A 44934-nucleotide genomic window follows, 5' to 3' on the forward strand; every position below is an offset into this window, starting at 1 on the left:
CGGGCCGGCCACGGCAGGTCGCCCTACGGAACGCGGCGGTCGGGCGACCGGGGCTACGCGGATGTCCCGCCCGACTCGGGGGTAAAAGGGCGTCGCGGTGGCGCGGGCGTGCTCAGACCGACGAGGACGAGGACTCGGTCGGTGTGGACGCGGCCCGCGCCGGCGCCGACTCCGATGGTGAGGGAGCGGAGTCGGTGGTCGCGGCGGCCAGGGGCAGGTCGGCGGAATCGGCGGTCGTGTCCGGCGGTGGCGTGGCCGCGGACGCATCGGGCGCGGCGGCCGTGGACACCGTCGGCGTGGGCGAGGTGGGCGCCGGCGCCGCCTCCGCCGCGGGCGGATCCGCGTCCGGCGTCGCGGCCGCGGGCAGCACGGACCAGCCCAGGCACACCACCGCGAAGAACAGGTAGCCCAGCGCCACCTGCGGCGCGGCCGCCCAGTCGACCTCGGCGGCATGGATGAGACCGATCCAGCTCAGCCCCGCGCCGACGGCCGCGGCCAACGCCGCCGCCCGGAATCGCTTGTCCAGGATGAAGGTCACGATGGTGCCCAGCACCAGTCCGGCCAGCACCGCGCCCGCGCCGAGGGTCTTCAGCCCGTCGTAGACCACGCCCGCCTGCCCGAGCGCCGCGGAACCCACCGTGCTCGCCGAGGTGCCCGCCGCGGCGAGCGCGTTGTCTATCTGTCCCACACCCCATTCGGCGAGATTGGGCAGCAGCGCCGCCACCACCGCCACCGCGTGCAGCCGCGGCACCGCCTGGAACGCCTGCGCGCCGATCAGCAATCCGATGTAGAGCAGGATCGGGACGATCGCCGGAATCGGCAGCAGGGTCGCCAGGAGTCCGAAAAGGCCCAGCAGGCACATCAATCCGATGATGCCGCCGCTGGCCAGGGAGTAGCCGGTGCGCCCGCCCGCGTCCTTCCAGCCGGGGTGACCGATGTACACCGCCGGCGGGAACGGCGAGCCGAAGCCGGAGCCGATTATCGCGCCGAAGCCGTCGGCCAGCAGCACGCTGCGCAGGTTGTAGTTGTCCCCGGCCGCGGCCGCGCTCTCCACGTTGCTCATGGCCTCGGTGAAGTTGTAGACGCCCAGCGGAATCGCGGTGGCCAGCAGCGGCGCCAGGTTTCCGAGTCCGTCCGCGAGCAGATCCAGGCGCAGGTCGGGCATTCCCAGCGCGATGTCCCGGGCCGCCTGGGCGACATCGGGCGCGGACATGTACCCGCCGATCCAGCCGATGGCGGTACCGACCAGCAGCGCGACGAGGCCGATCGGGATGTTGCCCGGCAGTTTGGCATCGGTGAAGAAGCCGATCAGGATGATGGCCAGCACCGGCAGCCCGATCCACGCCGCCTCCCACATCTGGGCGGCGGGGCGCATGGCGATGAAGGTGATGGAGATGCCCGCCAGGGTGCCGAGCATGGCCGCGCGCGGGGTGATCTTGCGGATGAAGGGCCCGACGAAGGCCCCGATCATGACGATGACGCCGATCATGAACGCCCAGGCCAGGCCCGCCGACCAGGCCTGTAGCGGATCACCGGTCTTCAGGAAGATCGGCAGCATGACCACGAAGACCACGATGAACATGTGCGGGACGCTGGGACCGTAGGGGAGCGCGGTCACCGTGTCCCGGTTCTCCCGCCGGGCGAGGCGGCGGGCCAGCACCATGTAGTAGAGGTTCCCCAGCACCAGCGCCACACCCAGGGCGGGCAGGACCGTGCCGAGCACATCGCCGCTCGGGATCTTCACCACCGCGATGGACAGCGTGGTCAGGGTGAGGACGTTGACGAGGATGTTGAAGGAGAGACCGAAGAACGCGTTGGTGTCGCCGCGGGTCCACCACGGCAGCGACAGCGTTGCGGTGGAACCGGTTTCGTCGGGGGTTCGGGTATCGGCGGACATGGTGTTTCCTGTTCACTGAGCCTGGTCGAGCGGTACTACGGGGCGACGGCGGAGGGACTCGCCGCGGGTGCGGTCCTCGCGAGCGCGTCGATGACGGCCGCGGAATCGGCGACCCAGCCGAAGATCCCGCCCTGGGCGGCGATCATCTCCAGCCCGGCGCGCTGGAATTCCGGGAAATACGAACCGACGCAATCGGAGACGACCAGGCATTCGAAGCCGCGGTCGTTGGCCTCGCGCACCGTGGTGTGCACGCACACCTCGGTGGTCACGCCGGTGACCAGCAGCGAGTCGATCGAGCGCGCGGCGAGCACCGCCGAGAGTTCCGTGGCGTAGAACGCGCCCTTGCCGGGCTTGTCGATCACCACTTCCCCCGGGGCGGGGGCGAGTTCGTCGATGATGTCGTGGCCGTACTCGCCGCGCACCAGCAACCGACCGAACCGGCCGGGATCGCCGATGCGCTGGGTCGGGTTGCCGCGCAGCAGTTTCGAGGGCGGGCAATCCGAGAGATCGGGCAGATGGCCCTCGCGCGTGTGGATCACCGGGATGTCGGCCGCGCGGGCCGCGGCGATGAGTCGCGCCAGCGGGTCGATCACCGTCCGCAGCAATTCGACGTCGTTGCCCAGGCTCGCGCCGAATCCGCCCGGCAGCAGGAAGTCTCGCTGCATGTCGATGACGAGCAGCGCGGTGGCGGCCGGGGTGAATTCGAAGGGCGCCGGCTGGGCCGGAATGTACTGAACCGCTGTCATCGTCGTTCTCTCTGTGCGAGCCGGAAATCCGCGTGCCCGGGAATGGGGCGCGGCTCGTCGAGGATGCGGGCGGCGGCCGCGAGCACGGTGTCGTCGGCCAGGGCGGGGCCGAAGATCATGACCGAGAGCGGCCTGCCGTCCGCGGTGCTGCCGACCGGGACCGCGATGGCGGTGAGGTCCAACAGGTTTCCGAAGTGGGTGTAGTGCCCGAGCACGGTGTTCGTGGCGATCGGATCGGCCTCGACCTGGGCGACGGTGAAGGTGGTGCCGATGGTCGGCACCATGACCACGTCGATGTCGGTCCAGACCCGGGCCACGACCGCCTTCAGCTCCTGCAGTCGCTGCTGTGCCCGGAAGACGTCGACCGCGTCGAAACGCCGTGCGCCGGTGAAGATCTCGCGCACCACCGGCAGGATGGATTCGGGTTTGCGGGTCAGGAAGTCGTCGAACTCCACCAGGCGCTCGGCCACCCACGGCCCCTCGTACAGCAGCGCGCCGGCATCCAGGAACGGGATCAGGGTGGTTGGCGCGCAATCGAATCCGAGCCGGGCGAGGCGATCGCGCATGCCCAGGTGCGCGGCCCGGAACACCTCGTCGCCGAAGAACTCCAGCTCCGACGGGGCGGGCAGCCCGACGCGCAGCCGATCCCCGGTGAAGCGCGGACCGCGGGCCCGGCTCCAGGGATCGGCGGGGTCCGGGTCCGCCATCACCGCGAAGACGCGGTCCAGATCCTCGACGTTCGAGGCCATCAATGTCATGCAGTCCAGGGATTTACAGGCCGGGACCAGGCCGACGGTGCTGATCAGACCCCGCGACGGCTTCCAGCCCACGATGCCGTTGAGCGCGGCCGGAACCCGGCCCGAACCCGCGGTGTCGGTGGCCACGCAGAACGGCACCTGCCCCAGCGCCACCGCCCGCGCGGAGCCCGAACTCGAACCGCCCGAGATGAGGTCGCCGCCGAACACGCTGCGCGGCACGGGGTACGGGGTGCGGGTGCCGTTCAGACCGGTCGCGAACTGGTCCAGGTTGGTCTTGCCGACGTACAGCGCGCCCGCGTCGAGCAGGCGCTGCACCGCGGGCGCGGTCTCGGTGGCCACGTAGGCGTAGTCGGGGCAGGCCAGCGTGGTCGGCCTGCCCGCGACGTCGATGCTGTCCTTCACCCCGAAGGGCACCCCGTACAGCGGCAGCGTGCGGGCGCCGGGCCTGCGCTCGATCTCGGCGGCGGCCGCGAGCAGGCGATCACGGGGCTCGGGGGTGATCCAGGTGCCGTCCTGACCGCGCGCCCCGATCGCGTCCGCCACGCGCGCGGCGGTGGTGGTGGGAGAGCCGCTACCGCTCTCGTGCGACGCCAGAATCTCCGCGACGGTGGGGCCCGGGTTCAACATCCGTCGATTGTGGGCACCGTGTATGAAGCTGAGATTCTCCCGATGTATCGGCTGGGTAAGCGGAAAATCGGGTTACCCGAGCGGATTTCGCCGCGTGCTCAGAGCCAGCCCGAGTCGGTGGCCAGGCGGACCGCGTCCACCCGGTTGCGGGCCTGGAGTTTGGTGACCGTCGTGGCGAGGTAGTTGCGGACGGTGCCGTAGGACAGGTGCAGGCGCGCGGCGATGTCGCGGGGGTCCGCGCCCTCGGCGAAACAGCGCAGCACTTCGACTTCTCGATCGGTGAGCGGATTGGCGGGCATGCGCAGTGCCGAACAGGCCAGCTCCGCGTCCAGCACCCGGCCGCCGGCCGCGACGGTGCGGACCGCGCGCACCAGTTCGTGCCGGGGGCTGTCCTTGAGCAGGAACCCGCCCGCGCCGATATCCATGGCGCGCTTGAGATGTGCGGGATTGGCCAGCGCGGTCAGGATCAGCACCCGGCATCCCGGATGGCGCTCGCGCAATTCCGCGGCGGCGGTGAGACCGTCGACGCCGGGCAGATCGATATCCACGATCGCCACGTCGGCCCGCTCGGCGATCGCCGTGCGCACGATGGCCGTTCCGCTGTCCAGGGCGGCGACGATCTCGATATCGTCCTCCAGTTCCAGGGCGGCCACGAGTGTTTCGCGCAGCAGGCGCATGTCCTCGGCGACCAGCACCCGGATCGTTCTTCGCTCGTCACCGTGGTTCACCTCTGCGACAACCCCGATTGCCCCCGACACCTTCCCCGGGTTGCAATCAATGACGTGCCGCCGCTCCAGAAATCGATCGGATACCTCTTCCTGATCCTGTTCACCCTGTCCTTCGCCGTGGGCGGGGCCGACGCACTGGCGCTGGGCGGCTGCGCGTTCCAGGCCGGCCTGCTGGTGCTGGCGGTGCGGCGCGCCGCGACCCGGCAGTGGGTGCTGCTCGCGCAGATCACCCTGACCTACCTGCCGATTCCGCTGGTCGGGGGATCGGCGTCCTACCAGGGCAGTCTGCTGGCGGTGACGGTGCTGTGGTGCGTGCCGACCCGGTGGCGCTGGGTGTTGTTCGTCCTGATCGTCGCGGGGGCGGGATTCGCGCGCGAGAGCTGGCGCGGGGATTCGCACGCCTTCGTCTACGGCGTGCTCACCACGGGCGCCATCGCGATCGTCATGTACAGCCTGCTGCGCCTGCCCGCGCTCGTGGACCGGCTCACCGCGACCCGGGCCGAACTGGCGCGGGTGACCCTCGCGCGGGAGCGGCTGGAGGTGGCCGGGCGGCTGCGCGCGGCGCTGGGCGGACGGCTGACCGCCGTCATGACGCTGCTGAACGAGGCCGGGCGCGAGCTGGATTCGGAGCCGGGCCGGGCGCGGGCGGCAGTTCTCGAGGCGGCGCGCGCCACGCGCGCGATGACCGAGACCGTGCGCGCGACGGCGGCGCTGCACCGCGATGTCACGGTGCTGCCGCGCGATCACGAGCCGGTCGCCCGGTTGCTGCCCCGGCTGACGCTGCTCACCCTCGCGGTCAGTCTCGCGTCGTGGACGGTGAATCAGGTGCTGGAGAGCGGGCAGCATCGGGCGTTCATCGCGATCGGTGGCGCCGTCATGTCGACGCTGGTGCTGGCCCAGCTGTATTGGCCGCGCCGGGCCGCGCCGTTGCTGGCGGTGCAGGCGGCGATCACGCTGCTTCCGCTGCCGTGGCTGGGCGGTTCCTGGTGCGTGTGGCTGATTCTGCTCGCGGCCTCCGTGCTGCTGTCCCGGCGCGGGCCGTGGGCGTGGGCGGCGGTGGCGGGATTGTTCGCGCTGCGCGCGGCCTACACCGAACCGGCCGAGCGGCTGGGGATGCGGGCGGGGTGGGTCATCCTCGCCATGGAGGCCACGCTGGTGCTGGTCGGGTTGGCGCGGTTCTGGCGGCTGTCCACCGACATCGACCGCTCGCGCGCCGAGCTGGTGCGAATCACCCTGCAGGTGGAGCGATTACGGGTGGCGCGCGACATCCACGACCTGCTCGGGCTGACGCTGTCGGTGCTGGCGCTCAAGAGCGATCTGATCGCCGAGTTGATCACGCGGGATCCGCGGCGGGCGGCGGCCGAGATCGAGGAGGCGCTGCGGATCGCCGCGGAGGCGCGCGGTGAGGCCCGCCGGATGGCGGACTCCCGGCGCGCACTGGGGCAGGAATTGCGTTCCGCGGCACTGGCGGTCGGCGTGGACGGGGCGCGGGTGCGGCTGGAGCAGGACGAGGCGCTGCCCGAGTCAGCGGGCGCGGTGCTCGCGCCGGTGGTGCGGGAGGCGGTCACCAATATCCTGCGGCACAGCGCGGCTGCCCGGGTCCGGATCGAGTGCCGGGTGCGCGGGGACCGGCTGGTGCTGACCGTGTGCAACGACGGCGTCGGCACGGGTGGCGTCGGTGTGGGACAGGGCCTGCGGAACATGCGGGCCCGGGTGACCGAGGCGGGCGGGGAGTTCACCACGGCCGTCGTGGCGGGCGAATTCCGGCTCACCGCGGCTGTTCCGGTGCCCGGATATGCAGATTGCACGGTGCCGGCCGTGCGATCGCATACCGGACAGGTGCGCGCGGCACTACCCGCCGCGTCCGCGCCGGAACAGGATTGAGCTGTCAAATAGGTTGCGGGAGAAGGAATCTCCCGGAACATCGTGCGCACAGCGAGGAATCTTCATGCCCGTCATCAGAATTCACCACTACCGCGTCGAGGACGATCGGCTCGACGCCCTGATCGCGCAGCGCGCGACCCTCATCAACGGCATCCGCATGAACAACCCGGGCCTGACCGAAACCCGCCTGACCCGGCTGGAGGACGGCAGCTACTCCGACACCTGGCGCTGGGACTCGGCGGAGCAGATGCTCGCGGCGATCGGTGCGTCCCAGGGCTTTCCGCTGGTCGACGCGACGATGGCGCTGACCGTCGACGCCGTCGTCGAGACCGGCGAGATCGTCGACGAGCGCTAGGAGAGATGAGCATGAGCACCGAGCAGCTGTCCCGCCCCGCCGGGCCCTCCCCCGAATCCCGTACCGGCCTGCTGAATTCGTGGGCGGGCAGCACCACCCCCGAACGCCTGCGCTTCGCCGCCTTCGTGGCCACGACCGGCGTGGTCCTGACCGAGTCCGTGGTCGGCGCGTACTGGGACCTGGCCCGCGTCCCCTACGTCCAGGACACGTTCGCCGAGATCCAGTACCCCCTGTACTTCGCCACGATCCTCGGCGCGGCCAAGGTCCTGGCGGTAGGCGCGGTGGTGGTCCCCGGCTTCCCCCGCCTGAAGGAATGGGCCTACGCGGGCCTGGTCTTCGTCTACGCCGGCGCCTCCGCCTCCCACATAGCGGTCTCCGACCCGCCCGCCCGCTGGATCAGCCCCCTGGTGTTCACGGCCCTGACCCTGGTCTCCTGGTCCCTCCGCGCCCCCGCCCAACGCGATCCGAAACCCCTCCCACAGGCCCTGCGCCGCCTGCTCCGCCGCGCCTGAGCCGCTCGGGCGAGCGCGCACCCGGGGCTGCGCTCTCCCGGGTGCGCGTGCGAGATCGACCCGGCCTCGGCCGGCAGTTGTGCCGAGAAACAGGTCAACGGGCTGCTCGGGTGTGAGCGCTCATCCGAGACTCGATCGCGCGGATGCGCTTTCGTGTCAGCGGATGGGTCGAGAGCGGCGCGCTGAGCAGTGCGGAAATCGGATGCCGGCCGGCGCGGACCGCCACGCCGAAGCAAGCATCGCGGCCGTGCTCCCGGAGTAATTCCGCCAGCCCGTCGCCGAAGCCGAGATCGACCGCGACGCGGTCGGCCATCCGTTCGTCCCACCGAAAGGCCGCGAGTGTGGCAAGGAGTTGCATGAACAGCAGCACGGCCGCGACGAAGGCATGGAAGGGGCCCAGCAGTAGTACCAGCACCCAGGCTGCCGTGCCGAAATACACCACGGTGGCGGCCCAAAGGAGCAGCAATCGCAGCAACCCGCCCTGCCGTGCGAACTCGGCCGGAGTTCGCGCGATGCCGAATGCCAGCCGGGGGACCACATACAAGGGAAGCGCGTACCACCCGGCCACGGCCCATGAGCCGGCGCGGCGCGAACTGAGCAGGTGGCCGAGCTCGTGCGCGAGCAACCCTTGCAGCTGAGGTTCTCGCAGCTGTCGCACGGCTTCGCTGCTCACCTGGACGACCCATCGCCCCCGGGCGTAACCATGCACCACCGTGGATTCGTCCATCACCAGCACGTAATCGGGCTCGACAACGCCCGCGGCCTCGGCGACATCGAGCCACGCCGGGACGAGCCGGTAGCCCTGCTCGTAAGTCCAGTCGCGGGCGCCCGAAGCGGGCCGCACCCCTTCGGCCATCAGGGCCAGGATCAGCACCGGAAGCCCGAGAAGCGCCCACAGTGACAGGAATACGATCGTTCCCCCGTCGCCGAGCACCCCGCCCACCCGAGCAACGATCATGCCCCCCAACACGATCGAAGGCATAGAGACCGCGAACATGACGATCGAGGACCCCCCGCTGCCGCCACCGCAGCCGCCGTCGATAACGCTCCCGCTCCTGATCTGATGCTATTCGCAGCAATGGAACCCCCGCACTTTCCGGACCGCTCGAGCCTGGCGGCGCGGCGACGACCGCAGCATGCCGCCCGCGGGCGCGAAGCCGCCGCGGCCGTTGATCGAGCCGCAGGCCCCTGTCACAAAGCCCGTCATCGGTTCAGTGTGGTCGGCGCGACTTGTCCGAACCTTGGGAAGCGCTTATGAATTCGAGTCCGCAGCGCTCGCCGGCCTGAAACTGCGGTGCCGCAAGCGATCCGGTGGCGATGCCGCAGGCTGTCCAGGGTCCCGAAACGAAGAAAACCGGTGTGAGATCACGTGATCTCACACCGGTTTCCCGTTGTGCCGGAACTTACTTCAGCTTGTCCGAGCCCAGCCCGAGGATCCGGCGAGCCACGATCAGCTGCTGGATCTGCTGGGTGCCTTCGAAGATGTCGAGGATCTTCGAGTCGCGGCCCCACTTCTCCAGGAGGGTGCGCTGGGAGTAGCCGGTCACGCCGGCCAGCTCCACGGCCTTCAGGGTCACGTCGGTGCCCATCCGGCCGGCCTTGGCCTTGGACATCGACGCCTCGAGGGAGTTCGGCTTCTTGTTGTCGGCCATCCACGCGGCGCGCAGGGACAGCAGGTACGCCGCCTCCCAGTCCGCCTCCATGCGCAGGAACTCCGCGGCGGCGGCGTGCTGGTTGTTGGCGGGCTTGTCGTAGGAGATCTCCACGCCCGCGTCCTCGAGCACCGTGCGGAGCTCTTCGAGCGCGGCGCGGCCGACGCCGACGGCCATGGCGGCAACGAGGGGACGGGTGTTGTCGAACGTCTGCATGACGCCCGCGAAACCCTTCTCCACGTTGACTTCCGGGCTGCCCAGGATGTTGTCCGCGGGGATGCGGCAATCCTCGAAGCGGATCTCGGCGGTGTCCGAGGCCTTGATGCCCAGCTTGTGCTCGAGGCGAGACACGGTCAGGCCCTTGGCATCACGCGGCACCACGAAGGACTTGATGGCCGCGCGACCCGCGGACTTGTCCACCGACGCCCACACCACGATGTGGGTGGCGCGCGAACCGGCGGTCACGAAGATCTTGGTGCCGTTGAGCACCCACTCGTCACCGTCGAGAACAGCGGTCGCGGTGACAGCGGCCGAGTCCGAACCGAAGGACGGCTCGGTGATCGCCATGGCGGCCCACACCTTGCCGAAACGCTTCAGCTGCTCATCGGTGGACACCGCGGCGATGGCGGCGTTGCCCAGGCCCTGGTAGGGGATGGACAGCATCAGGCCCGCGTCGCCCCAGCAGGTCTCGAGGGCGTTCAGCAGCGCGGACATGTTGCCGCCGTTGCTGTTTCCGAGCAGCTCGGTGGCGTGCTCGTCCTTCTCGTCGGCCTTACGGCCGCCGGTGGCGCCCGAGACGTCCTGCTCGCCCGAGGCGGACAGGCCCTCGATCATGGCGGCCATGGTGTCGAGCTCGACCGGGTACTCGTGCTCGGCCAGGTCGTACTTGCGGGACACCGGGCGGAAGATCTCCGCGGCGACCTGGTGGGCCTGGTTGGCACTGGCCCGGAGCTTCTTGGGGAGTTCGAGATTGATCATGAGTTTGTCTCTCCGTTGAGAAGTCGGGTCAGAGAAGGACTACGCCCTCGGCAACGCCGATGGCACGAAGATCGCGGTACCAGCGCTCCACCGGGTGCTCCTTGGTGAAGCCGTGCCCGCCGAGCAGCTGCACGCCGTCCAGGCCGATCTGCATGCCCTTGTCGGTGGCCAGCTTCTTGGCCAGCGCCGCCTCGCGGGCGAACGACAGGCCCTGCTCCGCGCGTGACGCACCCCGCAGGGTCACGAGACGGAGTCCGTCGAGCTCGATGGCCATGTTGGCGACCATGAAGGCCACCGCCTGACGGTGCGCGATCGGCTCGCCGAACGCCTCCCGCTCCTTCACGTACGGAATCACGTAGTCCAGCACGGCCTGACCGGTGCCGACCGCCAGCGACGACCAGCCCAGGCGGGCCAGGCGCACGGCATCGGCGTAATCCTCGGTGCGCTGGGCGGTCTCGGCCTCGCCCAGGATGGCGTTGGCCGGCACGGCGACGTTGTTCAGCAGCAGCCGGCCCAGGCCCGCGGCGCGCAGACCCATGCTGGGATCGGCCTCCACGACCACACCCTCGGTGTCCGACTCCACGATGAAGAACGCCGGGCGCCCGTCGAGCTCGGCGGCCACGATGAACAGTTCGGCGTCACCGGCGGCCGGAACCAGGCTCTTCACGCCGTTGAGGCGGAAACCGCTGGGCGAGCGGGTGGCCTTGGTGCGCAGCGCGAACGGGTCGAACAGCGCGTGCGGCTCGGAGATGACGACCGAGGCCTGCGGCACGCTCTCCCCGGCGAACGCGCCGAGGTAGGTCTTCTGCTGCGCGTCGGTGCCCCACTGGGACAGCGCGACGGCCACGCCGGAAGGAGCGAGCAGCGGCAGCGCCAGACCCATGTCGCCGTGCGCGAGCGCCTCGGCCACAAGGGAATTGGTGACCGCGCCACGCTCGGAGGCGGCGCCCTCGAGCTCCTCGGGCACGTTGATCAGCGTGATGCCCAGCTCCGAAGCGCGCTCCAGCAGATCGCGGGGCGCCTTGGCGGCATTGTCGGCGTCGTACGCGGCCGGGCGCAGGATCTCCTCGGCGAACTCGCGCACCGTCTCGACGATCATCTGCTGCTCGTCGGTCGGGGTGAGGTCGAAGTAGTCCTTCTTCTTGGACTCGTTGGCGGGCAGCCGCTTGGGCGCGCCGCCGCCGGCGACCTTCTCGAAGACGCGGGTCGCGGCGCCGAGGCTGCGGAAGCCGGTCTTGGTGCCCTCGTACGTCAGCCGCTCGATGGGCTTGCGCAGGTTGTACTTCTCCGCCAGTTCGGACCCGGTAATGGTCGTCATGACACGCATGGCCGCGCCCATCCAGTCGCGCTTGACCGGGTTCAGGCCGACGGCGGAAGTATCAGGACGTCGCGTCTTTGCGGTGTCTCGAGTGCTCATAATCACCAGTTTTCTTGAGTGTGGAGGGTGATCCTGCCCAGCAATCTTACTCCAGAGTAAGACTATCTTACTCCAGAGTAAGAACAACCGTCGAGGGTTGTCGAATCGGCAGGTCGACGCGGTGCGTTCCGGGCCGTCGTCCGGGGGTTCCGGCGGCGCAGCCCCACGGATTGGGGTCTAGTGAAACAAACCTGCTTCAGAGCGGCGGTGTGCGGGCTAGGGTGCAGGGGCACCGATGCCCTCGGGTGCGCAGAAAGTCTGATGGAGGTAACCCATGAAAACCGTGCTCGGCACCACCGGCCTGATCGCCGCCGCGCTGTTCCTGTCCGCTCCCGCCGCCCAGGCCGAGGCCGTGGAACTGGAGGACGTGGCCGTGAGCCTGTCCGCCGGCGGCCCGAACACCGAGACCGAGATCGGCCTCGGCTCGGTGAGCGTCGGCTCGGCCAACCCCGGCGGCGCGTTCATCGACTTCGGTTCGGTGCGCATCCCGCTCGGCGGCTGACCGAATCGGTCGCACGCACCGGCGAATTCGCGCGGTGCTGACGCAGTATCTGAAAGACCCTGCCCTTGGCAGGAGTGAAAACGCCTCCGGGCGTACCGATGCCGGGACCGCAGCCCCGGATCGGCGCCGAATATTCTGGCGCGCGGCACAATTCGGCCGCGAAACGAGTCAGGCGGCCAGCGCGGCCAGAACCTGGTCCTGCAGATGGGAATTGGTGGCGACGGCGCTGCCGCCGTGCGGTCCGGGATTGCCGTCGAGCGAGGTGAACGTGCCGCCCGCCTCGCGAATCAGGACATCGAGCGCGGCCATATCCCACAGCGAGAGTTCGGGTTCGGTGCAGATATCCACCGCGCCCTCGGCCAGCAGCGTGTAACCGAAGAAATCACCGTAGCCGCGCACCCGCCACACCTCGTCCGAGAGCGCGATGAGCTTGGCGCGCCGCCCGATCGCCCGCCAGCCGGACAGGCTCGAGATCGCCAGCGAGGCCGCGCCGAGCTCGGCGACGCCGGACACCGAGATGGCCCGCGGCTCGGCCCCTTCGAAGCTCGTCCAGGCGCCCGCGCCCGTGGCGGCCCACCAGCGCCGCGCCAGGGCCGGCGCGCTGACCACGCCGACCACCGGGACGCCGTCCTCCAGCAGCGAGATGAGCGAGGCCCACACCGGCACGCCGCGCACGAAGTTCTTGGTGCCGTCGATGGGGTCGATGACCCACTGCCGGCCGGTGAATTCGGCATCGCCGCCGAACTCCTCGCCGAGCACCAGATCGCCGGGGCGCTCGGCGGAGAGCACCTCGCGCACCATGCGCTCCACGGCCAGATCCGCGTCGGAGACCGGTGTCAGATCCGGCTTGGCGTCGATCTTCAGGTCCAGGGCCCCGAACCGGTCGCGGGTGATGGCGTCGGCCGCGTCGGCCAGCCGCAGGGCGAGTTCGAGATCAGCGGAGTAGGCGGTCACCGGGGGTACGTTAGCGCCTCCGGGTAACACCGGTGCGTCGGCAGCGAACTTCCCGCTTCGGGAGGCGCGGGGGGAGCGGGTCCGGTCATCGCCCTCGCGAACTTCCGGCCACCGCGCTCGCGAACTCCCGGCGACCGCGCGGCTCGCCCGGACCCGCACCCGGGGAACCGGGCGCGGAGCGTGCAACACGCCGAGATCCCCAGTGCCAGGGCCACTTTGCGCCTTGCGCGCCTTGCTACCGTTTTCGGGTGAGCGACAACGAGTTGGGCCTTTTTCTTCGCATTCGGCGCCAGGGGGTCGTACCGGGGGATGTCGGACTACCCGCCGGTCCACGCCGTCGCACGCCGGGTCTGCGTCGCTCCGAACTCGCCGCCCTGGCCGGGGTGAGCGTCGAATACATCTCCCGGCTCGAACAGGGCCGCGACCGGCACCCCTCCTCGGCGGTGCTGTCCTCGATCGCGAACGCGCTGAACATGTCGGCGAGCGAACGCGTTCACCTGCACCGCCTGGTGAAGGCGCAGACGCCCGGATTCACCTGCACCGGCAATCCGCAGCCGGCCCGGGTGGTGCGCGCGCCCATGCTCGCGATCCTCGACCGGCTCGAACCCGCGCCCGCCTCGGTCCACAACCGCGCCGGGGAGGTGCTGGCCTGCACCGAGGGCTACCGCCGCCTCATGGGCCCGACCGGGCTGCTCGACGACGGCCTGCCCGCCAGCCTCCCGCGCTACGTCTTCACCGACGCCCGCGCCCGCCACATCTACCCCGACTGGCAGCACACCGCCGATCAGACGGTGGCCGCCCTCAAGTTCGGCCCGTTCCGCTCGGACCCGGCCGTCGCCGCCATCGCCGACGAGCTCGCCGACGCCGCCGGCGAGGAGTTCACCGGCAGGCTCGCGCGCGTCACGAGCCTGCCCGACGCGACCGGCATCACCCGCCTGCGCCACCCCGAGGCCGGGCTGCTCCGCCTGGCCCATGAAACCCTCGATCTCCCCGCCGAAGACGACCAGCGCCTGATCGTCCAGCTCCCCGCCGACGAGCCGACCACCACCGCCCTGGACGAGCTCATCGGCCGCCAGTCCGACAGTCTGGTCCTCCGCCGCCCGGACGACCGCACGCTCGAATCCTCCGGCGGACAGGGCCGTGCGGCCCGCCTCAGCGCGGCCGCGGCGAACTGAGCGCGGCAACGATCATCGCATCGCCGCCGATGCGGTGTGAGAGTGCCGGTGGCACAGAGAATTTCCCTTGCACGGCTACCTATCCTGTAGAGATGGGAAACACGGTGTCGAACTCGGTGGGGAATAGTCGGTTTCGGAACGCGCCCGCCGCCGGTTGACTGCTCGGCGGCGAATCCACGCCCGGCCGCGGCGGCCGACGCCCGCGCTCGGCGAGTGCATCGCGACCCGCAGCCGGGCGTCGAAGTGTGGAGTGGGCGGGGCAGTCGGTAGCCTTGAACACCGTGCATCCTGACGTATCCGCTGACCTGGCCGAACTCGACGCGACCCTGAAGACCGTGGAGTCGGTGCTCGATATCGACGAACTGGTCCGGCGGATCAACGAGCTGGAGCACCAGGCCGCCGACCCGGACCTGTGGAACAACCAGGACCACGCCCAGGCCGTCACGAGCGAGCTCTCGCACGCGCAGGCCGAACTGCGCCGGGTCCAGGGGCTGCGGCAGCGCCTCGAGGACCTGCCGGTGCTGTACGAGCTGGCCGAGGACGAGGAGGGCGACGCCCGCGCGGCCGCCATCGCCGACGCCGACGCCGAGCGGTCCGCGCTGCACGCGGACGTCGAGGCCATGGAGGTGCGCACGCTGCTCGCCGGCGAATACGACAAGCGCGAGGCGCTGGTCAACATTCGATCCGGCGCCGGCGGCGTGGACGCGGCGGACTGGGCGCAGATGCTCATGCGCATGTACGTGCGCTGGGCCGAGCGGCACAAGTACCCCGTCGAGATCTACGACACCTCCTACGCGGAAGAGGCGGGCATCAAGTCGGCCACCTTCGCGGTGAAGTCGCCGTACGCGTACGGCACGCTCTCGGTCGAGATGGGCACGCACCGGCTGGTGCGCATCAGCCCATTCGACAACCAGGGCCGCCGCCAGACCTCCTTCGCCGAGGTCGAGGTGCTGCCCGTCGTCGAGACCACCGACCACATCGAGATCCCGGACGGCGAGGTGCGCGTCGACGTGTACCGCTCCTCGGGCCCCGGTGGCCAGTCGGTCAACACCACCGACTCCGCGGTGCGCCTGACGCACATCCCGACCGGCATCGTGGTCACCTGCCAGAACGAGAAATCGCAGCTGCAGAACAAGATTTCGGCCATGCGCGTGCTGCAGGCCAAGCTGCTCGAGCGCAAGCGGCAGGAAGAGCGCGCCCAGATGGACGCCCTCAAGACCAACGAGGGCGCGTCCTGGGGCAACCAGATGCGTTCCTACGTCCTGCACCCGTACCAGATGGTCAAGGATCTGCGGACCAACTACGAGGTCAACAATCCGTCGGCGGTGCTCGACGGTGACATCGACGGGTTCATCGAAAGTGGAATCAGGTGGCGCATGCGAGAAGCCACCGCGTAATACGCGACACCCCGGGCTCATGACGCGCCCGAATCGGGGTATCGCGACGCGCGGGAGCCGGGCCGTGTGTGCCGCGGACCCGCCCGGGCACGGCGGTGACAGTCGGTACTGTGGTGCCTCGGGTGTGTTTGCCGCACTTCGGTGTTCGCGGCTCACCCGGTGCCGAACGCGCACCGAGCGCCGGAGCCTGCCGGGCCGCGCGGGACGCGAACGGCCCGAGCGTGACGGAGGCAAGACAGTACGGAGGCAGTATGAGCAGTGCGTCGATTCTCGCCGCGGGAACCGGGTCGGATCTGGGTAACTGGTTCCGGTCCAGCGGGCTCGAGATCGTGCTGCTGATCGTCGGCGCGATGTTGTTCGCGCGCGCGGTGACCTTCGTGCGCGACCGCATCACCCGCAAGATCGACGCCTCGTTCCGCAGCAGCGATTCGCTGGTGCGCACCGAGGCGGCCAAGCACAGACACGCGCTGGCCCAGGTGCTCACCTGGGTGGTGCTGTCCCTGGTCTACTTCCTGGTCGCGCTGGAAGTGTTGCAGCGCTTGGGATTCCAACTGGGTGGTTTGGTGGCCCCGGCCGCGGTGATCGGCGCGGCGCTGGGTTTCGGCGCCCAGCGCATCGTGCAGGACCTGCTCGCCGGATTCTTCCTGATCACCGAAAGGCAATACGGTTTCGGCGATGTCGTGCGCATCGCGGTGACTGGATCCGCGGTCGACGCCGAGGGTACGGTCGAGGACGTCACGCTGCGGATCACGACCTTGCGCAGCGCGGACGGCGAAGTGATCACGGTACCGAACGGTCAGATCGTGAAAGTGACCAATTTGTCGAAGGATTGGGCTCGTGCGGCCATCGACGTCCCCGTGCCCGCCACCGCCGACATCAACAAGGTCAACGAGATCCTGCGGGAGGTCGGCGCCAAGGCGTTCGCCGATCGCAAGCTGAAGACCCTGCTGCTCGACGAGCCGAGCGTCATGGGTGTCGAAGATCTCACCGTCGACCAGATGAACATCAAGATGGTTGCCCGGACACTGCCGGGCAAACAGTTCGAAGTGGGGCGCGAGCTGCGGGTGCGGGTGGCCGCGGCGCTCCGCCGGGAGGGTTTGAGTGAAAACACGTAAGTCCACGGCGATCCTGATCACGGTCTGGCTCGCGACGTTCGTGCTCTACATGTTCGTCAAGCCGGAAAGACCTGCGAACCCGGGCTATACGCCGATCGTGAACACCATGCTCAGCAACTATCTACCGGACGCTCCGGCTACCACGCCGCGCTGACCCGCCCGCGCGCGGTGTGGCCGAGCGGCGCGACCGCCTGGCTACACTGGCCAATCGTGATAGCGCTGCGCAACGTCACCAAGACCTACAAGACCTCGACGCGACCCGCCCTGGACAATGTCACGGTCGACATCGACAAGGGTGAATTCGTCTTCGTCATCGGACCCTCCGGTTCGGGCAAGTCGACGTTCATGCGGCTGCTGCTCAAGGAGGAGAAGCCCACCGCGGGCGAGGTCTGGGTCTCGGACTTCCGAGTGGACAAACTGCCCGGCCGCAAGGTGCCCAAACTGCGCCAGCGCATGGGCTGCGTCTTCCAGGACTTCCGGCTGCTGCAGCAGAAGACGGTCGAGCAGAACGTGGCCTTCGCGCTGGAGGTGATCGGCAAACCCGCGGCATTCATCTCGCGGGCGGTGCCCGAGGCCCTCGACCTGGTGGGTCTGGCGGGTAAGGCCGATCGGCTGCCCGGTGAGCTCTCCGGCGGCGAGCAGCAGCGCGCCGCCCTGGCCCGCGCCTTCGTGAACCGGCCGCTGGTGCTGCTGGCGGACGAACCGACCGGCAACCTCGACCCCGAGACCAGTCAGGACATCATGGCGTTGCTGGAACGGGTGAATCGCACCGGGACAACGGTGGTCATGGCCACCCACGACAACACCATCGTCGACGCCATGCGGCGCCGGGTGATCGAACTCGATCGCGGCCGCCTGGTCCGCGACGACGAGACCGGCGTCTACGGGGTGGGGCGGTAATGCGCGCGGGATTCCTGTTCGGCGAGATCTTCACGGGCCTGCGCCGCAACATCACCATGACCATCGCGATGATCCTGACCACCGCGGTCTCGCTGACCATGCTCGGCGGCGGTCTGCTGACGGTGCGGCTGGCGGACAAGATCCAGGACTACTACGTCCAGCGCGTGGCCATCCGGCTGTACCTCGACGATTCGGCCTCGCGGGATCTGGACTGCACGCAGGACCCCTGCAAGTCGATCATGATGGATCTGGAGCAGAACCAGTACGTCGCGAGCGTGCAGTACGTGAACAGCCAGGAGGCGGTCAAGGAGGTCAAGGAGTCGACCTTCAAGGATCAGCCGGGGCTCGCCGACGAGGTCAGCAAGGACGGCCTGCCCGGCTCGTTCCGGGTCAAGCTGAACGATGTCACCCAGTACCGCACCATCTACGACGACTTCCACGATCGGCCCGGGGTCATGACGGTGCTCAACGACGTCGACATCGTGGACCGGCTGGTGGGCTTCTTCACCGGGATCCGCAACACCGCCTTCGGCCTCGCGGCCCTGCAGGCGCTCGCCGCGCTGCTGCTGATCGCGAACATGGTGCAGGTGGCGGCGCTGGCGCGCAAGACCGAGGTCAACATCATGCGACTGGTCGGCGCGACGCGGTGGTACACGCAATTGCCCTTCCTGCTCGAGGCGGTGCTGGCAGCGCTCGTCGGGTCGCTGCTCGCGGTGGCCGGGCTGTTCGTCGCGCAACCGCTCGTGATCAACAAGGCGCTGGGGTCGCTGGCCGACGACGACGTGCTGCCACCGATCTCGAGCGAGGACATCGCGACGGTGGCGATGATCATCACGCCGGTGGGTGTCGGATTCGCGGCGCTGGCGGCGTACGCGGCGCTGCGGTACTACGTGCGCGAATGAGTTGCCGCACCCGGGCCCGTCTTTCGTGGATTCGCATCGTGCGAGGCGGGCCGGGGTATTCGGTGTGATCCCGCACGCAACGGTCCGTGCCGGGCCGGGTGCGCGGGGGTGCGAAGTTGCCAAGGGAGTATTGCGCGTCGGAGGCTGTCCGTAGGATTGCTGCCGTGAGTGCACCGGAGGTCGAAACCGTCGTCGGCAGTGAGTCTCTCGAGGACGCCGGAAGTGTTGCGGCGCACCAGGTTCTGCGGAAGACATTCGGCTACGACAGTTTTCGCGGACCGCAGCGGGCAATCGTCGAACAGGTGATTTCCGGCGGCGACGCCCTGGTGCTCATGCCCACCGGCGGCGGCAAGTCGCTCTGCTATCAGATCCCGGCTCTGGTGCGCCCGGGCGTGGGCGTGGTGGTCTCACCGCTCATCGCCCTCATGCAGGACCAGGTCGACGCGCTGAACGCGGTCGGGGTGCGGGCCGGCTTCCTCAACTCCACCCAGTTCCCCGACGAACGGCGCACGGTCGAGGCGCAATTCGTGGCCGGCGAGCTGGATCTGCTCTACCTCGCCCCCGAACGGCTGCGCCTCGAGTCCACCGCGCAACTGCTCGACCGCGGCAAGATCTCGCTGTTCGCCATCGATGAGGCGCACTGTGTGTCCCAGTGGGGCCACGACTTCCGGCCCGACTACCTGGCGCTGTCGATGCTGCACGAGCGCTGGCCCGACGTGCCGCGCATCGCGCTCACCGCCACCGCCACCGAGGCGACCCGCAAGGAAATCGCCCAGCGGCTGGACCTGACCGGCGCCAAACACTTCGTCGACAGCTTCGACCGGCCGAACATCCAGTACCGCATCGAGGCCAAGAACCGGCCCGAACAGCAGTTGCTGTCGTTCATCCAGGGCGAGCACGCCGGCGACGCGGGCATCGTCTACTGCCTCTCGCGCAACTCGGTGGAGAAGACCGCCGCGTTCCTGAGCGCCAACGGCGTGCCCGCGGTCCCGTATCACGCGGGCCTCGACAACCGGGTGCGGGCGACCAACCAGTCGCGCTTCCTGCGCGAGGACGGGCTGGTGGTCTGCGCCACCATCGCTTTCGGCATGGGCATCGACAAGCCCGACGTGCGCTTCGTCGCGCACCTGGATCTGCCGAAGTCGGTGGAGGGGTACTACCAGGAGACCGGCCGCGCGGGCCGCGACGGCCAGCCGTCGACGGCCTGGATGGTCTACGGCCTCAGTGACGTTGTGCAGCAGCGCAAGATGATCGACTCCTCCGAGGGCGACGCCGCCCATCGCCGGCAGCTACAGCTGCACCTGGACGCCATGCTGGCGCTGTGCGAAACGGTGCAGTGCCGGCGCACCCAGCTGCTGGCCTACTTCGGGCAGGCGGGCAAGGCGTGCGGCAATTGCGACACCTGCCTCAACGCGCCCGAGGCGTGGGACGGCACCGTGCCCGCGCAGAAGGTGCTCTCCACGGTGCTGCGGCTCAAGCGCGAACGCGGGCAGAGCTTCGGCGCCGGGCACATCGTCGACATCCTGATCGGCAAGCGCAATCCCAAGGTCGAGCAGCACGCGCACCACGAACTCAAGGTGTTCGGCATCGGCGCGGACCTGCGGGATATCGAGTGGCGCGGCGCGATTCGCCAGCTGCTCGCGCAAGGGCTGCTCGCCGTACACGGCGACTATGGGGTGCTGACGCTCACCGAGGCCAGTAACGACGTGCTGTTCAACGGCCGCCAGGTCATGCTGCGCCGCGAGCCCGAACGCACGAAGACCGCGCGAGCCTCCAAGTCCGCCAAGGCGGCCAAGGCCACCGCTGATCTCGCGCCCGGTGACGCGGGACTGTTCGAGAGCCTGCGGGCCTGGCGCGCGGCCACCGCCAAGGAACAGGGCGTGCCCGCGTACGTCGTGTTCCACGACGCGACGCTGCGGGAGATCGCGGCCCGCAAGCCCGCCACCCTGGCCGATCTGGGCGCGATCGCCGGCATCGGTGAGAACAAGCGCGCCAAGTACGGCGAGGGGGTGCTCGAGGTGGTGACGGGTGCGGCCCCGAGCCAGGCCGGCACGCTGCTCGAGGGGAGTCCCGAGCCCGTTCGCGAGGCTCCGCCCGCGCGCCCGGCAGCTGCCCGTCCGGCGGCGGCTCGCGCGTCGGCGCCGCGCTCGGCTCCGCCCGCGCGGGAATCGGCCGCCGCGGCAAGGCAACCCGCGCGCTCGGCGCCGTCCGCCCCGGACTTCGACGACGTGCCCTGGCCGGACGAGGAACCGGGGTTCTTCGACGAGCTGCCGCCCGACTACGAGTAGGCGGGGTGGGGGATGCTCGACGCGGGGGCGGTCGGTCCGGGGCAGGCGGACCGGTGTGGCACGGATCGATCGGTGTGGCGCGGGTTTTCGGGGTCGGTTCGTCATCGTGTCGAACCACGCCTTCGTACCCGGCGTATCGAACGGTTAGACAGCAGAACCACTTCCGAGCTCCACCCGACGACGAGTGATTGTGAGTATTCGACCGTGGTGAAAATCGATGTGCTGTTCACACGCAGGCCCGAGCGGTGGGGGTTACGCGGCGACCCCCGGCTGTGGGAAGCGTTGCACGAAAAGCTCGGTAGCCGCTCGATCCCCGACGGTGAGTACGACCTGCGCCGCGTCCTCGAGGAATCCATCGCCGAGATCATCGGCACCGAACTGCCGCTGTCCGTTCCGGCAACCGATGCCGCGCACTTCCCCGTCGAGCGCTTCCGCATCGGCAGCGGCATGAGCGACGGAGTCGTCTCGCTGCACTGGTGGCGCTACACCGGGATCCCGATGCTGACCGATCGCGCGGCCGGGGTGCGCGCGGGCGAGTACGTGGTCCCGATCCGCCGGAAGTGATCGTCGCGGACGGTCGAGAACGATCTTTTCCGGCCGTCCCGGCAACACCCTTTCGACGGTGCGAACCCCCCGCTTGCTGCGGATTTGGTAGCTGAGCCCCGGCAGGATAAGCTTTCGGAGCTGCCGCGGTCCACGGATCGCGGGAAGTCCAAGGTCCCGTCGTCTAGCGGCCTAGGACGCCGCCCTCTCAAGGCGGTAGCGCGGGTTCAAATCCCGTCGGGACTACTTCGAAAGGCCCCCAACCGGTTTCGGTTGGGGGCCTTTCTCATGTGCAACGCATTGCCCGACACCGCGGGCCTCGCGAAATCTAGGAGCCGGTGCCGCCGGAGCCGGAGCTGCCGCCGGAACCGCCGCTGCTGTCGCATCCGATGGTCGTGGCGGGCTTCGGTGTGCTGCCGGCCGGCGCTTCGAGGACGTTCACGGTGAACGAATCGGATCGGACGCCGTAGGTCCCGTACGACTTCGCGGTCACGGTGTGAGATCCGGCGGTGGTGGGAGTCCACCGGATTCTGAGCGGACTGTTGAGCATCGTGGATCCGAATCCCGCGCTGACGGTAGTGCTGTAGATGCATTTCCCGTTGTCGGTGACGACGTATTTCTCGCCGATGAAGGCCGCGTCGCTGTCGCTGTCCAGCCCCATGTCGATGCGATACGTGGTTCCCGCCACCACGGGCTCGTCCGGTGCCACCAGCACGCCGACGCCGGCTGACGCCTGGGGTGCGGCGATGGCCACCGTGGTCGAGATCGCGGCCAATGCCGTTACGCTCCAGCCGATGCGGCGGCGAACTGTGCTGTTTGTGCTCATATCTATCCTTGGTTCGTGCGTGCGACGCGAGATCGGCGACTGTGGGAGTCACCGGCGCGGTGATGGGAAATCTCAGGAGCCCGAGCTGCCGGAGCCGGAGCTGCCACCGAAACTGCCGCTGCCGTCGCATCCGATGGTGGTGGCGGGCTTGGGTGTGCTGCCCGCGGGCGCCTCGGCGACGTTCACGGTGAACGAATCGGATCGGACGCCGTAGGTCCCGTACGACTTCGCGGTTACCGTGTGAGAACCGGCGGTGGTGGGAGTCCACGAGATCGAGATCGGGTTGAAAGCCAAGGCGGTCGATCCGAATCCCCAGCTGACGGTGACGCTGTAGATGCATTTCCCGTTGTCGGTGACGATGTACTTCTCGCCGATGAAGGCCGCGTCGCTGTCGCCGTCGATCCACATGTCGACGCGATGCGTGGTTCCCGCCACCACGGGTTCGGTTGGTGCCACCAGCGCGCCGACGCCGGCTGACGCCTGGGGCGCGGCGATGGCCACCGTGGTCGAGATCGCGGCCAATGCCGTTACGCCCCAGCCGATTCGGCGAGCCGGGCCGCTGTTTGCACTCATCCATCGCTCCTTGTTCCGTGGCCCCGGTCGGCGGGGTCGAGGAACGGTAACGTCCGGGGTGAGTGAAAGGTCTTGGTTTCGGAAAACTGTCGTGCCAGCAATTCCTGGGGCATGGCGGGCTTGCTGTTCGGCCCGCTACCTGCTGGTTTACCGGTCACGGGCGGGTCCGGCGGCGGTAGGGCCGGTCGGGTTCCGGGGCGGTCGCGCACGCGCGGAATAAACGGCTGGCGCGGCTGATTATTGTTGGTCGTTATGAAGGAAAAGGGGCGCAAGGTCATCGCCACGAACCGCAAGGCGCGGCACAACTACGCGATCATCGACACCTATGAGGCCGGGATCGCGCTGGTCGGCACCGAGGTGAAGAGCCTGCGCGAGGGTAAGGCGTCGCTGGTCGACGCCTACGCCAGCATCGATGACGGCGAGGTGTGGCTGCGTGGCCTGCACGTGCCCGAGTTCTCGCACGGCTCGTGGACCAACCACGCGCCGCGACGCACCCGCAAACTGCTGCTGCATCGCCGCGAGATCGACAAGCTGCTCGGCAAGACCAAGGAATCGAGCCTGACGCTGGTTCCGCTGTCCATGTACTTCTCCGACGGCAAGGTCAAGGTCGAGCTGGCGCTGGCCAAGGGTAAGCAGGACTACGACAAGCGTCAGGATCTGGCCAAGCGGGACGCCGAACGCGAGGTCGTCCGCGAGGTCGGGCGCCGGATCAAGGGGATGCGCGGCTGAACGTTCCCCCGGGAACGCCCAGGTGAGAAACCCCCGCGTGACGCGCGGATAATGGGATGATCCGCTGTTTCGGCGGTGTTAGTATGACTGAGCCCGGTGCGAGCCGGGAGTTCACTCGAATCGGTGAACACAGACGGGGCTGAACGGTTTCGACTGCGTACGTTGATTCAGGGGAAGCGTGTCAGTGCAGGCAGGAGACCACTGTATAAGCGTCGCTGCAACCCTATAAGCGCCGATTCCAATCAGCGCGACTACGCTCTCGCTGCCTAAGTAGCGAAGCGTGTCTGTCAGCCCGGGTTCGCCCTCGACCCGGTCACTGGCATCAGCTAGAGGGCTTACCGTTCGGCTCGGTCGCGGAGTCGAACGGAACATCAAACAGCGACTGGGATCGTCATCTCGGCTTGTTCGCATGACTGAGAGATCCGAGTAGAGACGAAGCGAACTGCACACGGAGAAGCCCTGGTGACACGGCGGAGGACCCGGGTTCGATTCCCGGCAGCTCCACTGACACGAAGGCCCGGTCCATCAGGACCGGGCCTTCGTCGTTTCGTGCCAAGGATGCGCGGCGTCCGTCCGCCGCGGCGGTGGTTCCGAATCATGGGTATGGGGAGCGATGCGGGCAGGACCTATATGTGCCGGGACATCGGGGGTGACGCGCACCTGATACCGGAGGGGGAACTGGTGCAGCGGACATCGGTGTACCTCGTCGCCGTGCGGGATGACGGGGTTTTGCTGGTGCGGGACGGGTATGCGGGGCAGGGGTTGTGGGACCTGCCGGGGGGTGGGTTGGAAGAGGGGGAGGACTATCTGGACGCGCTCGACCGGGAACTGGGGGAGGAGACCGGGCTGCGGCTCGAGGGGGAGCCGGTGTACCTGGGTGAGTTCATCGAGTACTTCTACGATCTGCGGTCCGGGGCGGGGTGGGAAGCCACGCGGCGCTACTACGCCGGTGAGGTGGAAGGCACGATGGCGGTCGGGGGGAACGGCACGGACGTCACCGCCTGCGAGTTCGTCGCGCTGCCGCCGGACGCGTCGGAGACGGGAGCGGTGGCGCGGAAGATGATTCAGCTGGCGTTGGAGCGCGTGCTGGAACGGTGATCGGCCGGGGCCAGTCGCGGACGGTCGCCCGGGGATGCCGCCTGTGCGCTGAATGATGAAGGCTCGGTGCACCTTCGAAGCCCGGTGCCCATCGACACCGGGCCGGCCCGGATCAGGGCAGGTTTGCTTCCAGCTCCGCGCGGAGGCTGCCGGGCTTGGGGCCGTCGCAGCCGGTGCGGGGGTTGGGGAGCAGAGGCGGGGTGCCGCCGAGGGCGGGGGCTACGTAGACCGTCTGGGAGACGGTGCGGCCGTTCATCGTCGCGGTGATCGTGTGGGGGCCGGGGGTGGTGGGGGTCCAGCCGACCCAGAGGTTGTCGGGTTGCTGCTTGTTCGAGGAGCCGTAGGCGGGGCGGCCGGGGACCCAGCGGCCGACGAAGCACTCGCCGTTGTCGGTGAACACGATCTGGTGGCCGGTCGGCTCCACGTCCGTGTGGTACCCGATCGTGTATGCCGTTCCCACCGTGAAGGATTGGGTGGGCGACAGCTCGATGTCGAGGGCGGACGCCGGCGCGGCGGTGAGCGCCGTCAAGGCCGAGGCAAATGCCAAAGAAGTTGTGCCCCAAACAATTCGACGTGCCGTACCGCTGCGTGTTCCCATCCCCGGACTCCTCTATCCCGGACCCCTGACGAGGGGGTCGAGGAACGCTAACTTCCAGCGGCCGGGAAGGGAATAGCTACGCGGGTGTGTGGCTGCCCGCAATTATCGGGGCGCGGATATCAAGGACCACGGAATTCAAGGGCCGATGCCGAACTCACCGGCCCGCGAGAACCGTTGTGAGGGTTAGGCGTTGCCGTAGGCGGCGGCCACATCCTCGGACCCGACCCAGCGGCTGTAGGTGGGGGACTGGGGCCAGCCGGCGGGGGAATCCTGCCACTCCTCCTGGCGGCCGTAGGGGAGCAGGTCTATCAGGGCGAAGGTGTGGGTCAGTTGCTCGGTGCCGCGGCCGTTGGTGTGCCAGGTCCGGTAGACGGTGTCGCCCGAGCGCAGGAAGACGTTCACGGCGAAACCTTCACCGGGGGGCGCGCCGACGTCGGTGCCGAAGGGGCTGTTCGCGGTCGAGTACCAGGTCATCTTGTTGCCCACGCGCTGCTTGTAGGCCAGGGCCTCCTCGATCGGGCCCTGGGTCACGATCACGAAGCGCGCGTCGTAGTTGTCGAGGAACTCGAGGCGGGTGAACTGCGAGGTGAAACCGGTGCAGCCGGGGCACTGCCACTCCTGGCCCGGCGACCACATGTGGTTGTAAACGATCAGCTGGGACTTGCCCTCGAACACGTCGGCCAGGCGCACCGGGCCCTGCTCGCCGTCGAGCGTGTAGTCGGGCAGTTCGACCATCGGCAGCCGTCGGCGCTGCGCCGCGATGGCGTCGAGTTCGCGGGTCGCGGCCTTCTCGCGTTTGCGCAGGGCGTCGAGTTCGTGCCGCCAGGTATCGGCGTCGGTGATGGGCGGCAGTGCTGTCGGGCTCATGGGGTCCTCCCTTGACCGTGGACGCAGAGTGCGTGCTGAAGATGTAGACCCGGTTCGCGCCGCGAATTCATCGGTGCGGAACGATCGAATTCCCGCGCCGCCCGCCCTCGCCCCGACACTGCGGCGCGGATCCCCGACGAGACGGGACGATAGGGGCAAAGTGGATGCATGGGCGGTGACGCGACAGTCGCGGAGACATTCGGACCCCTGCTGCGCCTGGCCTTCGGACCGACCCCGCCCCTGGACTTCGAGTTCTGGGACGGCAGCCGCGTGCGCGCCGCCGGCCCGGCCCCCGGAACCCTGCGGATCCGGTCCAGGGACGCGCTGAGCCGCATGGTCTGGGCCCCGGGCGAATTGGGTCTGGGCCGGGCCTTCGTCGCCGGCGATGTCGATCTCGACGGTGACCTGTTCGCCATGCTGCGCGCGCTGCAGAACGCGGTACCCGGCAGCGCCCGCCTGGGCGTGTCCGGCGCCTGGCGGGCCGTCGGCGCGGCCGCCCGGCTCGGCGCGCTCGGCCGCAGGCCGGAACCACCGCCCGAGGAGGCGCGCCCACGCCGCGGCCCGCGCCACACCAGGGACCGGGACGCGGCCGCGATCAGCCACCACTACGACGTAGGCAACGACTTCTACGACCTGGTCCTCGGCCCGAGCATGACCTACTCGTGTGCCCGATTCACCGCACCCCACGACGACGGCGCCGGTCCCGCCGATCCCGCCGTCGGCCTGGCCGACGCGCAGCGCGCCAAACACGACCTCATCTGCCGCAAACTCGGCCTGACCGCCCGCCCCGGGATGCGCCTGCTCGACGTCGGCTGCGGCTGGGGCTCGATGGCCATCCACGCGGCCGCCACCTACGGCGCGCAGGTCGTCGGGGTCACCATCAGCCGCGAACAGGCCGACCTCGCCCGCCGCCGCGTCGCCGCCGCGAACCTGTCGGCGAACGTCGAGATCCGCCTCGTGGACTACCGCGACCTCGGCGGCGAACAGTTCGACGCCATCTCCTCGATCGGCATGTTCGAACACGTCGGCTCCGAGCACACCGCCGAATACTTCGACACCCTGCGCGCCGCCCTGCGCCCCCGCGGCCGCCTGCTCAACCACGCGATCTCGGCTCGCGGCGGATCCCGGATCCCGCCGCGCTCGTTCATCGGCCGCTACGTCTTTCCCGACGGCGAACTCCGCGACGTCGGCGATGTCGTATCGGCCATGGAGCGAGCCGGATTCGAGGTCCGCGACGTGGAATCGCTGCGCGAGCACTACGCCCTGACCCTGCGGGCCTGGGTCGCCAACCTGGAGAACGACTGGCCCGCCGCCGTCGCCCTGGTCGGCGAGGGCCGCGCCCGCGTCTGGCGCGTCTACATGGCCGCCTCCGCGCTGGGCTTCGAGGACGGCGGCCTGGGCCTGCACCAGGTCCTGGGCGTCGTCCCCGGCGACGACGGCGCCTCGGGCATGCCGGGCACCCGCCGGGCGTGGGGATAGCGCGATGACGGTTGACGCGAATGGCGAAGGGGCGCATGGTGGGCCGATGGGCGACGGGGTTCGGGACGGGCTGAAGTTCAGCAGTTTGGGTGATCCGCTGTTCGACGGAGCGGAGGCGACCAAGGGCGATCTCATCGACTACCTGGAGGCGGTGGGGGAGCGGCTGGTGCCGTCGCTGCGCGACCGGCCGCTGTCGGTGGTGCGGGTGCGGCCGGGTCAGGAGCCGTTCATGCAGAAGAACCTGCCGAAGTACACGCCCGAGTGGATGCGGCGGGTGACCCTGTGGGCGGGCAGCTCCAAACGCGAGGTCACCTACGCGCTCTGCGACGACGTGCGGACGCTGCTGTGGTTCGGTAACCAGCGCGCGGTGGAGTACCACGTCACGCTCCTGCTCGCCGAGCAGCTGCACGACTATTCCGGCGGGCCTACGCATCTCGTCCTCGATATCGACCCCGCGCCGGAACAGCCGTTCACGCAGGCTGTCGCCGCGGCGGAACTGATCCGGCGAGCACTGGCGGCCGACGGGCTCGCGGGCGCGGTGAAAACCAGTGGCTCCAAGGGCGTTCACATCTTCGTCCCGGTCGCGGACGTCGGGCTGGAGGACGCCGCGGCGGCCACCCGCGCCATCGCGGCCCGCGCCGAGCGCCTCGATCCGGCGCTGGCGACCACGGCCTTCATCCGGGAAGACCGGGGCGGCAAGGTCTTTCTCGACTCCACCCGGGCGGGCGGGGCCACGGTGGTCGCCGCGTACAGCCCTCGAATCCGGCCCGGCGCGACGGTCTCGTTCCCGGTGCGCTGGGCGGACCTGCCCGATGTGCACCCGCGCGACTTCACGATTCGCACGGCGGTGAAGCAGCTCGGCGACCGCGATCCCTGGGCCGAGGACATGCCCGCGCCCCAGTCGCTGCCCGCGGATCTCATCGCGGAGGGGCACACCATCCCGGTGGCCCGGGTGCAGGCCATGCACGAGGGCAAACGCCGGGCCCGCGCCCGCCGCGACGACTGAGCCCTGACGACACCGACATTCGAGGCAGAGATACCTGGGCAGAGCGGCAGCTGCACCCGAGCCGCACGCCAGCGAACTCCGTGTTCCATCGCGTGGAGCGGGGCGCCGGTGGCGTGATTACTGAAAGTTGGGAGTCGCGACGCCCGGCCCGAGGCAGCCACAGCTGATCGAACGGCAGCGGCCCCCGGCAGCAGTGCTGCCGGGGGCCGCGTCTTCCCGGTTCTACCCGCCCGCGCGCCGGCGGAAGGTGCGTTTGCCGCCCGCCTGCGCGTGGGCGCCGTGCACCTTGCCGGTGTTCTTGCCGGCCCCACCCGCCGCCGCGTTCGTTCCGTTCTTGCGCTCGAGGGCTTCCCGGAACTTCCGCTTGGTCGCCTCCTGCGGCGACTCCTGCACCGCGTCCGCGGAATTCGCTTGGACTTCTTGTTCATCGGCCATGGGCCCAGCCTTCCACCTTCGAGCCTCCGCGCGGCACTCGATTACCGAGCGCAACTCCGATTAGGGCGATTTGTCCGGATATGCTGCGACCCGGGTCACTCTCGAGCTACCCTCCATCCAATTTGAGACGAGTCGGTCTCAGATGTGGGTCCGGCGGACCCGGCTCGATGATTGAGGAACACCATGAACTCACCGTTCGTCTCCGTGGGACTGCCACTCGCCCTGGCCGCGATCATGTTCGGACTCGGGCTCTCGCTCACGGCCGAGGACTTCACCCGGATCGCCCGCACGCCGAAGACCGTCGCGGTGGCGCTGGCCTGCCAGTTGCTGATTCTGCCCGCGGTGGCCTTCGGGCTGGTGCTGCTCTTCGATCTGACGCCGATCCTCGCGGTCGGCATGATGCTGCTCGCGGCCTCCCCGGGCGGGACGACGGCGAACCTGTTCAGCCACCTGTTCCGCGGCGACGTCGCGCTCAATGTCTCACTGACCGCGGTCAATTCGATCATCGCCGTCGTCACCGTCCCGCTGGTCACCAATTTCGCCATCGGCTACTTCGACCCGAGCGACGGATCCGGCACGCTCGGACTGCAATTCGGCAAGGCGGTCCAGGTCTTCGCCATCGTGCTCATCCCGGTCGTGCTCGGCATGGTGGTTCGCAAGTACGCGGTCGGGTTCGCCGATCGCATGGATCGCCCGGTGCGGATCGGCTCGGCGCTGGTGCTCACCATCGTGGTCGCGGGCACCATCGCCGCCGAACGAGCCAACCTCGGCGACTACTTCGTGCAGGTCGGGGCCATCGTCGTGCTGTTCTGCGTCATCAGCCTCACCGCCGGCTACTTCATCCCGCGCTGGCTGGGCGTCGACTTCCGTCAGGCCATCGCCTGCTCGATGGAGGTCGGCGTGCACAACAGCACCATCGCCATCACGATCGCCATCAGCGTGCTGGACAGCACCGAGATGGCGGTTCCCGCGGCGGTGTACGGCGTCCTGATGTTCCCGCTGGCCGCGGGTGTCGGCTGGCTGCTGACCCGGCAGCGCGGCGCCGAACCGGCCCTCGCGCAGCCGGTCGCGGACTGAGCGTCCGGGACCGTTCGCCGGGGTCGGTGAATTCCGCCTAGGCCCCGGCGGTTTCGCGCAGAATCTGCTCGGTCGCCTCCTGCTGGATGCGCTCGAACTGCGCGCCCATGGCGGCGGCCAGCGCCTGCGCACCCGAGAGCGGGCGCACCATGACCATGAATTCGACGATCTTGCCGTGCTCGTCGAAGGTCAGGAAGTCGCATCCGGTGACGGCCTTGCCGTCGACCTTGGTCTCGAACAGCAGCGCGTGGTCGCGGCCGTTCTCGTTGGCGATCTCCCGGACGTAGTGGAAGTCCTCGAACACGCGCAGCACCCCGCGCAGGATGGCGGCGGTGATGGCCTTGCCCGGGTAGGGCTTGAAGGCGACGGGGCTGATGAACACCACGTCATCGGCGAGCAGGGCCTCGATGGCCTCGGCGTCGCGGGCCTCGACGGCCTGTCGGAAGGTAGTCACCGAACACCTCGCATATGCAACTCGTTGAATAGACGTTGGGGACCCTACCCGTCCGCGCGCTGGAACGCCATGCCCGCTCCCCGGCTGCGCGGATCCAGGAAAGTCCGCATCGGCGGCGTGTCGGCCGCGTCGGGCACCCGGCGTCGCGGGTACGTTCGCCAACGCTTGCTTGTTATTAGCTAACCGAGGTGTTCGAGGCGTCCGCGAGGAGAGCTATGACAACCGTCATCGACGATGCCCCCTTCACCGGATTCCACAAACGGCTCGCCATCGCGTGTTCGGGCGGACCGCTGCTGGACGGCTACATCCTGAGCATCGTCGGCACCGCGCTCATCGGCATGACCCCCGAACTCGACCTGAGCACCGCCGACATCTCGCTGATCGGCGCCGCCGCCCTGGTCGGAATGTTCGTCGGGGGCGCGCTTTTCGGCGTGCTGACCGACAAGATCGGCCGCGAGGTCATGTACACCGCCGACCTGGTCGTCATGGCGGCCTGTTCGATCGCGTCCTTCTGGGCCGAATCCATCTGGCTCATCGTCATTCTGCGGTTCGTGCTCGGCATGGCGGTCGCCGCCGACTATCCGATCGCCACATCATTGCTGGGAGAGTGGTTGCCGCTCAAGCAGCGCGGCAAACTGCTCGGCTTCCAGATCGTGGCCTGGTACGCCGGATCGGTCCTGGCCTACGTGGTCGGCTACCTCTGCCTGACCTTCATCGGCGACGGCAGTTGGCGCTGGCAGCTCGCCAGCGGCGCGGTGCTGTGCGCGTTCTTCCTGATCATCCGGCAGAGCACCGCCCCGGAATCGCCGCGCTGGCTGGCCCAGCACGGTAAGCCGGAGAAGGCAGCCCGCATGATCGAGAAGTACCTGCACGTCGAGGTCGATCCGGCGGATCTGATCGAGGGTGATGTGTCCCTGGAGGAGCACGGCTCGATTCGCGCCCTGCTGCACACGAAATACCGCAAGCGCCTGGCTTTCTGCTGCGGCTTCTTCGTCTGCCAGGTCACCGTGCTGTTCGCCATGCTGACCTTCGGACCGCAGATCCTGACCTCCTTCGGCATGCCCGAGGGCACCTGGATGGACACCCTGGGCACCGCGATCATCAGCATGGTCTTCCTCATCGGCTGTCTGCCCGCCATGCGCCTGATCGACACCATCGGCCGCCGCCCGGTCATCGTGTGGTGCTTCGGGCTCATGGTGCTGCCGGTGCTGTTCATAGGCCTCTGGCCGGGCATGCCCGCCATGCTCGCGTTCCTCATGCTGTGCCTGTACGCCTTCTTCTGCGGCGGCCCGAACGTGCTGGACTGGACCTATCCGAACGAGCTGTTCCCCACGCACATTCGAGCCACCGCGGTCGGGGTGACCACCTCGGTCAGCCGGATCGGCGCGGCGCTGGGCACCTTCCTGCTGCCGTGGTCGCTGGACAATCTGGGGATGGGGCCGACGTTCCTGTACGCGGCCGGTATCACCGTCATCGGCTTCCTCATCTGCCTGTGGGGCGCGCCGGAAACCAAGGGCCGCAGCCTCGAATCGGCGGCGTCCTAGCCGCGCCGCCCATGACGACTGTCATGGGCGGACCGTGATGGTTGGCAGGTCCGCCGGGGTTTCGCCGTCCGTAGCGTCATTTCTCGTAGCGCACAGTCGAATACGAGGAGTGCCAGCCATGACCACCACCGCGCCCGCCGTGACCGCCGTGACCGCCCCGCAGGGCAAGACCGACCGCCCGTCGCTCGTGAGCATGCTCGCGCCCATCGCCCGCGACATCGCGATTCCGGTCGCCGCCTACTACGCGCTGCACGCGCTGGGGTACTCGGATCTGATCGCCCTGCTGGGCGGGGCCCTGTGCTCCGCGGCCATCGTGGGGTTCGAGGCGGTTCGGGCGCGCAAGATCGATCTGTTCGCGGGAATCGTGCTCGGCGGCTTCCTGGTCGGACTGGCCGGCGCGCTGGTGAGCGGGGACGCGCGCATGGTGATCGTGCGGGAATCCTTCGGAACCGTGGTGGTCGGCGCGGCCTTCCTGATCAGCGCGCTGATCGGCAAGCCGCTGACCTACGCCGCCGCGCGCAAGGCGTTCTCCGCCTCGCCGCACCTGCCCGTCATGGAGGAGGCGTACCGCACCGATCCGGCGGTGCGACGGCTGCATTCGACCCTGGCCCTGGCCTGGGGCATCGCCCTGGTGAGCGAGTCGGCGCTGCGGATCGTGCTGGCCTACCGGCTGCCGGTGAGCACCATGGCATGGCTGTCCAGCGTGCTGATGGTCGGTGTCATGAGCATCATGGGCGTCGTGTCGTTCCTGGTGATCAAGCGGATCAAGAAGGCCGCGAACTAGCGCGCGCCGCGCGGCGGCCCGGCTCCCCTCGGGGACCGGGCCCGCGTCGTGTCCGGGGCCGGGCGAGTTGTGAGTTTGCCGACTGCGCATTTAAGCGGTTGTGATTAACTGCCCTGAGGATCGGTGAATGGAGCACGGATGACGGTGGCGCGCGGGCCGATCACCCAGATCGCATGGGTGGTTCCCGATATCGAGCGGAGCGAGAGCTTCCTGGGCGCGGTCCTGGGCGCGCGCAAGTGGGTGCGGATGCCCGAGGTGCACTTCGGCCCCGAGAACTGCAGCTACCGCGGCCAGCCGGCGGACTTCACCGCGCACATCGCGCTGGCCTACAACGGCGACACCCAGCTCGAATTGATCCAGCCGGTGCGCGGCGACTCCATCTACACCGAGTTCCTGAACGCCTCCGGGCCCGGACTGCACCACATCTGCGTGGAGCCCGAGGACTTCGACCAGACACTGAAAGACGCCGCGGCCCAGGGCCTGGACATCGTCCAGCGCGGTGACATGGCGGGGCAGATGCGCTTCGCCTACCTGGACGGTGCGGCGGCCGGAGTGCCCTTCATCGAGGTGGCCGAGGTCGGCGAGAATATGCGGAAGTTCTTCGAACAGATCAAGAGGGAAGCACAGTGAGCGCACGGCCGGTCAATATTGTTGCGGCGGAGACGATTACCGAATGGTCCGCCGAGGTCGACGTGCTCGTCGCCGGATTCGGCATCGCCGGGGGCTGCGCCGCGGTGGAAGCCGCGAGCCGCGGCGCGCGGGTGCTGCTGCTCGAGCGCGCGGCCGTCGCCGGCGGTACCACCGCCCTCGCCGGTGGCCACTTCTATCTCGGCGGCGGCACCCCCGTCCAGCAGGCCACCGGGCACGCGGACTCGGCCGAGGAGATGTACAAGTACCTCACTTCGGTTGCGCGCGAACCCGAACCGGAGAAGATCCGCGCCTACTGTGACGGCAGCGTCGAGCACTTCACCTGGCTCGAGAGCCTGGGCTTCGAATTCGAGCGCAGTTACTACCCGGAGAAGGCGGTCATCCAGCCCGGCACCGAAGGGTTGATGTACACCGGCAACGAGAAGGTCTTCCCGTACCGCGAGCAGGCCGTGCCCGCCCCGCGCGGGCACAAGGTGCCGGTCCCCGGCGACACCCAGGGCGCGGCACTGGTGATCGACCTGCTCGTCAAGCGGGCGGCCGCGCTCGCGGTGGAGGTCTGGTACGAGACCGGCGTGACCGATCTGATCGCCGAACCGGACGGCACCATCGTCGGCGTGGCGTGGCGCCGCCCCGGGGAAACCGGTGCGGTGCGGGCGAAGTCGGTGGTACTGGCCACCGGAGGCTTCGTCATGAACGCCGACATGGTCGCGGAGAACGTGCCGTGGCTGGCCGAGAAGCCGTTCGTGCTCGGCACCACCTATGACGACGGCATCGGCCTGCGCCTGGGTCTGGCGGCGGGTGGTGCGGCGCGAAACATGAAGCAGGCCTTCGTGACCGCGCCGGTCTACCCGCCCGCGATGCTGCTCACCGGCCTGGTGGTCAATCGCGACGGGCAGCGCTTCGTCGCCGAGGACTCCTACCACGCCCGGACCTCGGCGTTCGTGCTCGAACAGCCGGACGCCACCGCGTATCTGATCGTCGACTCCGAGCACATGGAACGGCCCATGTTCCCGCTCGCCCCGTTCATCGACGGCTGGGAGACGGTCGAGGAAATGGCGACCGCGCTCGGAATCCCCTACGAGGCACTGCGAACCACGCTCGACCGCTACAACGAGCACGCCGCGCGGGGCGAGGACCCGGACTTCGGCAAGTCCCCGGAGTTCCTGGCGGCACAGGACACGGGCCCGTGGGCGGCGTTCGACCTGACCCTGGGCAAAGCGCTGTACGCGGGCTTCACCCTGGGCGGGCTGTACACCTCCGCCGACGGAGAAGTACTGCGCGAGAACGGTTCCCCGATCCCCGGCCTGTACGCCGCGGGCGCGGCCGCAGCGACCCTGGCTCAGGACGGCAAGGGCTATTCCAGCGGGACCCAGCTCGGCGCGGGGTCGTTCTTCGGCCGCCGCGCCGGCGCTCACGCGGCGGGTCGTTCGAGCTGACGTGGTGGTTCGTCGGTCGTTGCACCGGCGTCACGTGGCCAGCTGCTCCAGTTGGTGTAGCGGTCCGGCCATCGCGAGGCTCATGCCAGCGGCTGCTCGAACCGACGCGGCGTTTGGTCGTGTCGACTCTGCCATGGCCAGTCGCTCCCCGCTGGTGTGAAGGTTCGGCCGCCGCGAAACCGGTGCCGCCGGTTCGTCCAGCCGAGGTGACGCTTCGACCGCCGCCGGCGCTCACGCGGCCAGCCGCTCCAGCTGACGGAGCAACTCGGAGGCGGTGACCGGGTCGAAGGCGCCGAACGTGCCGCCGGTAAGCCGCACCGAGGTCAACCGCTGTTCCTCGGCCTCGTAGCTGTATCCGCCCTGGATTCCCGGGGACAGGGCGACCCGCACCACGCGGAACGTGCCGAACTTGCGGTAGATCCCGTCGTGCGAGACCACCCAGCCGTATTTGCGCAGCCCGTAGACGCGGCCGGTGGCGATCCGCCGATCCGCGAACCGGTCGAGGGTCTCCCCGGCGGCCTCCTCGGGGGTGAAGCCGTACACGCCGCGTTCGAGTTGCTCGAAGGGCTGGAGCAGTTCGTAGTCCCGGAACTGTTCGCGCCAGCGGGGCAGCGACTCGCCCAGGTGCAGCGGGTGCGCGATGCCGACCAGGGCGTCCTCGGCGAGCGCGTACGGCTCGTCGTCCACGTCGGCGAGACTGCGGTCCTGGTCGACGCGGAACGCGCCGGTCACCGCGCCCGCGTCGTCGAAGCTCGCCCACACCAGGCGGCGCGCGAGGTGACCGAGCACCGGATGATCGAGGATGAGGGAGCGGAAAGCGGTTGCCCGCCAGCGCCGTCCGTCGAGCATCGCGGATTCGAAGCGCCGAATCTGTTCGGCGGTCGCGGTTTTCAGCTCCTCGCTGAACTCCCGGAAGGATCGGTAGGCGGCGGGGGCCAGCTCGGGATCGTCGGTGGCGGCGGGCCGGGGCAGGGTCCGCAGCGGTTGGCCGTCGAGCATGATCCGCGGCCGCAGTTCATGATCCAGCGATACGGTGAACCGGCGGGAACCGTAGTCCAGCGTGCGGGTGCCCGCGGCCAGGCCGAGCTGGGGTACCACCCGGTCGGCCAGCTCCTGCTCGCTCAGGCCCAGCGTGGCCGAGAGCGCCTCGACCTTCTCCGACGCCCTGGTCCGCACACTCTCGTGGCGGCTGCGCTCGGCGATGCCGTGCAACTGGGTCAGCGCGACATCGCCGCCGATCGTGGCGATGACCTCGACCGCCTCGACGGCGCGGGCGCTGCCGGACTTGCTCGGCCAGGTAGCGATGAACGGGACCAACCTGCGAATGGTGTCGTCCGTGCCGACCAGGGCCAGGGCGCGCAGCACCCACCCGCTCTTGCTCGGATACGCGGCCAGGTGCCAGGCGTCGAAGATCGCCCAGGCGAACTCGGCGGCCGAGACCGGATCCACGGCCGCGATCACCTCGAGCGCCTCCGGCCGATCACCGTCGGGACCCCAGGCCAGCAGCCAGGTGACCCAGCGGACGACCGCGGCCGCGGGCAGCGCGGTGTCGGCCCCGCGCAGGCGCACCTGCGGAAGCAGTTGGGGCGCGAGCCATTTCGGTAGCTTGGGCGCCCGTTTCGGCGCGGGTGCGGTGAGGACGGCCGGCAGGTCCGCGGGGTCGGCCTCCGGTCGCCGCTGCGTGTTCTCGAGCAGCGGGATCGCCCGCTCGTCAGCGTGATCCGCGACCAGCTCGGGATGATCGACCGCGTGCAGGCGCAGTGCGCGGACCGCCGCCGGGGACGGGGACTCGACAGCGTGCCGGGACAGCAGGCGCATCGCCCGGCGCGGATAGCGTGCCGTCGCGCTGTTCAGCGCGGCCAGAACCGCTTTGTGGTCCATGCGATCCAGCAGGGCCTGATACGCGGTGTCGAAGGGTATTTCGGCGAGCAGACCCGCCAGCGCCTTCACCTCGGAGGCGACACGGCCCACGCCACTCGCGAATTCGGCCACGATCAGCGGAACGGCGTCCGGGCCCACCTGGGTCAGCAGGTTGTAGAACACCGAGTAGTCGCCGTAGGTCAACGGCCGGGTGATCTCGCTGTATCGCGCGAACTGCTCCCGGGTGGTCAGGGCGCTCGCCAGCCGGGACACCGGGTAGTGGCCCGGCAGGGTCGCGGACAACCCTGCGAGATCCTCGTCGACCCAATCCCGCTGTGTCGGAATCAGATACGACGTCGCCAGTCGCGTCCACACCGCGCCGGGATCCGCGCGCAGCGCCGCGAGTCGCCGAACCGCCGTCTCGTAGTCGGCCTCGCTGGCCGCCGCGAGATCCCCGCGTACCCGGCGTGCCATGTCGCCGTGATTGGTGTAGCCGAAATCGGACGCGGGCAGCACCGTCACCTCGATGCACCACTCGCCGTCCGGCTGCCGATTGCGATCGGCGCGGAACCGCCGTCGCCACACCGCGGCTTCGGCGGCGAACGCGACACCGTGCGAGTGCACCCAGCTGTCGGCGAACAGGTCCGCGATCTCGTCCCGGTCGTGGTCGTAGTGCGCGAACGGCGCCGTGCCGCAGCAGGACCACAGATCGACGGCGACCAGCGCTCGAACGACCGCCGCGCCGAGGGGTTCCGCCGCCGTCGCGGGCGCGTCCAGGTAGGTCCGGGCGGCCGCGGCGATCTCCTCGAACCCGTTCGCGCGCAGGTGCGCCAGGCTCGCCGCGATGCTCGGCCGGAAGCGGTCGAGCAGCCGGTCCAGTGCCTCGGTGACACCGGGATCTATTGCCCGCGAACGCGACTCCCCGTGCCCGCGCAGTGGTTCGGCCCGCGTCCACCAGTGCGCGGGCACGGTCCAGAGATCTTCGTCGCTCGTCATCTCGCCCTGTCGCGCGGTCCCCGCCATACCCGAATGATGCCGCCGGGCACCGACAGCGCCGCGCCCGGGTCCCGGCTCGCCGTGACCGGCCGCCACCGGCCACCCGCTGTACCCTTGCCTATCGGCAGCTCGAACGAAGTGGCGCGCATCGACTCACCGGGGGGAAGCGATGAAACACGGCGGCATCGGACGGCGTACGGCCCTGGCGGCCCTGACGGTCGCGCTCGTGGCGGCCTGCGGCGGCTCGGATCCCGAGTCCGACCCTCACCGGTGGCTGGAGGAACTCGACAGCCCACAGGTGCAGTCGTGGGTGGCGGCGGAGAACGCCAAGACCCTGGACGTGCTGGAGAAGGACCCGAGCTACGCCGGAAACCTCACCGCCGCGGTGGAACTCGGTAAAGCGCCGGATCGGCTCCCGCTGCCGCGATTCCACGGGGGAGCGGTCGGCAACTTCTGGCAGGACGGCGAGCATCAGCGCGGCATCTGGCGCGAGAGCACCGTCGCCGGATACGAAGCGCCGCAACCGGAGTGGAAGACCGTCCTGGACCTGGACGCCCTCGCCGCCGCCGAGGGCCGCAACTGGGTGTGGGAGGGGATGAACTGCGCGCCCGGAGCGGGCACCCGCTGCCTGGTCGAGCTGTCCGAGGGCGGCGAGGACGCGGTCACCGTCCGCGAATTCGACAGGTCCACCGGACAATTCGTGGCCGACGGCTTCGTGCTGGACCGCGGCAAGCAGTACACCTCCTGGGTGGACGAGAACACGCTACTGGTCTCGCGGGAATGGACACCGGGGGACAAGACCGTCTCCGGCTACCCGTACGTGGTCAAGCGCTGGCAGCGCGGCGAACCGCTCGCCGACGCGACGGAAGTGCTGCGCGGCGACCCCGCCGACGGACTCGGGACCGCGCCGTTCCTGCTCGACGGCGGCCCCGGCGAGCGGGTCTCCATGGTCGTGCGCCGCCCGTCCTTCTTCGAAGCGCAGGTCAGCGTGATCCGGGACGGGCAGGCGGTCCGGATCGCCCTGCCGCCCAAGGCCGATGTGCAGGGCATGGTCGGCGATCGGATCCTCGTCTCGCTGCGCCAGGACTGGACCGCCGCGGACGGCAGGGCCTTCACGTCCGGGTCGCTGATCTCGCTCCGAGCGGACGAGGTGATGTCCGCCCCGGATCAGCCGCGCGCCACCCTGGTCTACGCGCCCGGGCCGACCCAGACCCTGCAGCAGGTCATGACCACCCGATCGCACCTGATCACGACCTCCCTGGACGACGTGCGCGGGCGCGCGACCGTGTACACCCCGCTGCCGGACGGCGGCTGGTCGGCCGCCCCCGTCGCGCTGCCGGAGAACGCCACCGTCGACGCCGTGGACGCCGATTCGCGCGGCGACACCGCGTATCTGACGGTCAGCTCGCCGGTCACCCCGGTCACGCTGTGGCGGCTCGACACCGCGGCCGGGCGCGCGGACCCGATCAAGGCCGCCCCGGCGCGCTTCGACGCCTCCCGATTCGTGGTGGAACAGCTCAAGGCCACCTCGCCCGACGGCACGCGGGTGCCGTACTTCATCGTGCGCGCCGCGGGCATGAAGTACGACGGCAAGAACCCGACGATCATGTACGGGTACGGCGGCTTCGGTTCCACCTCGACACCCGGGTACAACGGTCTGCTGGGCCGGCTGTGGCTCGAACGCGGCGGGGTCTACGTCATCGCCAATATTCGCGGCGGCGGCGAGTACGGTCCCGCCTGGCACGAGGCCGCGCTGAAAACCCAGCGGCAGCGTGCTTTCGACGATTTCCGCGCCGTCGCCGATGACCTCATCGCTCGCGACGTCACCACCCCGCGGCACCTCGGCATCCAGGGCGGCTCCAACGGCGGCCTGCTGATGGGCGTGCAGTTCACCCAGCATCCGGAACTGTGGAACGCGGTCGACATCCAGATCCCGCTGCTGGACATGGTGCGGTACGAGCAGATCGCGGCGGGCGCGTCCTGGGTCGGCGAGTACGGGACGGTGGCCGATCCCGCCGAACGCGCCTTCCTGCAATCGATTTCACCGTACGCGCAGCTGCGCTCGGGGGTGGCCTACCCCACGCCGTTCGTCTGGACCACGACCAAGGACGACCGGGTCGGCCCGCAGCACGCGCGCAAGTTCGCGGCGCGGCTGTCCGAACTCGGCGCCCCGTACTTCTTCTACGAGGCGACCCAGGGCGGGCACGGCGCCGGCGCCAACATCGACGAACGCGCCCGCACCAGCGCGCTCGAGTACACCTACTTCGTCCGGCAGCTCATGTAGGGATCGCCCTCAGACGATCAGCGAGAGCGACACCGCGACCAGCACGCCCACCAGTTCGCTCACCGGCGGTCGCGGATCCGAGAGCAGCCATTCGTGCGCGAGTCCGTTGACCGCGCCGATCAGCGCGCTACCGGTCAGTTCGGGGGTGCTGCGCAGGCGCGAGTCCGCCCCGGCCAGCGGGCCGAGAATGAGTTCGATGGTCGCGATCCACTCGTGCCTGCGCGCGCGGCGGTGCTCTTCCATGCGCTCGCTGACGCCGACGACCTCGACGAACGCCACCTTGGCGCGGTACGGGTCCACGCCGACCGAGCCCAGGTACGCCTCCATGGCCTTGGTGATGCGCACGGTCGGGTCCGGATCGGGCCCGAGCTCGGCCACCGCCGTGGCCAGCGCGGTCGCCGCGGACTGCTGAATGTGGTCGTACGCCGCGACGAGGACGTCCTCGCGCGTGGCGAACTCCTCGTAGAACTGCCGTTTGGACAGTCCGGCCGCCGCGCACACGTCGGCGAGCGAACAGTTGGCGTACCCGCGCTCGCCGAAGATTTCGATGGCGGCGTCGAGGAAGCGCTGTCGGCGTTCGGCTTTGCGCTCGGTGACGGCGCGCCCGCCGTACTGCCGTCCCTCGATTGTCACTGTCCGTCCTCGACTGTCGCTGTAGCGTGGCCTCGATGCCGGCCGGAGCGGCCGGCGGCCGCCCCTTGGTCATCGTCCGAACCGTTCCAAAGGTAACGGGGACCCGTGGACAATCAGCGACGGGGCCGCAAACCGTCCAACATGTGGGTCACTGTCTCTTCAAATAATCCATCGGCGTCGGCCGCCGCGACGAAGCCCGAACCCACGAAAGTGGCCAGGCCCTGCAGCGCCGCCATCGCGGTCAGGCACATGCGCCGGGGATCGCCGTCGACCACCTCCCCGCGCGCCTGACCGTCGGCGATCATCGCCAGCGGGGTGGCCAGGGCCTGTGCGACGGCGGCCTCGATCTCGGGGGTCTGGCGCTGTTTGCGGGCGAACATGACCGCCAGCAGGGCCGGGTTCTCGATGGCGAAGCTGAGGTAGGTCCGGGCCACCGCGCGAATTCGCTCCAGGAAAGTGCCGGTGGCGGCGGCCTTTTCGAGTGTGGTCCCGAGTCGCTCGAAGCCTTCCGCGGCGAGCGCGTCCAGCAGCGCCTGCTTGTCGCGGAAGTGCCGGCTCGGCGCGGCGTGGCTGACCCCGGTGTCACGCGCGAGCTGGCGGAGCGAGAGTCCGTCCACCCCGGCCCGGCGCAAGAGGGCCTCGGCGCGGCGCAGCAGTTCGGCGCGGAGGTCGCCGTGGTGGTAGGAGCGCGAGCTGGCGATGGACATGGTGAGAGCAGGATATCGGACACATCCGTAGATGTTGGCATTGACTACTTTGTTGTCAGTGCCTACATTTGCCCTTGCTATGACGAACGTGAGTGCGTCCGAACCGAATGGGAGTGAGCCCGTGCCGAAAAACAGTGCGCCCTCGGCGATTCCGGACAGCGGCGGCCCCGCGGGCGGTGCCGGGCACCGGCTCGGGCTGCCCCTGCGCGGCTGGATACCGCCGATCTTCGTGGTCACGCTGCTCGCCGCCCTGCTGGGCACCATGTACCTGGGATACACCTCGGACCCCGAGAAGAACCTGCACGACTTCCCCGTGGCCCTGGTCAACCAGGACGACGGCGACATCGTCGACGGCAAGGCCGTGAACGTCGGCAACCAGATCGCGGACGCCCTGATCGCCAAGGTCCCCGCCGACAAGGTCGACCTGCGCCTGGTCGGCGTCGGCGAGGCCCAGCGCCAGCTGCGCGACGGCCGGATCTACGGCGCCATCATCATCCCGAGCGACTTCTCCAAGCGGCTGAGCATCCTCGGCACGGCCGCGGTGGTGCCCGGCGACGTGGAGCGGCCCGTCATCACCGTGCACACCAACCCGCGGGCGGGCACCTACGCCGCGCAGATCGTGCAGCGGGTCAGCGACCGCGCCATGACCGAGGTGAACCACACCGTCGGCGCCCAGCTCACCGAACAGGTCCGTGCCGCACTGACTTCCGCGCCGGGCGCGGCCCCCGCCGAACTCACCGGTGCGGCGCGCCTGCAGCTGGCCACCCCGATCGACATCTCGGTCAGCCCCTTCCGCCCGCTGCCCGAGGGCACCGGCCAGGGTCTGTCCGCGTTCTTCTACACCCTGATCCTGCTGTTCGCCGGATTCAGCGGGGCCATGCTCATTCACGGCATGGTCGACAACAAGCTCGGCTACCTGCCCGCCGAATACGGGCCGTGGTTCCTGGACGTGCAGCCCGTGGCCATCAGCCGCTGGCGCACCCTGCTGGTGAAATGGGCCATCGCGCTGGTCACCGCGCCCATAGTGTCCGCGCTGTTCCTGGCGATCGCGACCCTGCTCGACATGCCCATCGACCACGCGCTGCCGCTGTTCCTGTACGGGGCGCTCGCGGTCGCGGCGGTCAGCGTCACCGGGCTGTCCATCCTGGCCGCCTTCGGCACCGCCGGGCTGCTCATCAACATGATCGTGTTCGTGGTGCTCGGCCTGCCGTCCTCCTCGGGCACCATCCCGGTCGAGGCGACCCCGCGCTACATCGCGGTGCTCGCGAACTTCGAACCCATGCACCAGATCTACCTCTCGGTGCGCGCGCTGCTCTACTTCGACGGGCACCTCGCCGCCGGTCTGGGCACGGGTATCTGGATGACGCTGTTCGGACTGGCCTTCGGTGTCCTGCTGGGCGCGGTGGTGACCCACACCTACGACCTGCGCGGGCTGTACCGGCTCGGGGTGTCGCACAAGCCCGCCGCGGCGGTGAAGTAGCCGCTGCGCCAGGGCACGCGAGCCGCGGAGACCGCCGCGGCTCGCGTGAGCGGCATTGGCCCGGAGTGACTTTCGGCCCTTTTCGTTGCCGAGCTGTGACGGCACCATAAGCCCCGAGCACCGAATACTCATGGCAGAGCGAGGATCACGGGGCGGTTTCGCAGCATGGTTTCGGCACGGTTCGACCCATTGACGGGGCAGTTTCTACGCGCGGTTCGCGACGCCGGAGGCGGATTGACGGCGGTGTGCGGGGCGTGCGTACGAGTGCTGCCCGTGCGGCGTGCCGCCATCGTGCTCGAGGAGCGCGACGCCGGCCTGCAGCCCTGGTGTGCCAGTGACGAATTCGCGTCCCGGGTGGAAGCGGCGCAGGCCACCGCGGGGGAGGGGCCCGCGGTCTCGGCGGCGTCGGCGGGCGTTCCCGTCCTGGTGAGCGACTTCGCCGGCTGCGGGCACTGGCCGGGTTTCGCCGAGGCGCTCACCGGATTCCCTACGGCCGGTTCCATGTTCGCCGTCCCGCTGCGGCTCGGCCACATCCGGCTCGGTGCGATGGACCTCTACCGCGACGCTCCCGGCCGCCCGGAACCGCTGCTCATGGCCGCGGCGCTGCACATCGCCGATCTGGTCACCGCGAGCCTGGTGCTGTCCGCCGGGCAGGAGGCGCGGCGATGGTCACAACCGTTGTCCAGCCGCTGGATTCACGAGGCGGCCGCACTCACGAGCGCGCGCCTGGGCATCGGTAGAGCCGATGCCTGCGCCCGGTTGCGCGCCTACGCGTTGACCCACGAAATGTCCCTGGTCGAGGTGTCCAAGGGGGTCGTTCAGCGCCGGATCGTGCTGGATCGCGAGTGACCGCGGTGCTCGATCGCGAATGATCGTGATCGCTAGTGCGAGGCGGTGGCCTTGAACCCGCGCGGCACCAGGACCACGGTCAGCACCGCCACCGTTCCCACCAGCGCCGCCGAGATCCAGGAGGTGGTGGTGAGCGCGGAATCGAAGGCGTGCTGGGCGATCTCGAGCACCCGATCACCGGTCGGCCCGCCGATGTCGTGCGCGACGTAGGCCGCGCCGCCGACCGAACCGCGCGCGGTGTCGAGCTGATCGCCGGTGAGTGGCAGATCCGTCATGTGGGTGACGAAGAGCCGGCCGTGAATACTGCCGAGCAGCGCGACACCCAGGCCGATGCCGAGTTCGTAGTTGGTCTCCTCCACCGCGCCCGCCTGCCCGGCCCGCTCCGCCGGCACCGAGGCGACCAGCACCGCCGCCGCCGTGGTGATGGCGACGCCGTCGCCGATGCCGAGCGCCACGAGAATCACCGCGACCAGCGGATAGGTGGTGGTCGGAATGGCGGCCAGCAGCAGGAAACCCGCTGCGAGGGTGAACAATCCGAAACCCATCAGGAAGCGCACGCTGACGTGCCGCAGCAACCACGGCGTGGAAAGCGAGCCGAGCAGCGTGGCTATCGCGGCCGGTACCGTGCGCAGCCCCGCCTCGGACGGGGTGTAGCCGTGAATGTACTGCAGCCACAACGAGATCAGGAACAGGGCCGCGCCGATGGCGAGCATGGCCAGCAGGGTCGCCAGCGCCGCGGCGGTGAACGCGCGATTGCGGAAGAGCCGCACATCCAGCAGCGGGTCCGGCGATTTCAGCTGCCGGTAGGCGAAGAGCCCGAGCAGGGCGAAGGCGGCGAGCAGGATCAGCAGGTCCGTGGCGGCGGGCTCGCCCTTGGCCACGTGTTTGATACCCCAGGCCAGTGCCACGATGCCCAGCACCGAGAGCACCGCGCTGAAGTAGTCGAGCCTGCCGTGCTGTGGCGCACGGTATTCCGGCAGCAGCCAGAGGCCCGCGGTCACGGTCAGCACCACCACCGGGACGTTCAGCCAGAACGCCGCCGACCACCCGAAGCGCTCCACCAGGTGGCCGCCGACCAGCGGGCCCACGGCCGCGCCCGCGCCCGCCACCGCGGCCCAGATGCCGATGGCCTGGGTGCGTTCGTGATCGTCGGTGAAGATGTTGCGGATCAGCGAGAGCGTCGACGGCATGACCATGGCTCCGCCGACGCCCAGCAGCGCGCGCCCGGCGATGAGCTGGCC

The 44934-nt window shown here is 69.4% G+C and carries 42 protein-coding genes, 1 tRNA gene and 1 other RNA gene; 26 read left to right on the top strand and 18 right to left on the bottom strand.

The window, feature by feature from the left end; all coding sequences use genetic code 11:
• Positions 1-112 precede the first annotated feature (112 nt).
• From ACWIGI_RS39595 to ACWIGI_RS39610, 4 genes are all read right to left on the bottom strand, one after another.
• On the bottom strand, positions 113-1897 hold the full coding sequence (locus ACWIGI_RS39595) for a regulator (protein WP_454208790.1): 1785 nt from the start codon (positions 1895-1897) through the stop codon (positions 113-115).
• 35 nt (positions 1898-1932) lie between these two features.
• Positions 1933-2643: a cysteine hydrolase family protein gene (locus tag ACWIGI_RS39600; RefSeq protein WP_454208791.1), complete on the bottom strand. Its 711-nt coding sequence runs from the start codon at positions 2641-2643 to the stop codon at positions 1933-1935.
• Positions 2640-4028 (bottom strand): allophanate hydrolase, encoded by a 1389-nt coding sequence (locus ACWIGI_RS39605; protein ID WP_454208792.1) that lies wholly within the window; start codon positions 4026-4028, stop codon positions 2640-2642. The genes ACWIGI_RS39600 and ACWIGI_RS39605 overlap by 4 nt, the downstream gene beginning before the upstream one ends.
• A 98-nt stretch (positions 4029-4126) precedes the next feature.
• The gene (locus ACWIGI_RS39610; protein WP_454208793.1) at positions 4127-4756 is read right to left on the bottom strand and encodes a response regulator transcription factor; all 630 of its coding nucleotides are present in this window, start codon (positions 4754-4756) and stop codon (positions 4127-4129) included.
• A 54-nt stretch (positions 4757-4810) separates the two neighbouring features.
• On the opposite strand from ACWIGI_RS39610, the gene ACWIGI_RS39615 reads away from it, so the two are divergent.
• From ACWIGI_RS39615 to ACWIGI_RS39625, 3 genes are all read left to right on the top strand, one after another.
• Positions 4811-6640, top strand: coding sequence for a sensor histidine kinase (locus tag ACWIGI_RS39615; RefSeq protein WP_454208794.1), 1830 nt, complete (start codon positions 4811-4813; stop codon positions 6638-6640).
• Positions 6641-6704: 64 nt separating this feature from the next.
• The gene (locus ACWIGI_RS39620) at positions 6705-6995 is read left to right on the top strand and encodes a hypothetical protein (protein ID WP_454208795.1); all 291 of its coding nucleotides are present in this window, start codon (positions 6705-6707) and stop codon (positions 6993-6995) included.
• An 11-nt stretch (positions 6996-7006) separates the two neighbouring features.
• Positions 7007-7507 (top strand): DoxX family protein, encoded by a 501-nt coding sequence (locus ACWIGI_RS39625; protein ID WP_454208796.1) that lies wholly within the window; start codon positions 7007-7009, stop codon positions 7505-7507.
• 94 nt (positions 7508-7601) lie between these two features.
• Here ACWIGI_RS39625 and ACWIGI_RS39630 read toward each other — a convergent pair whose 3' ends face one another.
• From ACWIGI_RS39630 to ACWIGI_RS39640, 3 genes are all read right to left on the bottom strand, one after another.
• On the bottom strand, positions 7602-8489 hold the full coding sequence (locus ACWIGI_RS39630) for a M48 family metalloprotease (protein WP_454208797.1): 888 nt from the start codon (positions 8487-8489) through the stop codon (positions 7602-7604).
• 421 nt (positions 8490-8910) lie between these two features.
• Positions 8911-10137 carry an acyl-CoA dehydrogenase family protein gene (locus ACWIGI_RS39635; protein ID WP_454208798.1) on the bottom strand — a complete coding sequence of 409 codons (1227 nt, stop codon included), beginning with the start codon at positions 10135-10137 and terminating at the stop codon, positions 8911-8913.
• A gap of 28 nt (positions 10138-10165) precedes the next feature.
• A complete protein-coding gene (locus ACWIGI_RS39640; protein ID WP_454208799.1) occupies positions 10166-11560 on the bottom strand; it encodes an acyl-CoA dehydrogenase family protein in 1395 nt (464 codons plus the stop codon).
• Positions 11561-11828: 268 nt separating this feature from the next.
• On the opposite strand from ACWIGI_RS39640, the gene ACWIGI_RS39645 reads away from it, so the two are divergent.
• Positions 11829-12056 (top strand): hypothetical protein, encoded by a 228-nt coding sequence (locus ACWIGI_RS39645; protein ID WP_454208800.1) that lies wholly within the window; start codon positions 11829-11831, stop codon positions 12054-12056.
• Positions 12057-12224: 168 nt separating this feature from the next.
• Here ACWIGI_RS39645 and hisN read toward each other — a convergent pair whose 3' ends face one another.
• Entirely contained in the window at positions 12225-13010 is a 786-nt protein-coding gene (hisN, locus tag ACWIGI_RS39650; protein WP_454208801.1) for a histidinol-phosphatase, read from the bottom strand.
• Between the two features lie 248 nt (positions 13011-13258).
• Here hisN and ACWIGI_RS39655 point away from each other — a divergent pair, with 248 nt between their 5' ends.
• The 9 genes from ACWIGI_RS39655 to ACWIGI_RS39695 all read left to right on the top strand — a co-directional run bounded on the left by ACWIGI_RS39655 (position 13259) and on the right by ACWIGI_RS39695 (position 21576).
• Entirely contained in the window at positions 13259-14185 is a 927-nt protein-coding gene (locus tag ACWIGI_RS39655) for a helix-turn-helix domain-containing protein (RefSeq protein ID WP_454208802.1), read from the top strand.
• A 281-nt stretch (positions 14186-14466) separates the two neighbouring features.
• Positions 14467-15582, top strand: coding sequence for a peptide chain release factor 2 (prfB, locus tag ACWIGI_RS39660; RefSeq protein WP_454208803.1), 1116 nt, complete (start codon positions 14467-14469; stop codon positions 15580-15582).
• 251 nt (positions 15583-15833) lie between these two features.
• Positions 15834-16697, top strand: a complete 864-nt coding sequence (locus ACWIGI_RS39665; protein ID WP_454208804.1) for a mechanosensitive ion channel family protein — start codon at positions 15834-15836, stop codon at positions 16695-16697.
• Positions 16684-16851, top strand: a complete 168-nt coding sequence (locus ACWIGI_RS39670) for a hypothetical protein (protein WP_454208805.1) — start codon at positions 16684-16686, stop codon at positions 16849-16851. The genes ACWIGI_RS39665 and ACWIGI_RS39670 overlap by 14 nt, the downstream gene beginning before the upstream one ends.
• Before the next feature lie 56 nt (positions 16852-16907).
• The gene (gene ftsE, locus ACWIGI_RS39675) at positions 16908-17597 is read left to right on the top strand and encodes a cell division ATP-binding protein FtsE (RefSeq protein WP_354991224.1); all 690 of its coding nucleotides are present in this window, start codon (positions 16908-16910) and stop codon (positions 17595-17597) included.
• Positions 17597-18499 (top strand): permease-like cell division protein FtsX, encoded by a 903-nt coding sequence (ftsX, locus tag ACWIGI_RS39680; RefSeq protein WP_454208806.1) that lies wholly within the window; start codon positions 17597-17599, stop codon positions 18497-18499. The genes ftsE and ftsX overlap by 1 nt, the downstream gene beginning before the upstream one ends.
• Positions 18500-18741: 242 nt before the next feature.
• On the top strand, positions 18742-20787 hold the full coding sequence (recQ, locus tag ACWIGI_RS39685) for a DNA helicase RecQ (protein ID WP_454208831.1): 2046 nt from the start codon (positions 18742-18744) through the stop codon (positions 20785-20787).
• Positions 20788-20991: 204 nt separating this feature from the next.
• Positions 20992-21351, top strand: a complete 360-nt coding sequence (locus ACWIGI_RS39690; protein ID WP_454208807.1) for a hypothetical protein — start codon at positions 20992-20994, stop codon at positions 21349-21351.
• 152 nt (positions 21352-21503) lie between these two features.
• A tRNA-Glu gene (locus ACWIGI_RS39695) sits at positions 21504-21576 on the top strand.
• 82 nt (positions 21577-21658) lie between these two features.
• Here the strand turns inward: ACWIGI_RS39695 and ACWIGI_RS39700 are convergent.
• Together ACWIGI_RS39700 and ACWIGI_RS39705 are read right to left on the bottom strand one after the other, a co-directional pair.
• On the bottom strand, positions 21659-22156 hold the full coding sequence (locus ACWIGI_RS39700; RefSeq protein WP_454208809.1) for a hypothetical protein: 498 nt from the start codon (positions 22154-22156) through the stop codon (positions 21659-21661).
• Between the two features lie 72 nt (positions 22157-22228).
• Positions 22229-22729, bottom strand: coding sequence for a hypothetical protein (locus ACWIGI_RS39705; RefSeq protein WP_454208810.1), 501 nt, complete (start codon positions 22727-22729; stop codon positions 22229-22231).
• Positions 22730-22981: 252 nt separating this feature from the next.
• Here ACWIGI_RS39705 and smpB point away from each other — a divergent pair, with 252 nt between their 5' ends.
• From smpB to ACWIGI_RS39720, 3 genes are all read left to right on the top strand, one after another.
• On the top strand, positions 22982-23458 hold the full coding sequence (gene smpB / locus ACWIGI_RS39710) for an SsrA-binding protein SmpB (protein WP_354985538.1): 477 nt from the start codon (positions 22982-22984) through the stop codon (positions 23456-23458).
• A 135-nt stretch (positions 23459-23593) separates the two neighbouring features.
• Positions 23594-23965, top strand: a transfer-messenger RNA (tmRNA) gene (ssrA, locus tag ACWIGI_RS39715).
• A 90-nt stretch (positions 23966-24055) separates the two neighbouring features.
• Complete coding sequence (locus tag ACWIGI_RS39720) at positions 24056-24556, top strand: NUDIX hydrolase (protein WP_454208812.1); 501 nt, start codon at positions 24056-24058, stop codon at positions 24554-24556.
• Between the two features lie 112 nt (positions 24557-24668).
• Here the strand turns inward: ACWIGI_RS39720 and ACWIGI_RS39725 are convergent, their stop codons facing one another.
• Positions 24669-25103 (bottom strand): hypothetical protein, encoded by a 435-nt coding sequence (locus ACWIGI_RS39725; protein ID WP_454208813.1) that lies wholly within the window; start codon positions 25101-25103, stop codon positions 24669-24671.
• A gap of 234 nt (positions 25104-25337) precedes the next feature.
• A complete protein-coding gene (locus ACWIGI_RS39730; protein WP_454208814.1) occupies positions 25338-26021 on the bottom strand; it encodes a DUF899 domain-containing protein in 684 nt (227 codons plus the stop codon).
• 168 nt (positions 26022-26189) lie between these two features.
• Between ACWIGI_RS39730 and ACWIGI_RS39735 the strand changes: the two genes are divergently transcribed.
• Both ACWIGI_RS39735 and ACWIGI_RS39740 read left to right on the top strand, forming a co-directional pair.
• Positions 26190-27500, top strand: coding sequence for a class I SAM-dependent methyltransferase (locus ACWIGI_RS39735; RefSeq protein WP_454208815.1), 1311 nt, complete (start codon positions 26190-26192; stop codon positions 27498-27500).
• A 46-nt stretch (positions 27501-27546) separates the two neighbouring features.
• Positions 27547-28506 (top strand): DNA polymerase domain-containing protein, encoded by a 960-nt coding sequence (locus tag ACWIGI_RS39740; RefSeq protein ID WP_454208816.1) that lies wholly within the window; start codon positions 27547-27549, stop codon positions 28504-28506.
• Positions 28507-28728: 222 nt separating this feature from the next.
• Here ACWIGI_RS39740 and ACWIGI_RS39745 read toward each other — a convergent pair whose 3' ends face one another.
• Complete coding sequence (locus ACWIGI_RS39745) at positions 28729-28941, bottom strand: DUF5302 domain-containing protein (RefSeq protein ID WP_454208817.1); 213 nt, start codon at positions 28939-28941, stop codon at positions 28729-28731.
• A 183-nt stretch (positions 28942-29124) separates the two neighbouring features.
• Between ACWIGI_RS39745 and ACWIGI_RS39750 the strand changes: the two genes are divergently transcribed.
• Positions 29125-30018, top strand: a complete 894-nt coding sequence (locus ACWIGI_RS39750) for a bile acid:sodium symporter family protein (protein WP_454208818.1) — start codon at positions 29125-29127, stop codon at positions 30016-30018.
• A 37-nt stretch (positions 30019-30055) separates the two neighbouring features.
• On the opposite strand, the gene ACWIGI_RS39755 is transcribed toward ACWIGI_RS39750, so the two are convergent.
• Positions 30056-30472 carry a nuclear transport factor 2 family protein gene (locus ACWIGI_RS39755; protein ID WP_454208819.1) on the bottom strand — a complete coding sequence of 139 codons (417 nt, stop codon included), beginning with the start codon at positions 30470-30472 and terminating at the stop codon, positions 30056-30058.
• Positions 30473-30687: 215 nt separating this feature from the next.
• Here ACWIGI_RS39755 and ACWIGI_RS39760 point away from each other — a divergent pair, with 215 nt between their 5' ends.
• The 4 genes from ACWIGI_RS39760 (at position 30688) to ACWIGI_RS39775 (ending at position 34884) form a co-directional block, all read left to right on the top strand.
• A complete protein-coding gene (locus ACWIGI_RS39760) occupies positions 30688-32016 on the top strand; it encodes an MFS transporter (protein ID WP_454208820.1) in 1329 nt (442 codons plus the stop codon).
• 118 nt (positions 32017-32134) lie between these two features.
• Positions 32135-32800, top strand: a complete 666-nt coding sequence (locus ACWIGI_RS39765; RefSeq protein WP_454208821.1) for a VC0807 family protein — start codon at positions 32135-32137, stop codon at positions 32798-32800.
• Positions 32801-32938: 138 nt separating this feature from the next.
• A complete protein-coding gene (locus ACWIGI_RS39770) occupies positions 32939-33430 on the top strand; it encodes a VOC family protein (protein WP_454208822.1) in 492 nt (163 codons plus the stop codon).
• Positions 33427-34884, top strand: coding sequence for an FAD-binding protein (locus ACWIGI_RS39775; protein ID WP_454208823.1), 1458 nt, complete (start codon positions 33427-33429; stop codon positions 34882-34884). The genes ACWIGI_RS39770 and ACWIGI_RS39775 overlap by 4 nt, the downstream gene beginning before the upstream one ends.
• 231 nt (positions 34885-35115) lie before the next feature.
• Here ACWIGI_RS39775 and ACWIGI_RS39780 read toward each other — a convergent pair whose 3' ends face one another.
• Entirely contained in the window at positions 35116-37767 is a 2652-nt protein-coding gene (locus ACWIGI_RS39780; protein ID WP_454208824.1) for a DUF4132 domain-containing protein, read from the bottom strand.
• 142 nt (positions 37768-37909) lie between these two features.
• Between ACWIGI_RS39780 and ACWIGI_RS39785 the strand changes: the two genes are divergently transcribed.
• Positions 37910-40024, top strand: a complete 2115-nt coding sequence (locus ACWIGI_RS39785; protein WP_454208825.1) for a prolyl oligopeptidase family serine peptidase — start codon at positions 37910-37912, stop codon at positions 40022-40024.
• Positions 40025-40033: 9 nt separating this feature from the next.
• On the opposite strand, the gene ACWIGI_RS39790 is transcribed toward ACWIGI_RS39785, so the two are convergent.
• A complete protein-coding gene (locus ACWIGI_RS39790; RefSeq protein WP_454208826.1) occupies positions 40034-40657 on the bottom strand; it encodes a TetR/AcrR family transcriptional regulator in 624 nt (207 codons plus the stop codon).
• A gap of 113 nt (positions 40658-40770) precedes the next feature.
• Entirely contained in the window at positions 40771-41364 is a 594-nt protein-coding gene (locus ACWIGI_RS39795; RefSeq protein ID WP_454208827.1) for a TetR/AcrR family transcriptional regulator, read from the bottom strand.
• Between the two features lie 121 nt (positions 41365-41485).
• On the opposite strand from ACWIGI_RS39795, the gene ACWIGI_RS39800 reads away from it, so the two are divergent.
• Positions 41486-42844 (top strand): ABC transporter permease, encoded by a 1359-nt coding sequence (locus ACWIGI_RS39800; RefSeq protein WP_454208828.1) that lies wholly within the window; start codon positions 41486-41488, stop codon positions 42842-42844.
• Positions 42845-43117: 273 nt separating this feature from the next.
• Complete coding sequence (locus ACWIGI_RS39805) at positions 43118-43693, top strand: GAF domain-containing protein (RefSeq protein ID WP_454208829.1); 576 nt, start codon at positions 43118-43120, stop codon at positions 43691-43693.
• A 32-nt stretch (positions 43694-43725) separates the two neighbouring features.
• Here ACWIGI_RS39805 and ACWIGI_RS39810 read toward each other — a convergent pair.
• Positions 43726-44934 (bottom strand): MFS transporter (locus tag ACWIGI_RS39810; protein WP_454208830.1); only part of this gene is annotated, 1209 nt, incomplete at its 5' end.

The organism is Nocardia sp. NPDC055321 (assembly GCF_053645575.1).

Excerpts from the sequence above, each read along its gene's own strand:
- ACWIGI_RS39625 (WP_454208796.1), top strand. The coding sequence starts at position 7,007 with ATGAGCACCGAGCAGCTGTCCCGCCCCGCCGGGCCCTCCCCCGAATCC.
- ACWIGI_RS39665 (WP_454208804.1), top strand. The coding sequence starts at position 15,834 with ATGAGCAGTGCGTCGATTCTCGCCGCGGGAACCGGGTCGGATCTGGGT.
- ACWIGI_RS39630 (WP_454208797.1), bottom strand. The coding sequence starts at position 8,489 with ATGCCTTCGATCGTGTTGGGGGGCATGATCGTTGCTCGGGTGGGCGGG.
- ACWIGI_RS39645 (WP_454208800.1), top strand. The coding sequence starts at position 11,829 with ATGAAAACCGTGCTCGGCACCACCGGCCTGATCGCCGCCGCGCTGTTC.
- ACWIGI_RS39720 (WP_454208812.1), top strand. The coding sequence starts at position 24,056 with ATGGGTATGGGGAGCGATGCGGGCAGGACCTATATGTGCCGGGACATC.
- ACWIGI_RS39765 (WP_454208821.1), top strand. The coding sequence starts at position 32,135 with ATGACCACCACCGCGCCCGCCGTGACCGCCGTGACCGCCCCGCAGGGC.
- ACWIGI_RS39705 (WP_454208810.1), bottom strand. The coding sequence starts at position 22,729 with ATGAGTGCAAACAGCGGCCCGGCTCGCCGAATCGGCTGGGGCGTAACG.
- smpB (WP_354985538.1), top strand. The coding sequence starts at position 22,982 with ATGAAGGAAAAGGGGCGCAAGGTCATCGCCACGAACCGCAAGGCGCGG.
- ACWIGI_RS39760 (WP_454208820.1), top strand. The coding sequence starts at position 30,688 with ATGACAACCGTCATCGACGATGCCCCCTTCACCGGATTCCACAAACGG.
- ACWIGI_RS39635 (WP_454208798.1), bottom strand. The coding sequence starts at position 10,137 with ATGATCAATCTCGAACTCCCCAAGAAGCTCCGGGCCAGTGCCAACCAG.
- ACWIGI_RS39770 (WP_454208822.1), top strand. The coding sequence starts at position 32,939 with ATGACGGTGGCGCGCGGGCCGATCACCCAGATCGCATGGGTGGTTCCC.
- ACWIGI_RS39700 (WP_454208809.1), bottom strand. The coding sequence starts at position 22,156 with ATGAGCACAAACAGCACAGTTCGCCGCCGCATCGGCTGGAGCGTAACG.
- ACWIGI_RS39595 (WP_454208790.1), bottom strand. The coding sequence starts at position 1,897 with ATGTCCGCCGATACCCGAACCCCCGACGAAACCGGTTCCACCGCAACG.
- ACWIGI_RS39605 (WP_454208792.1), bottom strand. The coding sequence starts at position 4,028 with ATGTTGAACCCGGGCCCCACCGTCGCGGAGATTCTGGCGTCGCACGAG.
- ACWIGI_RS39795 (WP_454208827.1), bottom strand. The coding sequence starts at position 41,364 with ATGTCCATCGCCAGCTCGCGCTCCTACCACCACGGCGACCTCCGCGCC.
- ACWIGI_RS39785 (WP_454208825.1), top strand. The coding sequence starts at position 37,910 with ATGAAACACGGCGGCATCGGACGGCGTACGGCCCTGGCGGCCCTGACG.
- ACWIGI_RS39600 (WP_454208791.1), bottom strand. The coding sequence starts at position 2,643 with ATGACAGCGGTTCAGTACATTCCGGCCCAGCCGGCGCCCTTCGAATTC.
- ACWIGI_RS39735 (WP_454208815.1), top strand. The coding sequence starts at position 26,190 with ATGGGCGGTGACGCGACAGTCGCGGAGACATTCGGACCCCTGCTGCGC.
- ACWIGI_RS39730 (WP_454208814.1), bottom strand. The coding sequence starts at position 26,021 with ATGAGCCCGACAGCACTGCCGCCCATCACCGACGCCGATACCTGGCGG.
- ACWIGI_RS39740 (WP_454208816.1), top strand. The coding sequence starts at position 27,547 with ATGGGCGACGGGGTTCGGGACGGGCTGAAGTTCAGCAGTTTGGGTGAT.
- ACWIGI_RS39780 (WP_454208824.1), bottom strand. The coding sequence starts at position 37,767 with ATGGCGGGGACCGCGCGACAGGGCGAGATGACGAGCGACGAAGATCTC.
- ACWIGI_RS39620 (WP_454208795.1), top strand. The coding sequence starts at position 6,705 with ATGCCCGTCATCAGAATTCACCACTACCGCGTCGAGGACGATCGGCTC.
- ftsX (WP_454208806.1), top strand. The coding sequence starts at position 17,597 with ATGCGCGCGGGATTCCTGTTCGGCGAGATCTTCACGGGCCTGCGCCGC.
- ACWIGI_RS39750 (WP_454208818.1), top strand. The coding sequence starts at position 29,125 with ATGAACTCACCGTTCGTCTCCGTGGGACTGCCACTCGCCCTGGCCGCG.
- ACWIGI_RS39745 (WP_454208817.1), bottom strand. The coding sequence starts at position 28,941 with ATGGCCGATGAACAAGAAGTCCAAGCGAATTCCGCGGACGCGGTGCAG.